At 69.0% G+C, this 57,671-nt stretch carries 52 protein-coding genes (1 of these 52 running past the window's edge); 28 read left to right on the top strand and 24 right to left on the bottom strand.

Going from position 1 to position 57,671, the window contains the following annotated elements; translation table 11 throughout:
* Nucleotides 1-635, bottom strand: partial view of an ABC transporter ATP-binding protein gene (locus tag ACWF99_RS07470; RefSeq protein ID WP_378658260.1) — the 5' portion only. The gene continues 172 nt to the left of window position 1, outside the view; the window shows 635 of its 807 coding nt (coding positions 1-635); the start codon lies at nt 633-635; the stop codon falls past the left edge of the window.
* A 136-nt stretch (nt 636-771) separates the two neighbouring features.
* Between ACWF99_RS07470 and ACWF99_RS07465 the strand changes: the two genes are divergently transcribed.
* From ACWF99_RS07465 to ACWF99_RS07455, 3 genes are all read left to right on the top strand, one after another.
* Nucleotides 772-2,547, top strand: coding sequence for an ATP-binding protein (locus ACWF99_RS07465; RefSeq protein ID WP_452535359.1), 1,776 nt, complete (start codon nt 772-774; stop codon nt 2,545-2,547).
* Nucleotides 2,544-3,221, top strand: a complete 678-nt coding sequence (locus ACWF99_RS07460) for a response regulator (RefSeq protein ID WP_452535358.1) — start codon at nt 2,544-2,546, stop codon at nt 3,219-3,221. The genes ACWF99_RS07465 and ACWF99_RS07460 overlap by 4 nt, the downstream gene beginning before the upstream one ends.
* 128 nt (nt 3,222-3,349) lie before the next feature.
* On the top strand, nt 3,350-4,189 hold the full coding sequence (locus ACWF99_RS07455; protein ID WP_452535356.1) for a class I SAM-dependent methyltransferase: 840 nt from the start codon (nt 3,350-3,352) through the stop codon (nt 4,187-4,189).
* A gap of 375 nt (nt 4,190-4,564) precedes the next feature.
* Here ACWF99_RS07455 and dxs read toward each other — a convergent pair whose 3' ends face one another.
* A complete protein-coding gene (gene dxs, locus ACWF99_RS07450; RefSeq protein ID WP_378658250.1) occupies nt 4,565-6,463 on the bottom strand; it encodes a 1-deoxy-D-xylulose-5-phosphate synthase in 1,899 nt (632 codons plus the stop codon).
* A 317-nt stretch (nt 6,464-6,780) separates the two neighbouring features.
* On the opposite strand from dxs, the gene glsA reads away from it, so the two are divergent.
* Nucleotides 6,781-8,589: a glutaminase A gene (glsA, locus tag ACWF99_RS07445; protein WP_378628283.1), complete on the top strand. Its 1,809-nt coding sequence runs from the start codon at nt 6,781-6,783 to the stop codon at nt 8,587-8,589.
* 73 nt (nt 8,590-8,662) lie between these two features.
* Nucleotides 8,663-9,334: an SIMPL domain-containing protein gene (locus ACWF99_RS07440; RefSeq protein WP_452535354.1), complete on the top strand. Its 672-nt coding sequence runs from the start codon at nt 8,663-8,665 to the stop codon at nt 9,332-9,334.
* Here the strand turns inward: ACWF99_RS07440 and hpnE are convergent.
* The 3 genes from hpnE to ACWF99_RS07425 all read right to left on the bottom strand — a co-directional run bounded on the left by hpnE (nt 9,315) and on the right by ACWF99_RS07425 (nt 14,164).
* Complete coding sequence (gene hpnE, locus ACWF99_RS07435) at nt 9,315-10,709, bottom strand: hydroxysqualene dehydroxylase HpnE (protein WP_452535352.1); 1,395 nt, start codon at nt 10,707-10,709, stop codon at nt 9,315-9,317. The genes ACWF99_RS07440 and hpnE overlap by 20 nt on opposite strands.
* A 62-nt stretch (nt 10,710-10,771) precedes the next feature.
* Nucleotides 10,772-12,130: a class I SAM-dependent RNA methyltransferase gene (locus tag ACWF99_RS07430; protein ID WP_378626698.1), complete on the bottom strand. Its 1,359-nt coding sequence runs from the start codon at nt 12,128-12,130 to the stop codon at nt 10,772-10,774.
* Between the two features lie 36 nt (nt 12,131-12,166).
* Entirely contained in the window at nt 12,167-14,164 is a 1,998-nt protein-coding gene (locus ACWF99_RS07425) for an APC family permease (protein ID WP_452535351.1), read from the bottom strand.
* A 171-nt stretch (nt 14,165-14,335) separates the two neighbouring features.
* Here ACWF99_RS07425 and ACWF99_RS07420 point away from each other — a divergent pair, with 171 nt between their 5' ends.
* Together ACWF99_RS07420 and ACWF99_RS07415 are read left to right on the top strand one after the other, a co-directional pair.
* Nucleotides 14,336-15,001: a potassium channel family protein gene (locus ACWF99_RS07420; RefSeq protein ID WP_056811222.1), complete on the top strand. Its 666-nt coding sequence runs from the start codon at nt 14,336-14,338 to the stop codon at nt 14,999-15,001.
* 4 nt (nt 15,002-15,005) lie between these two features.
* The gene (locus ACWF99_RS07415) at nt 15,006-15,677 is read left to right on the top strand and encodes a potassium channel family protein (RefSeq protein ID WP_067458738.1); all 672 of its coding nucleotides are present in this window, start codon (nt 15,006-15,008) and stop codon (nt 15,675-15,677) included.
* A gap of 4 nt (nt 15,678-15,681) precedes the next feature.
* On the opposite strand, the gene ACWF99_RS07410 is transcribed toward ACWF99_RS07415, so the two are convergent.
* The 3 genes from ACWF99_RS07410 to ACWF99_RS07400 form a co-directional block, all read right to left on the bottom strand.
* Complete coding sequence (locus ACWF99_RS07410; protein WP_378658238.1) at nt 15,682-16,353, bottom strand: sigma-70 family RNA polymerase sigma factor; 672 nt, start codon at nt 16,351-16,353, stop codon at nt 15,682-15,684.
* A gap of 99 nt (nt 16,354-16,452) precedes the next feature.
* Nucleotides 16,453-17,199, bottom strand: a complete 747-nt coding sequence (locus tag ACWF99_RS07405; protein ID WP_378626695.1) for a DUF3159 domain-containing protein — start codon at nt 17,197-17,199, stop codon at nt 16,453-16,455.
* A gap of 3 nt (nt 17,200-17,202) precedes the next feature.
* The gene (locus tag ACWF99_RS07400; RefSeq protein WP_101466671.1) at nt 17,203-17,610 is read right to left on the bottom strand and encodes an OB-fold nucleic acid binding domain-containing protein; all 408 of its coding nucleotides are present in this window, start codon (nt 17,608-17,610) and stop codon (nt 17,203-17,205) included.
* A 74-nt stretch (nt 17,611-17,684) separates the two neighbouring features.
* Between ACWF99_RS07400 and ACWF99_RS07395 the strand changes: the two genes are divergently transcribed.
* Nucleotides 17,685-18,428, top strand: a complete 744-nt coding sequence (locus tag ACWF99_RS07395; protein WP_452535349.1) for an alpha/beta fold hydrolase — start codon at nt 17,685-17,687, stop codon at nt 18,426-18,428.
* Nucleotides 18,429-18,558: 130 nt separating this feature from the next.
* On the opposite strand, the gene ACWF99_RS07390 is transcribed toward ACWF99_RS07395, so the two are convergent.
* Nucleotides 18,559-19,461 carry a DUF3710 domain-containing protein gene (locus tag ACWF99_RS07390; RefSeq protein WP_452535952.1) on the bottom strand — a complete coding sequence of 301 codons (903 nt, stop codon included), beginning with the start codon at nt 19,459-19,461 and terminating at the stop codon, nt 18,559-18,561.
* A gap of 5 nt (nt 19,462-19,466) precedes the next feature.
* On the bottom strand, nt 19,467-19,937 hold the full coding sequence (gene dut, locus ACWF99_RS07385) for a dUTP diphosphatase (RefSeq protein ID WP_266290988.1): 471 nt from the start codon (nt 19,935-19,937) through the stop codon (nt 19,467-19,469).
* 72 nt (nt 19,938-20,009) lie between these two features.
* Between dut and ACWF99_RS07380 the strand changes: the two genes are divergently transcribed.
* Nucleotides 20,010-20,546, top strand: a complete 537-nt coding sequence (locus ACWF99_RS07380; protein WP_379221822.1) for a DUF3093 domain-containing protein — start codon at nt 20,010-20,012, stop codon at nt 20,544-20,546.
* Between the two features lie 82 nt (nt 20,547-20,628).
* Here ACWF99_RS07380 and ACWF99_RS07375 read toward each other — a convergent pair whose 3' ends face one another.
* Nucleotides 20,629-20,931, bottom strand: coding sequence for a DUF4193 domain-containing protein (locus ACWF99_RS07375; protein WP_056811237.1), 303 nt, complete (start codon nt 20,929-20,931; stop codon nt 20,629-20,631).
* A 375-nt stretch (nt 20,932-21,306) separates the two neighbouring features.
* Here ACWF99_RS07375 and cei point away from each other — a divergent pair, with 375 nt between their 5' ends.
* Nucleotides 21,307-21,990 carry an envelope integrity protein Cei gene (gene cei, locus ACWF99_RS07370; RefSeq protein WP_378626688.1) on the top strand — a complete coding sequence of 228 codons (684 nt, stop codon included), beginning with the start codon at nt 21,307-21,309 and terminating at the stop codon, nt 21,988-21,990.
* 5 nt (nt 21,991-21,995) lie between these two features.
* On the opposite strand, the gene ACWF99_RS07365 is transcribed toward cei, so the two are convergent.
* Nucleotides 21,996-22,895 carry an inositol monophosphatase family protein gene (locus ACWF99_RS07365; protein ID WP_452535348.1) on the bottom strand — a complete coding sequence of 300 codons (900 nt, stop codon included), beginning with the start codon at nt 22,893-22,895 and terminating at the stop codon, nt 21,996-21,998.
* Nucleotides 22,896-23,003: 108 nt separating this feature from the next.
* Here ACWF99_RS07365 and ppgK point away from each other — a divergent pair, with 108 nt between their 5' ends.
* The 3 genes from ppgK to ACWF99_RS07350 all read left to right on the top strand — a co-directional run bounded on the left by ppgK (nt 23,004) and on the right by ACWF99_RS07350 (nt 26,514).
* Nucleotides 23,004-23,762 carry a polyphosphate--glucose phosphotransferase gene (gene ppgK / locus ACWF99_RS07360; RefSeq protein WP_378626686.1) on the top strand — a complete coding sequence of 253 codons (759 nt, stop codon included), beginning with the start codon at nt 23,004-23,006 and terminating at the stop codon, nt 23,760-23,762.
* A gap of 246 nt (nt 23,763-24,008) precedes the next feature.
* Nucleotides 24,009-25,382: an RNA polymerase sigma factor gene (locus ACWF99_RS07355; protein WP_378626684.1), complete on the top strand. Its 1,374-nt coding sequence runs from the start codon at nt 24,009-24,011 to the stop codon at nt 25,380-25,382.
* Nucleotides 25,383-25,623: 241 nt separating this feature from the next.
* A complete protein-coding gene (locus tag ACWF99_RS07350; RefSeq protein ID WP_378626683.1) occupies nt 25,624-26,514 on the top strand; it encodes an MHYT domain-containing protein in 891 nt (296 codons plus the stop codon).
* On the opposite strand, the gene ACWF99_RS07345 is transcribed toward ACWF99_RS07350, so the two are convergent.
* The 3 genes from ACWF99_RS07345 to ACWF99_RS07335 are packed head-to-tail and all read right to left on the bottom strand — an operon-like array spanning nt 26,515 to nt 28,590.
* The gene (locus tag ACWF99_RS07345) at nt 26,515-27,693 is read right to left on the bottom strand and encodes a cation:proton antiporter (protein WP_452535346.1); all 1,179 of its coding nucleotides are present in this window, start codon (nt 27,691-27,693) and stop codon (nt 26,515-26,517) included.
* Nucleotides 27,694-27,698: 5 nt separating this feature from the next.
* A complete protein-coding gene (locus tag ACWF99_RS07340; protein ID WP_358113423.1) occupies nt 27,699-28,181 on the bottom strand; it encodes a cation:proton antiporter regulatory subunit in 483 nt (160 codons plus the stop codon).
* A gap of 37 nt (nt 28,182-28,218) precedes the next feature.
* The gene (locus ACWF99_RS07335) at nt 28,219-28,590 is read right to left on the bottom strand and encodes a DUF952 domain-containing protein (RefSeq protein WP_378626680.1); all 372 of its coding nucleotides are present in this window, start codon (nt 28,588-28,590) and stop codon (nt 28,219-28,221) included.
* A gap of 402 nt (nt 28,591-28,992) precedes the next feature.
* On the opposite strand from ACWF99_RS07335, the gene ACWF99_RS07330 reads away from it, so the two are divergent.
* Nucleotides 28,993-29,187, top strand: coding sequence for a DUF7455 domain-containing protein (locus tag ACWF99_RS07330; RefSeq protein WP_056811260.1), 195 nt, complete (start codon nt 28,993-28,995; stop codon nt 29,185-29,187).
* Nucleotides 29,188-29,279: 92 nt separating this feature from the next.
* Here the strand turns inward: ACWF99_RS07330 and ACWF99_RS07325 are convergent, their stop codons facing one another.
* Nucleotides 29,280-30,038 carry a TetR/AcrR family transcriptional regulator gene (locus ACWF99_RS07325; RefSeq protein ID WP_378626678.1) on the bottom strand — a complete coding sequence of 253 codons (759 nt, stop codon included), beginning with the start codon at nt 30,036-30,038 and terminating at the stop codon, nt 29,280-29,282.
* Between the two features lie 137 nt (nt 30,039-30,175).
* Here ACWF99_RS07325 and ACWF99_RS07320 point away from each other — a divergent pair, with 137 nt between their 5' ends.
* Both ACWF99_RS07320 and ACWF99_RS07315 read left to right on the top strand, forming a co-directional pair.
* The gene (locus tag ACWF99_RS07320) at nt 30,176-31,906 is read left to right on the top strand and encodes a DEAD/DEAH box helicase (protein WP_452535951.1); all 1,731 of its coding nucleotides are present in this window, start codon (nt 30,176-30,178) and stop codon (nt 31,904-31,906) included.
* Complete coding sequence (locus ACWF99_RS07315) at nt 31,906-32,454, top strand: hypothetical protein (protein ID WP_378626675.1); 549 nt, start codon at nt 31,906-31,908, stop codon at nt 32,452-32,454. The genes ACWF99_RS07320 and ACWF99_RS07315 overlap by 1 nt, the downstream gene beginning before the upstream one ends.
* Nucleotides 32,455-32,572: 118 nt before the next feature.
* Here the strand turns inward: ACWF99_RS07315 and ACWF99_RS07310 are convergent, their stop codons facing one another.
* Nucleotides 32,573-33,310 (bottom strand): SDR family NAD(P)-dependent oxidoreductase, encoded by a 738-nt coding sequence (locus ACWF99_RS07310; RefSeq protein WP_378626673.1) that lies wholly within the window; start codon nt 33,308-33,310, stop codon nt 32,573-32,575.
* Between the two features lie 161 nt (nt 33,311-33,471).
* On the opposite strand from ACWF99_RS07310, the gene ACWF99_RS07305 reads away from it, so the two are divergent.
* The gene (locus ACWF99_RS07305) at nt 33,472-34,074 is read left to right on the top strand and encodes a TetR/AcrR family transcriptional regulator (RefSeq protein WP_378626671.1); all 603 of its coding nucleotides are present in this window, start codon (nt 33,472-33,474) and stop codon (nt 34,072-34,074) included.
* 46 nt (nt 34,075-34,120) lie between these two features.
* Here the strand turns inward: ACWF99_RS07305 and ACWF99_RS07300 are convergent, their stop codons facing one another.
* Nucleotides 34,121-35,830: a DEAD/DEAH box helicase gene (locus tag ACWF99_RS07300; RefSeq protein ID WP_378628281.1), complete on the bottom strand. Its 1,710-nt coding sequence runs from the start codon at nt 35,828-35,830 to the stop codon at nt 34,121-34,123.
* Nucleotides 35,831-36,036: 206 nt separating this feature from the next.
* On the opposite strand from ACWF99_RS07300, the gene ACWF99_RS07295 reads away from it, so the two are divergent.
* On the top strand, nt 36,037-37,200 hold the full coding sequence (locus ACWF99_RS07295) for a YihY/virulence factor BrkB family protein (RefSeq protein WP_378626669.1): 1,164 nt from the start codon (nt 36,037-36,039) through the stop codon (nt 37,198-37,200).
* Here ACWF99_RS07295 and ACWF99_RS07290 read toward each other — a convergent pair.
* Nucleotides 37,170-37,409: a DUF3039 domain-containing protein gene (locus ACWF99_RS07290; protein ID WP_056815556.1), complete on the bottom strand. Its 240-nt coding sequence runs from the start codon at nt 37,407-37,409 to the stop codon at nt 37,170-37,172. The two genes, ACWF99_RS07295 and ACWF99_RS07290, sit on opposite strands and share 31 nt — an antisense overlap.
* A 143-nt stretch (nt 37,410-37,552) precedes the next feature.
* Between ACWF99_RS07290 and ACWF99_RS07285 the strand changes: the two genes are divergently transcribed.
* Nucleotides 37,553-37,909: a DUF3099 domain-containing protein gene (locus ACWF99_RS07285; protein ID WP_378628280.1), complete on the top strand. Its 357-nt coding sequence runs from the start codon at nt 37,553-37,555 to the stop codon at nt 37,907-37,909.
* A 3-nt stretch (nt 37,910-37,912) separates the two neighbouring features.
* Here the strand turns inward: ACWF99_RS07285 and ACWF99_RS07280 are convergent, their stop codons facing one another.
* The gene (locus ACWF99_RS07280) at nt 37,913-39,244 is read right to left on the bottom strand and encodes an MFS transporter (protein WP_452535343.1); all 1,332 of its coding nucleotides are present in this window, start codon (nt 39,242-39,244) and stop codon (nt 37,913-37,915) included.
* 282 nt (nt 39,245-39,526) lie between these two features.
* Between ACWF99_RS07280 and ACWF99_RS07275 the strand changes: the two genes are divergently transcribed.
* From ACWF99_RS07275 to ACWF99_RS07265, 3 genes are all read left to right on the top strand, one after another.
* Entirely contained in the window at nt 39,527-40,264 is a 738-nt protein-coding gene (locus ACWF99_RS07275) for a VOC family protein (RefSeq protein WP_452535341.1), read from the top strand.
* A gap of 210 nt (nt 40,265-40,474) precedes the next feature.
* Nucleotides 40,475-41,974, top strand: a complete 1,500-nt coding sequence (locus ACWF99_RS07270) for a DUF7782 domain-containing protein (protein ID WP_378663972.1) — start codon at nt 40,475-40,477, stop codon at nt 41,972-41,974.
* Nucleotides 41,975-42,143: 169 nt separating this feature from the next.
* Nucleotides 42,144-43,112, top strand: a complete 969-nt coding sequence (locus ACWF99_RS07265) for a sigma-70 family RNA polymerase sigma factor (RefSeq protein ID WP_378626663.1) — start codon at nt 42,144-42,146, stop codon at nt 43,110-43,112.
* A gap of 123 nt (nt 43,113-43,235) precedes the next feature.
* Here ACWF99_RS07265 and ACWF99_RS07260 read toward each other — a convergent pair whose 3' ends face one another.
* Nucleotides 43,236-46,373, bottom strand: coding sequence for a GNAT family N-acetyltransferase (locus tag ACWF99_RS07260; RefSeq protein ID WP_452535339.1), 3,138 nt, complete (start codon nt 46,371-46,373; stop codon nt 43,236-43,238).
* Nucleotides 46,366-47,607 (bottom strand): acetoin utilization protein AcuC, encoded by a 1,242-nt coding sequence (locus ACWF99_RS07255; RefSeq protein ID WP_378626659.1) that lies wholly within the window; start codon nt 47,605-47,607, stop codon nt 46,366-46,368. Before ACWF99_RS07255 ends, ACWF99_RS07260 begins: the two co-directional genes overlap by 8 nt.
* Nucleotides 47,608-47,736: 129 nt before the next feature.
* Between ACWF99_RS07255 and ACWF99_RS07250 the strand changes: the two genes are divergently transcribed.
* Nucleotides 47,737-48,423: a metal-dependent transcriptional regulator gene (locus ACWF99_RS07250; RefSeq protein WP_056815561.1), complete on the top strand. Its 687-nt coding sequence runs from the start codon at nt 47,737-47,739 to the stop codon at nt 48,421-48,423.
* Nucleotides 48,424-48,426: 3 nt separating this feature from the next.
* Nucleotides 48,427-49,407: a UDP-glucose 4-epimerase GalE gene (gene galE, locus ACWF99_RS07245; protein WP_452535337.1), complete on the top strand. Its 981-nt coding sequence runs from the start codon at nt 48,427-48,429 to the stop codon at nt 49,405-49,407.
* A 10-nt stretch (nt 49,408-49,417) separates the two neighbouring features.
* Here galE and ACWF99_RS07240 read toward each other — a convergent pair whose 3' ends face one another.
* Together ACWF99_RS07240 and ACWF99_RS07235 are read right to left on the bottom strand one after the other, a co-directional pair.
* Nucleotides 49,418-50,584 carry a DUF4192 domain-containing protein gene (locus tag ACWF99_RS07240; protein WP_452535336.1) on the bottom strand — a complete coding sequence of 389 codons (1,167 nt, stop codon included), beginning with the start codon at nt 50,582-50,584 and terminating at the stop codon, nt 49,418-49,420.
* Nucleotides 50,585-50,730: 146 nt separating this feature from the next.
* Entirely contained in the window at nt 50,731-51,453 is a 723-nt protein-coding gene (locus ACWF99_RS07235; RefSeq protein WP_378626655.1) for a sensor domain-containing protein, read from the bottom strand.
* Between the two features lie 233 nt (nt 51,454-51,686).
* Here ACWF99_RS07235 and ACWF99_RS07230 point away from each other — a divergent pair, with 233 nt between their 5' ends.
* From ACWF99_RS07230 to speD, 4 genes are all read left to right on the top strand, one after another.
* Nucleotides 51,687-52,631: a PAC2 family protein gene (locus tag ACWF99_RS07230; protein WP_378626654.1), complete on the top strand. Its 945-nt coding sequence runs from the start codon at nt 51,687-51,689 to the stop codon at nt 52,629-52,631.
* Nucleotides 52,632-52,712: 81 nt separating this feature from the next.
* Nucleotides 52,713-55,211: a DEAD/DEAH box helicase gene (locus ACWF99_RS07225; protein ID WP_378663989.1), complete on the top strand. Its 2,499-nt coding sequence runs from the start codon at nt 52,713-52,715 to the stop codon at nt 55,209-55,211.
* A 103-nt stretch (nt 55,212-55,314) separates the two neighbouring features.
* A complete protein-coding gene (locus tag ACWF99_RS07220) occupies nt 55,315-56,418 on the top strand; it encodes a type III PLP-dependent enzyme (protein ID WP_452535333.1) in 1,104 nt (367 codons plus the stop codon).
* Between the two features lie 8 nt (nt 56,419-56,426).
* Complete coding sequence (speD, locus tag ACWF99_RS07215) at nt 56,427-57,632, top strand: adenosylmethionine decarboxylase (RefSeq protein ID WP_378626649.1); 1,206 nt, start codon at nt 56,427-56,429, stop codon at nt 57,630-57,632.
* Nucleotides 57,633-57,671: the final 39 nt, after the last annotated feature.

The following is a 57,671-nucleotide window of genomic DNA, read 5'->3' as shown; positions in this document are numbered from 1 at the left end:
GTCATCACCACGACCCGGTCGGCCAGGGCGATGGCCTCCTCGAGGTCGTGGGTCACGAAGATCACCGCGGCGTCGGTGCCTGCCCACACGCGCAGCAGTTCGTCCTGCATGAGCTGGCGGGTCTGCACGTCGAGCGCGCTGAACGGCTCGTCCATGAGCATGATCTCGGGTTCGTTCACCAGGGTCTGGGCCAGCGCGACGCGCTTGCGCATGCCGCCGGAGAGCTGGTGCGGGTAGTAGTCCTCGAACCCGGCCAGCCCGACGATGCGCACCCATTCGGCGGCCTTGGCCTTCGCCTGCGCCTTCGACACGCCACGGAAGCGCGGGCCGAGCGCGACATTGTCGAGCACGCTGCGCCACGGCAGCACGGCATCCTGCTGGAACATGTAGCCGATGCCCTCGGGGATGCCGTCGACATCCTTGCCGCGCACCAGCGTGCGCCCCGCCGAGGTGGGCTCGAGGCCCGACACCAGCGAGAGGGTGGTGGACTTGCCACAGCCGGTCGGACCGACCACCGCGACGAATTCGCCGGGGGCAACGGTGAAGTCGATGTTCTTCACCGCGGTGTGGATGCCACCGTCGGTTCCGGGAAAGCGCTTCGTCGCGCCCCGGAGTTCGATGAGTGGATTGCTCATTGCTGCTCCTGTGTCCGGCGCCGCCTTGGTGTGATGTGCGGCCGCTATCGCACGGTAAGTGTTGTGGGTCACAGGGCGCGCGCTTGTGCGCACAACCTGCGCAAGCGGCGATACGGATGTTGTGCGCATTGTGCTCATGGCCACCGGGGGTGCCTACACTGAGCCGGTGAGGCTGTTCCCCCGTGGTGTCCGGCTACGGACGCAGATCGTGTTGCTGCAGGTCGCGCTGGTGGCGTTGATCCTGGGGCTGGCGTTCGGGGTGTTCGCCTACCTGAGCGATCAGCGGTTGTCGGCCGAGTACGGGCAGCGGGCTCTGGCCATCGCGCGCACCGTCGCCAGTGATCCGGTGGTGCGCGAGGAGGTCGCCCGGTACGCGGCGCTGGAGCCGGGGCCGCTGCTCCGCGCGGAGCTCGCGAGTGGGGAACTGGAGCAGACGGCCGAGGCGGCGCGGCTGCGGACCGGGGCACTGTTCGTGGTGATCACCGATGACGCGGGATTGCGGTTGGCGCATCCGGACCCGGCGCGGCTGGGTGCGCGGGTGAGCACGGATCCCTCGGAGGCATTGGCAGGGCGTGAGGTGGTGATTCGCGAGCACGGCACACTCGGCGACTCGGTGCGGGCGAAAGTGCCGGTGCGCGAGCCCGGTTCGGATCGGGTGGTGGGCGAGGTGAGCGTCGGGATCTCTACCGAGGCGGTGAGCGATCAGCTGGTGAGCGACCTGCGCCGGGCCGCCGTCCTGGTGATGGGCGCGCTGTTCGCGGGGATCGCGGGGTCGGTGTTGCTGGCGCGGCGGTGGCACGGGTTGACCCTGGGCCTGCAGCCCGCCGAGCTGGCCGAATTGGTGCGCGAACAGGATGTGGTGCTGCACGGGATCGGCGTGGGGGTGGTCGCGGTCGATGCCAGGTGGCGCACGACGGTGATCAATGACGAGGCGCGCGCCCTACTCGGAATCGACGGGGAGAGTGGACGTTCGGTGGATTCGATCGGTCTCACGCCGCGCGTGCTCGAGGCATTTCGCAGCGCCGACGGGCAGCCGGTGCAGGCGGCGGTCGGTGATCGGATCGTCGTGGTCACCGCCAGGACGGTCACCCGTGAGGGGCGTGCGCTGGGGGCGGTGCTCGATGTGCGCGATCGGACCGATGTGGAGTCGCTGACCCGGCAGCTGGACGCGGTGCGGTCGATGAGCACGGTGTTGCGGGCGCAGCGGCACGAGTTCGCCAACAGGTTGCATCTGCTCAGTGGGTTGCTGCACGGCGATCGGCCCAGCGAGGCCGCGAAGTACATCGACGAGCTGCTCGGGTCGGGGCCGCTCGGTGCCGCCATGCCGGGGATCGATGCGGTGCGCGATCCGTATCTGCACGCGTTTCTCGCCGCCAAGGCCGCTCATGCCAGGGAGAACGGGGTGTCGTTGCGGCTGGGGCCGAGCACCTGGGTGGACGCGAAACTTGTTGCGCCGGTGGATGTGACGACAGTGCTGGGCAATCTGCTCGACAATGCCATCGATGCCGTGCGCGTCGTCGACCCTGCCGCCACGGGGTCGGGCGGGCCCGCCGAGTTCGACGCACGCATCCGCGATGATTCCGTGGCGAACGAGACCGGCGCGCAGGCCCGCGCACTCGTCGAGGTCGAGTTGGTGCAGGAGGGATCAACGCTGCACATCACCGTCGCCGACAGCGGTCCGGGAATCGGACCGGAACTGGTGGATTCGCTGTTCGCCGACGGGGTTTCGACGAAACACGGTGGCGGGGTGCCCGGAGGTCGCGGGGTGGGGCTGGCGTTGTCGCGGCAGGTCGCGCGGGCGCTCGGTGGCGATGTGTGGTTGGCCTCGGCCGCCGGCGCCGGTGGACAACTGAGCGGGGCGGAGTTCATCGCGCGCCTACCCGGCGTGCTCAACGAGGGAGAAGTGTCGTGAACCGGCCCGACTACACCGTGCTCGTGGTCGATGACGACTTCCGGGTGGCGAACATGCATGCCGGAATCGTCGGCGCGCTACCCGGATTCGCCGTCGGCGCGGTCGTCAACACCGTTGCCGCCGCCCGTCAGGCACTCGCCACGAGCGCCATCGATCTCGCCTTGGTCGACGTCTATCTGCCGGATGGGTCGGGCATCGACCTGGTGCGCGAATTGCACTGCGACGCCATGATGCTCACCGCTGCCGCCGAATCGGCCACGGTCCGCGCCGCCTCGGCGGCGGGAGCGCTGGCGTATCTGGTGAAACCGTTCGATCACACCGTCCTCGCCGCCCGCCTGGCCGGCTACGCCCGTTACCGCAGAATCCTCGCCGTCCCCGAGGTGAGCGCACGCGAGGTCGACGCGGCGCTCGACGCGCTGCGGCCCACCCCGGCCACCCCGGACCGGGGCTCTGCCACCGCGTCCCCCACCAGGGAACTCGTACTCCGGGCGGTGCACGGCGCCACTGCCCCGATGTCGGCGGGTGAGGTCGCCACCGCGATCGGAATCTCGCGGGCCACCGCCCAGCGCTACCTCGCCGCCCTCGTCACCACCGGCGATCTACGCATGCAACTCCGCTACGGCACCACCGGCCGCCCCGAACAGGAATACTCCCCGGTCCGCCGCACGCCCTGAGCGACGCGACCCGCGCCGACGACCCGCTGCGTGCCGAGAGACCCGGCGGCACAAAATCAGTCGACCCGGCGGTTACCCGGCAACTAGCGTTGATCCTCGCCGTCACACCGTCGTCGAAAGGTCACGCCGTGCTCGAAGCCGAAGCGATTGCCGCCAACCGCGCGAATTGGGACGACCGGGCCGACGTGCACGCGCGCTCGCGGATGTACGACGTCGACGCCTTTCTGGCCGACCCGGACGACATTTCCTCGGTGGTGCGCAACGATCTCGCGGTCCTGGCCCCGCACCTACCGGAATCCGGGATCCGGGGGCGATCCCTGCTGCATCTGCAGTGTCACATCGGGACCGACACCGTGTCCTGGGCGCGGTTGGGCGCGATCGAGGTACACGGACTGGATCTGTCACCGAACTCGCTGCGGCACGCCGCGCGGATCGCCGCGGCCGACGGTCGCGAGATCACCTGGGTCGAAGGCGACGCGCGGTTCGCCTCCTCGCTGCTCGATCGGCGCTTCGAAACCATCGTGACCAGCGCGGGAACCATCGTCTGGCTGCCGGAGCTCACCGCGTGGGCGCGGTCGATCCATGACCTGCTCGAGCCGGGCGGGGTGTTCGTGATCCGCGACGACCATCCGATTCTGGGTGCGATGCAGTTCGAACCGTGGGAGATCGACGACGACTATCTCGGCGGTGGCGGTGCTCGCAGCTACTCGGACTCGGGGACCTACACCGAGGAATCCGAGGGGCAGATCGCGCACACCACCAATCACGAGTGGCGCCACGACCTGGGCGAGATCGTCGGAGCGCTGCTCGGAGCCGGGCTCGTCATCGAGGCGCTGACCGAGCTGCCCACGATGGACTGGCCCGCGTTCGCCGATCTCGTGCCCTGCGAGCAGGGGTGGACATTGCCCGACGGCGCACCGCGCATCCCGTTGAATTTCGCCGTCGTCGCCCGGCGGCCCGGCCACTAGACACCGTCGAGCCGCGCAGTTTCGGGCATCCTCGCCGAGGGCATGCAGGATCGCCCGGGTCTTCTCGTCGCGGGCTGTCACGCCCTGCTCGTACTTCTGCGCGCCGTTGCCGTAGGCGGCGTCGACTTGCTGGACCACCATGCCCATGGCCGACTTGTCCGGTGAGTCGATTGCGGTCCGCCGCGGCGCTGCCCTGGGAGAAGTCGGTGGGCAGCAGCGAGGACGAGGAGGAGGCGAGCACGACATCGTCAGCGGTGGGCGGCGGCCAGCTACTCTCCTGCCGATCGGAATCCCGAGCAGTCCGTTCGGCAGCGAGGGTACGCAACGCCCGAGGTGGACAACGCCCGACACGCGGCGGGCGCTATCCGGCTCTGGTCAGCGTGATTGCAGCCAGCCGCCGATCCGCTGGGCGATGGCGTCGGGGGTGAGGCCGAGTTCTTCGAGGATCTCGTTGCGGGAGGCGTGGTCCAGGAACTGCTGGGGCACACCGAGATCGCGGGTGGGGACGTCCAGGCCCGCGTCGCGCAGGCGGGCGGAGACGGTGGAGCCGATGCCGCCGTGCAAGCCGCCGTCTTCGACGGTGACCACGAGGCGGTAGTTCTCCGCGAGCTTGACCAAGGTGTCCGACACCGGGATGACCCAGCGCGGGTCGACGACGGTGACCGAAATGCCTCGAGGTTCGAGGAGTTCGGCGACCTTCATCGCGGTGTCGGCGAAGGGGCCGACGGCGACGATCAGGACGTCACCGTGCTGGGACTGGGCGGAGCCCGCACCGGGCACGGCCAGTCGCAGCACATCCAGCCCGTCGAGACGTTCGACCGCCGTGATGTCCTCGGCGACACTGCCCTTCGGGAACCGCAGCACGGTCGGACCGTCGGAGACGGCGAGCGCTTCGGCCAGTTCCTCCCGCAGCGTGGCACCGTCGCGCGGGGCCGCGACCCGGATACCGGGGATGATGCCCAGCAGCGAGAAGTCCCACATGCCGTTGTGGCTGGCGCCGTCGGGGCCGGTGACACCCGCGCGATCCAGCACGACCGTGACGGGCTGCTTCAGCAATGCCACGTCCATCAGGAGCTGGTCGAACGCACGGTTGAGGAAGGTGGCGTAGATGGCGACCACGGGGTGCATGCCACCCAGCGCCAGACCGGCGGCCGAGGCCATGCCGTGCTGTTCGGCGATGCCGACGTCGAACATGCGCTCGGGGAAGCGTTCACCGAACGCGGCCAGGCCGGTGGGGCCCGGCATGGCGGCGGTGATGGCGACGATGTCGTCGCGGCGCGCACCGTGTTCGATGAGCTCCTCGGAGAACACCGCGGTCCAGCCCTTAGCCTTCTTGCCCGCCAGCGGGCGGCCGGTGAGCGGGTCGATCGGGTCGCAGGCGTGCATCTGGTCGGCGACGTGGTTCTCGGCGTGCTCGTAACCGTTGCCCTTGCGGGTGACCACGTGCACGACCACCGGACCACCGAAGTCCTTGGCACGCCGCATCGCCGCCTCGAGCGCGACGAGATCGTGGCCGTCGACCGGGCCGACGTACTTCATGCCCAGATCGGAGAACAGTTCCTGCGGGCTCACCGCGTCTTTGATCCCGGCCTTGAGGGCGTGAACCATCGAGTACGCCGAATCACCCACGGCGGGAATGCTTTTCAGGATGCGTTTCCCGGCGTCGAGCGCGTGCTCGTAGGCGGGCTGGGTGCGCAGGGCGGTCAGGCGGTCGGCGAGTCCGCCGATCGTGGGGGCATAGGAACGGCCGTTGTCGTTGACCACCACCACCACCGGGCGATCGGGCGCACCCGCGATGTTGTTGAGCGCCTCCCAGCACATGCCGCCGGTGAGCGCGCCGTCGCCGACGATCGCGACCGGGGTGCGGTCCTGGTCGGTGAGCGCGAACGCCTTCGCGAGGCCGTCGACGTAGGACAGCGCGGCTGACGCGTGTGAGGACTCGACCCAGTCGTGTTCGCTCTCGGCGCGGCTCGGGTAGCCCGACAGACCGTCGCGGCTGCGTAGCGAGTCGAAGCGATCCTTGCGACCGGTGAGGATCTTGTGCACATACGCCTGGTGGCCGGTGTCGAAGATCAACGGATCGGCGGGCGAATCGAAAATCCGGTGTAAGGCGATGGTCAGCTCGACCACCCCGAGATTGGGGCCGAGATGGCCTCCGGTGGCGGCGACCTTCTGCACCAGGAACTCGCGGATCTCGTCCGCCAGTTCCCGCAGCTGCGGCACGCTCAGCCGGCGCAGATCTTCGGGTGAATCCACCCGCGACAGCACTCCCACCTGAACTCGCTCCCTCCGGACTACATTGTGATCAGCCCAGTGTATTTGCCCGCGTGACGGGCACAGGCTCGCGGGCCCTTCCCAGCACGGGCACGGCGAGCTCTACGGTCGCGACGACGATACCGCCGCAGGCCCGGTGAACAGGACGCGCGGGCGGAAATCGGGTTCGACCAAGGCTTACCTCACCGAGTTCTGGGCTGTGAGGACAATCTCCCCCGCGCGTCCAGGACCGGGCCATCGACGCCGCGACCTACAGTGACGCTGTGACTCGACCGCACGGCGCGACGCGCACGATCGACCCTGGTGTGGTGGCGGGCATGCTCGACGAGGTGTACGCGGTCTGTCGCGACGACACCTCCGGCGCACCCGCCGACTACATCCCCGAGCTCGCCGCCGTGGCACCGGATTCGTTCGGACTGTGCCTGGCGACCGCCGACGGACTCGTCTATCAGGTCGGCGACACCGACATCGGGTTCACCATCCAGTCCATCTCCAAGCCGTTCACCTACGCGCTGGCGCTGGCCGATCGCGGACTCGACGAGGTGGCCGAGCACATCGATGTGGAGCCGTCGGGTGAACCGTTCAACGAGATCAGCCTCGAACCCGACACCCAGCGCCCGAGCAATCCGATGATCAACTCCGGGGCCATCACCGCGGCCTCGCTGATCGACGGCCGCGACGCCGCCGACAAGTTCGAGCGGGTCCGTCGCTGCTACTCCCGCTTCGCCGGGCGCGAGTTGACGATGAACGAGGCGGTCTACGAATCCGAAGCCCGCACGGGGTACCGCAATCGGGCGATCGGGTACATGTTGCGCTCGGTCGGCATCATCGACGTCGATCCGGACGACGTGGTCGACCGGTACTTCCGGCAGTGCTCGATCGAGATCACCTGCGCCGATCTGGCGGTGATGGCGGCGACCCTGGCCGACAACGGGGTCAATCCGAAGACACACGAACGGGCGCTGTCGACCTCGCTCACCGAACGGGTGCTCAGCGTGATGACCACCTGCGGCATGTACAACGCCGCCGGTGACTGGGTGACCACGGTCGGGCTGCCCGCCAAGAGCGGGGTCGGCGGCGGGATCATCGCGGTGCTGCCCGGTCAGCTCGGGATCTCGGTGTATTCACCGAGGCTGGACGGGCAGGGCAACAGCGTGCGCGGGGTGGCGGCGTGCCGGGAGCTGTCGCGGCGGCTCGAACTGCACTTCTGTCACGTGACCCGATCGGCGCGCACCGCGATCCGCGCCGACTACTCGGTCGCGCAGCTGCCGTCGCGACTGCGCCGCACCCCCGAGGAGGCCGAGGTGCTGGCCGCCCATGGTGACCGTGCGCGGGTCTACGAGCTGCACGGCGACCTGTTGTTCGCCGGTGCCGAGCGGGCGGTGCGCGCGATCGAGGGCAACGCCGACGAGCTCGACGCGCTGGTGATCGACCTGCGCCGGGTCGGCGAGGTGAGCCAGGTGGCCCGCGGGATGGTCGAGCAGTTGCAGACCGAGCTGGTGCGCCGGGGCAGCCGGGTGGCGCTGGTCGATCCCGATGCCAAGCTCGGTCACGAGGTGTCGAGTCTGGATCCCGACGATCCGCGCGGGCGGGTGTTCGTCGACCGCGACACCGCGACCGAATGGTGTGAGGACATCGTGCTCGACCGGCATCGACCGCCGGGAACGCGCGCCGCCACGTCGATCGACCTCCACGAGCATCCGCTGCTGGTGGGGCTCGCCGCCGCCGACCGGGACCGGCTGTGCGCGGATTTCGTCGCCCGCACCTTCGCCCGCGGCGAGGTGATCGCCGAGCGCGGCGAGCCACGGTCCGGGCTGTATCTGATTCTCGCCGGGCGGGTGCGAGCCACGTTCGCGGGCACCGACGGGCGGGTGCACCGGTTGGTGACGTTGTCGTCGGGGATGTCGTTCGGCGAGATCCCGATGCTGACCGGCGAGAAGTTCGTCAACGACATCGTCGCCGAGACCGGGCTGCGGGTGGCGGTGATGAGCGCGGCCGTGTTCGACGAGCTCGCCGAGCAGCACCCGCAGCTGAAACTCGCCCTGCTGCAACGGCTCGCGGCCGGGGCATACGCGCAGATGGAAGCCACCGTCCGAACCATCTCGGGCAACGCCGAGAACTACTGACCGCCGGGCGGAACTCGGTCCTTACGCGAGACGTTGAGCAGCACAGCAGCCTTCGACCGACAGGAGTACCGCGGTGAGCAAGAAGTCCTGGCAGGCGAGCACGACCACCTTCGGGCGCGGCGTGGTGCGCGCGGTCCCCGACCTGATCCGGTTGACGTTGTCGGTGGAATCGCGCGCCGACACCGTCGCCGGGGCCTACGGGCGGGCCGGCGACCGGGTGAGCGCGGTCGTCGCAGCGCTGCGAACCGCCGGAGTGAGTGACGCGGACATGGCCACCAGTGGCCTGAGCGTGCGCACCGAAACCGTCTACACCGACAACGGGCGCAACGAGATCGCCGGATACCTGGCCTCCACCGGCCTCAGTGTGTCGCTGCGCGAAGGCACCGGCATCGACCCCGCCGAAACGGTCGCCGCCGCGGTGAACGCGGGCGGCGACGATGTCCGCCTCGGCGGCCTCACCCGAGGCATCGCCGACCCGGACCCCCTGCTCGAGCAAGCCCGCGACGCGGCCTACGACGACGCGAAGGCGAAAGCCGAGCAGTACGCGACCCGCGCCGGAGTGAGCCTGGGCGCTGTCCTCCAGATCACCGAGGACACCTCACCTCCGAGCTCCCGCGCCTACGACATCAGCGCGGAAATGGACTCCTCCCCCATGCTGATGGCCCGAGCCAGCTCCCCGGTTCCCGTGGTCCCCGGCGAAACCGAAGTCGGAGCAAGCGTCCGCGTCACCTGGGCCCTCGACTGACGCGGCCGGTCTGCTCCGGCTGGGCGAGCAGCGCTTCGACGGCGCGTTCGGCACTCTGGACGGCGCTTTCCATCGTGGCGCACCAGTCCGTGCGGGTCCAGTCGCCGGCCAGCATCAGGTTCGGGACCGAGGTGCGCTGGTCGGGGCGCAGGTTGTCGGTACCGAGAACCTGGGAAAAGGTCGCCTTCGGCATCTTCACCACATGGCCGGTGACGACCTGAGCGTCGGCGGCTTCCGGGTAGTAGCGGCGGATCAGATCCATTTGCTCGGCGACGATCTCGCTGTTGCTCTTGTGGATCTGCTCGTAGGCGCCGCTGGTGGTCAGGCAGTACAGCCAGGTGCCGTCGGGCGCGCGCCGGTGCATGCGCTGCCGGTCGAAGACCTGATCGATCACTCCGGTGCCGCCGATCAGCGCCTCCATGGCCGACTTGGTTTTCAGCGGCCGGTCCAGATACAGGTTCGTGCTCACGATCGGGGTGAAACCCAGTTTGTCTGCGGCAGCGTATATTTCGGCGTGTTCGGGCAGGTCGTCGAGGAGCCCGCTGATACTCGAGTTCGGGACCGCGCAGATCACCGCATCGGCCTCGACCACCGAGCCGTCCGCCAGCTGCACCCCGGTCGCTTCACCGTCGACGATGACGATCTTGCGGGCCACCGCCCGGTAGCGCACGTCGACCCCGTGACGTTCGAAGACCTTCTCGGCACCGGTGATGTAGAGAGTGTCCAGATCCACGGTGGGGTAGCCGATGGTCACACCCTTCCGGGTCCGCATCCCGATCCGGACCCCGGTGGCCAGCACATCGGCGAACACCTTCGCCGACTCCCTGTCCACCGGTTCCGCGGCGATGCCGAGCGCGAGCCAATCCCACAGGGCTTCCCGCGCTTTCGGCGGCATGGCCAGGCGCCGGAACCACTCGTCGGTGGTGATGTCGGCGAGGTAGGCCGGCTGCCACAGCGCCTGCCGCACCAACGTCAGCGCGGAACGCAGCGCGCGCAGCCGCTCCAGCGGTCCCGCGTCGGGATGCGCACCCATCAGCGTGCGCACGGCTCCGAAACCTTTGGTGTGCAACATGACTGCGCGACCGCCCGGCCAGCGCAGGCTCCCGGCCCCGGGGAACTCCACGTGTTGCAGCGTGCCCACGCTCTCCAGATACCGCCACAGGCTCCGGTACCCACTGGCCACCACGTGCTGGCCGTTGTCGGCGAGGTCGTCCACCTCGGCAACCCGCATCGCCTGCGTGCGGCCGCCGAGCCGACCTCGCCGCTCCAGCAGGGTCACCTGTTCACCGGCTTCCGCCAGCCACACGGCGGCGGCCAGCCCGGCCAGCCCACCCCCGATGACAACGAACCGGCGTGAGTCGTTCACGTCCACCATTGAGACAATGTAGCGCGAACTCTCTCTTTCTATCGGTGGAATCGTCCGGGATCACCGAACACTCAGCGGTCGAGCAGCGCCACGCATTCGACGTGGTGCGTCGCCGGGAAGGCGTCGAAGGCCCGCAGCTCCGACAGGTGGTACCCGGCGTCCAGGTACAACCCCAGATCACGAGCGAAAGCCGCCGGGTCGCAACCGATGTGAACAATCCGGCGCGGATCGGCATCGGCCACAGCGGCGACGACATCCTTGCCTGCCCCCGCCCGCGGCGGATCGAGCACCACGACATCCGGCCTACCGGAAGCACTGCGAACCCACGGCTCGACCCGCTCACTACGCAGTTCCAGCCAGGGCAGATCCCCCAGCGCCGCCACACCGTCGGCAACCGCCGAACGAGCGGATTCGACCCCGGTCACCGCCCCGGTCTGCCCCACCTGCTCGGCCAGGCGGGCAGCGAACACGCCCACACCGGCGTAGAGGTCCCACCCCGAACCGCCGGGAGCGAGCCCCGACCACTCGGCGATCAGGTCCGAATAGCATTGCGCCGCACCGCGATGCGCCTGCCAGAATCCCGTCGCCGACAATTCCCAGCGACGCCCCGCCACATACTCGACGACGCGACCCGAACCCTCGACCACACACTCCTCACGAGGCGCGTTCATCGCCGACTTCCGCGAAGCCGCCCGGTCCCGGATCGCGCCACGCTCGTCACCCACCGGCGGCGCCGACTCACGACGACGCCCCGGGCGCTGACCGCGACCACGGCTCGCGCCACGCGGTGTCTGCGGGCGGCCGGCGGGACCGGAAGCAGGAGTCTCGGCCAGTTCGACGATATGACGCACACCGTCACCGTCGACCGCGACGACCAGATCGGCGCCCGGGGTCCACAACCGATCCGCGACGCCGTCGAGCGCACCGGCGACAGGCTGCGGGCAGCGCAGATCCGCGATCACCTCGGTGCTGCGGTAACGGTGCACACCGGCGCGCCCCGCGCCGTCCACGACCAACCGCACCCGCGTGCGCCAGCCACCGGTGACCTCACCGGAATCACCGGCGATCGGCTCGACCGTCACCTCGCGCTCGATCTTGGCCAACCGACGCAACTGCTCTTCCACCACTGTGGCCTTGAGCGCGCGCTGCGCCGCGGGCGTCGCGAAGGAGAAGTCACAGCACCCCGCACCGCCCGGCCCGGACACGGGACAGGTCGCGGGCACCCGGTCCGGGGACGCCTCGATGATCTCGACCGCGTCGGCCCGGCAGAACGAACCGCCGCGATCCTCGGTCACCCGCGCCCGCACCAGCTCACCGGGCAGCCCGTGTCGCACGAACACGACCCGGCCCTCGTGGCGCCCGACGATGAACCCACCGTGCCCGGGCGCCCCGAGACGCACCTCGAATTCTTGTCCGCTCCAATCACTCACGGCCACACCCACTCTCACCCTCGACCGGCGCGCCGCTCATTCGCGACGTCCTGGTCGTTCGAAACCTCGACGCACCGAACCCGGTGCGTTCACATCGGCTGTCTGCTTGGCCCTGGTGGAGGAACTGAGCTGCCACGGCACACTCGTCACCATCACACCGGGCTCGAACAGCAACCTGCCCTTCAACCGCAGCGCGGACTGGTTGTGCAGCACCTGCTCCCACCAGTGGCCGACCACGTATTCGGGAATGAAGACGGTGACCACGTCGCGCGGGGCGTCCTTGCGCACCCGCTTGACGTACTCGAGCACCGGCTTGGTGATCTCGCGATAGGGCGATTCGATCACCTTCAACGGCACGTTGATCTCGCTGTTCTCCCATTCGCGCACCAGCTTGCGGGTGTCGGCGTCGTCGACGTTGACCGTCACCGCTTCCAGGGTGTCCGGGCGGGTGGCGCGCGCGAAGGCCAGCGCGCGGCGGGTGGGCAGATGCAGCTTGGACACCAGGACCAGCGAGTGGGTGCGGCTGGGCAGCACGCCGTCCCAGTCGGATTCGTCGAGTTCGCGCGAGACCGAGTCGTAGTGCTTACGGATCAGCTTCATCACGACGAAGATCGCCACCATCGTGAGGATCGCGATCCAGGCGCCGGCGAAGAACTTGGTGACCAGCACGATCATCAGCACGGCACCCGTCGCGGTCAGACCGATCGCGTTGATCACCCGGGACCGCTTCATCTGCCTGCGCTGCGCGGGGTCGGTCTCGGTGCGCAGCAGGCGCGTCCAGTGCCGCAGCATGCCGGTCTGGCTCAGCACGAACGAGACGAACACACCCACGATGTAGAGCTGGATCAGCTTGGTCACTTCGGCGCCGAAGAACACCACGAACGCGATCGCGGCACCCGAAAGGAACAGGATGCCGTTGGAGAACGCGAGCCGGTCGCCGCGGGTGTGCAGCTGACGGGGCAGGTAGCGGTCCTGGGCCAGGATCGAACCGAGCACGGGGAAACCGTTGAACGCGGTGTTGGCGGCCAGCACCAGGATCAGGGCGGTGACGATGGTGATGAAGAAGAAGCCGATCGGGAAACCGTGGAACACCGCTTCGGCGATCTGCGCGATCAGGGTCTTCTGGTGATAATCGGCGGGCGCGCCGACCAGGTGCGCGGGGTCGTGCGCGTACACGACGCGGATCTTCTGGGCCAGGATGATGATGCCCATCAGCAGCACGATCGCGATGGAACCCAGCAGCAGCAGGGTGGTCGCGGCATTGCGCGACTTGGGTTTACGGAACGCGGGCACGCCGTTGCTGATGGCTTCGACACCGGTCAGCGCCGCACAGCCGGAGGAGAAGGCGCGCGCGATCAGGAAGGCGAAGGCCAAGCCGTAGAGGTGCTCGTCTTCGGCGTTGAGCCCGAAACCGGCGGACTCGGCCTGGATATCGTCACCGAGCACGTAGGTACGGAACAGGCCCCAGGCCAGCATCACGACCATGCCGACGATGAACGCGTACGTCGGAATCGCGAACGCCGTACCGGATTCGCGCACGCCGCGCAGGTTGATCGCGGTCAGGATCGCGATCGCCACCACCGCGAACAACACCTTGTGTGTGGCCACGAACGGAATGGCGGACCCGATGTTCGACGCCGCCGAGGAGATCGACACCGCGACGGTGAGCACGTAGTCGACCAGCAGCGCGCTGCCGACCGTCAGACCGGCGTTGGGTCCGATGTTCTTGGTCGCGACCTCGTAGTCACCACCGCCCGACGGGTAGGCGTGCACGTTCTGCCGGTAGCTGGCAACGACCACCGCCATCACCAGGGCTACGGCAAGCCCGACCCACGGCGCGTACACGTAGGCCGAGATGCCCGCCGCCGACAGCACCAGGAAGATTTCCTCCGGGGCATACGCGACCGACGACATCGCGTCGGAGGCGAAGACCGGAAGAGCGATACGCTTGGGCAACAACGTGTGGCCGAGCGAATCGCTACGGAACGGCCTGCCCAGCAGCACACGCTTGGCTGCCGTCGTCAACTTGGACACCGGGCTGAGCATAGAGGAGTTCACCAGCACCTTCGCGCGCACGTTGATCGGCGTCACGGCGATGTCCGGATTGTTTGCCCCGCGTCGGCGCGGGGAAAATGGGCGATGGGAGCATCCGGCGGGTACGGTCCTTGCCGGACGCCACGGGTAGGCAAGGAACGAGGGTGCACGGTGTACGTAGTGATCATGGGGTGCGGGCGTGTCGGCTCGTCACTGGCGCGTGCGCTGACCCGGGTGGGTCACGAGGTCACGGTCATCGACCGGGATCCCACCGCCTTCCGCCGCCTCGGTGAGGGCTTCACCGGGCAGGAAGTGATCGGCGTCGGCTTCGACCGTGAGGTGCTGACCCGCGCCGGGATCGAGCGCGCCGACGCCTTCGCCGCGGTGAGCTCCGGTGACAACTCCAACATCATCTCGGCACGAGTGGCCAGAGAGATGTTCGGCGTCGAACGTGTCGTCGCTCGCATCTACGACGCCAAGCGCGCCGAGGTGTACGAACGACTCGGCATCCCGACCATCGCCACCGTGCCGTGGACCACCGACCGGTTCCTGCGCACCCTCATCGGTGACAACTCGACCACCACCTGGCGCGATCCCACCGGCGCGGTCGCGGTGACCCAGCTGACCCTGCACGAGGACTGGTCCGGTCGCACGGTGCGCGATCTGGAACGCGACCTGCAGGTGCGGGTGGCGTTCATCCTGCGCTTCGGCCAGGGCCTGCTGCCCGAATCCAAGACGATCGTCCAGGCCGACGACGTCGTCTATGTCGCGGCCACGTCCGGCACGGTCGGCGAGGCGATCGCCCTGGCCGCCAAGGCCCCACTGAGCGAGGACTGAACACATGAAGGTCGCCATCGCCGGAGCGGGCGCGGTCGGGCGCTCGATCGCCAGGGAACTCCTACGCGGCGGACATCGGGTGATGCTGCTCGAACGCCAGCTCGACCACATCGATCCCGCCGCGATCCCCGACGCCGTCTGGGTGCACGCCGACGCCTGCGAGCTGTCGCTGCTGGAGAACGCCGATCTCGAGACCTACGAGGTGGTGATCGCGGCCACCGGCGACGACAAGGCGAATCTGGTGCACGCCCTGCTCGCCAAGACCGAGTTCGGGGTGCGCCGGGTGGTTGCGCGGGTCAACGATCCGCGCAACGAATGGCTGTTCAACGAGTCGTGGGGCGTCGACGTGGCGGTGTCGACGCCGCGGCTGCTCGCCTCGCTGGTCGAGGAGGCCGTGTCGGTGGGTGATCTGGTGCGGCTGATGACGCTGCGGCAAGGGCAGGCCAATCTGGTCGAGATCACCCTGCCCGCCGACACCCAGCTGGCCGGAAAGCCGGTGCGGACCTTGAAGATGCCGCGCGATACCGCGCTGGTGACGATCCTGCGCGGTGGCCGGGTCATCGTGCCGCAACCCGACGATCCGTTCGAGGGTGACGACGAACTGCTGTTCGTCACCTCGGTGGAGGCCGAAGAGGATCTGCGGCTCACCCTGGCGACGCACGGCGTGCGGCCGTAAGCCCTTACGCCACTTTCAGTTCCGCGCGCAGCTTGTTGAGCGCGCGGTGCTGCATCACCCGGACCACGCCCGGGCTGGTGCCGATGGCCTCGGCGGTCTGGGCCGCGCTCCAGCCGAGCACGATGCGCATGTGCAGCACTTCACGGTGATTCGGCGCGAGCACCTTCATCAGTTCGAGGGTGGCGGCGCGGCGCTCGTAGGCCAGCACCCATTCCTCCGGACCCGCCGAGGTGCTGGCACTGTCGGGCAGCTCGGCCGTGGGGTAGGCGGTGTGCTTGCCGCGACGGAACGCGTCGGAGACCTTGTTGGCGGCGATGCCGTAGACGAAGGCCAGGAACGACTTGCCCTGATCGCGGTAGCGCGGGATGGCGGTGACGGTGGCGATCAGGACTTCCTGGGTGACATCGTCGGCGGTGACGGTGAGATGCCCGGTGGTGCCCATGCGGGCCGAGCAGTACCGGCGGACCACCGGATGCACCAGGCGCAGGATCTCGGCGACGGCGTCGCGATCACCGGCAGCGGCCGGGCCGATCAGCGCGTCGAGTTCGGCGCCGAGGCGCTTGCTCTCCGACAGCACGGGCGCCGGGGTCTTGGCGGCGTCGCGGCGTGCTGTGGTGGCCGGTCGCTCATTTCGGTGCTCGGTTGCCATCATGGTCGCCGGTCCTCTCACGATCATCGCGTTTTTCCTACGCATTGATCGTGCGACGAACAGCCGGTCGCGACCAGATACCCCAGGGTGGGTACTTCCCCACCTCCGGCGGCGTGCTGCCCACCCTTACGCGGGCACGGATTCCGTTCCGGCGCCGGGCTTGTCGGCTTTCTCGGCGGGCAGGTGCCCGGCGCGGCGCACCGCCCACACGGTGACCACCAGGGCGACCGCGGTGAGCGGCCAGCCCATGCCGATCCGCGCCACGGCCAGCCAGGTGGTGTGGTCGGTGTCGTAGAGCTGCGACTGCACCAGATAGCGGGCGCCGAACACGACCACCCAGACCGCGGTGGCCAGGTCGTAGAGCTTGCGAATGCGCTTGTCGGTCCGCCAGCGGTGACCGTGCCCGTTGAGCGCGCCCCAGATCACCCCGACCAGCGGTCTGCGCAGCAGGATCGACACCGCGAACACGCCCGCGTACACCAGGCTGGTGTAGATGCCGAACAGGAAGAAGCCCTTGGCCTCCCCCACTCGCTGGGCGATGAGCGCGCACAGGCCTACGCCGAGGAAGCCCGAGACGGCAGGCTGGATGGGGCTGCGCTGCACCAGCCGCCAGATCAGGATGGCGGCGGCGACGCCGAGAGCGGCCCAGATGGCCACGGTGAGGCCCGCGAAGGTGTTCACCGGGACGAAAACCAGAACCGGGAGGGTGGAATAGATCAGGCCGCTGAAACCGCCGAGCTGCTCGAGCAAGGTTTGTTCGGCCTTGTCGACCTCGGTGTCGATCTCCGGGTCCACCGTTTCATCGGTGACCACGGGCAACGCCACGGTGGCTTCGGGGTCCGCGGCAGTGCGGTACTCGTCGCTGGAGGGCATACGTCAGCTGTTCCCGCGCAATTCGTAGTAGGGGTTGAAGATCACCTTGCGGCCGTCGCGGTCGCCGACGCGACCACGGACCAGAATGCGCCTGCCCGGTTCGATACCGGGAATGCGCCTGCGCCCGATCCACACCAGGGTGATGGCGTCGGTGCCGTCGAAGAACTCGGCCTGCACGGTGGCACCGGCTGCCTTGGGACACGCCTCGACACTGCGGAGTCTGCCCAGAATCGTCGCCTCTTCGCCACGACAGCAATCCTTGGCCCGCCGGGCACCGGAGGCATCGACCGTCTCGGCCAATTCCTCGGCGTCGAGCTGGTCGATATCGGCGGTGAGACGACGACCGAGTCGGCGAAAATATCCCGAGTCCGGACCCGATCCCGACTTGTGTCCGCCCGTGGATGACGACATGTCACGCTTCTCCCGCTAGTTGGCCGTACACCGCCACTGTAGATGGGCAAACGCCCGGCCGCTACGCTCGGTCGGTGTTGCGCACCCCACCCCAGGTCACCGTGGTCGCCCTGCCGGGGACCGGCTCCGACGCCGATTTCGCGGCCCGCGCGTTCGGGCCTGCCGCCCTCGCGTACGGACTCGCCTTCCACGCCGTCGAACCGGACCCGCAGGCCGTGATCGGGAGCTGTACCGCGGCTTTGGACGCTGCCGCGGCGCGCGGTCCGGTCCTGGCCGCGGGCATCTCCCTCGGCGCCGCGATCGCACTCGACTGGGCAGCCGAGCACCGGACCGCGGTAGTCGGTGTCATCACAGCATTACCCGCCTGGACGGGTGCCGAAACCGCCGCGTGCCCAGCCGCATTGAGCGCCGCGGTTACCGCCGAGCAACTGCGAGCCGACGGCCTGGAGGCGGTGATCGAGCGGATGCGCGCCTCGAGTCCGGCCTGGTTGGCCGACGCACTGACCCAGTCCTGGCGCGGGCAGTGGCCGCATCTGCCCGCAGCGCTGGACGAGGCCGCAGCGTACGCGTGGCCGTCGCTGGACGACTTGGCGGGCAACGACGTGCCGGTCGCGGTGGTCGGCGCCGAGGACGACCCGGTCCACCCGTTCGCTGTCGCCGAGGAATGGGCGGCAACATTGCCGTCAGCCCGACTACACCGGGTGACACTCGCCGAGCTGGGCGCCGACCCGGCGGTACTCGGGCATGCCGGGTTCGCAGAGTTGGGCAAGTTACTACCAGCGACCCCCAGGCAACGAAACATCCTGCAGGACAACTGATTTCGCGAGCACAGGGGTAACTCGCCGGGTACCCCCGACATCAGACCCACCCCGAACCACCGGCCCGTTCACCAGCCGAACCACCTCCCCACGACCGGCAGCAGTCGCGGAGAGGCGGAGGAGCCCAACGTTAGTTCAGGCCGAGTTGCTGCATGGCCGAACCGTCCGCGCCTCGACGCGGCTCGTCCGGCAGTTTCGGCGGGAGGGCCGAGGGCGGCGGAGCGGCCGCGGCGGCCGCCTGGGCCTCGAGCGCGTCCTGCTGGGCCTGGACCTGCTGCTGATGGGCGGCGGCCAGCTGTTCGGCCAGTTCCTGGGGCAGGACCACCGGGAGCGGGTCGCGCACGGGCAGGGGTTCGGTGCCGCGGCGGACCACGGCGTCGGCCAGGACCGCGCGGGCAGCGGTGATCAGCGGGCTGCGATCGTCGACGGCGCCCTTGGGGCCGGCGGCGACCAGCCGGATCATCCAGCGAGGACCGTCGACACCGATGAAACGCAGATCGGCGCCCTCGGTGATCGCCTTGACCTCGCGGCCCCACGGGCCCTTCTCGACAGCCACGCTCGCACCGTCACCGCGCAGCGACTCCGCCAGATCCGCGGCGACCGTGCGCCACTGACCCGCCGACTTCGGCGCGGCGTAGGCGGCGACCGTGAGCCTGCCGTGCTCCGTGGCCAGGTGCACCGCCTGTGGGGTGCCGTCGGGACTCATCTCCACCTGCAACTGCCCGCCCTGGGGCACCGGGATGAGCACCGAGCCGAGATCGAGGCGACGCGAGATGGCCTCGTCGGAGACCTCACTGATGTCGTAGGGGCCCGCGGCGGCATCGGGGGCATGGTCGAAATTGCCGTAGATGCGCTCATCGGTGGGAGCGTCGTCGAAGTCGAGGCGCGCGAAGTCGGGGCGCTGGAACTCGTCGGTGTCGTACTCGTCGGAGTCCGCGTCCAGGTCGTAGTCCGCCTCGTCGTATTCGACGTCGTCGTATTCGACGTAGTCGTCGGCAGCGTCGTCACGCGCGCGCTTCTTCTTTCCGAACAGACCCATCACGCCTCCTTGCCGGCCAGGCTGGCATGCCCGCCGCTCGACCCGTACCCGCCGGTGCCACGGGCGGTGTCGTCGAGATCGTCGACCTCGGCGAAGTCGACCAACTCGACCCGCTGCACCAGCAACTGCGCGATGCGGTCGCCGCGACGCAGCTCGATGGCGGTGCGTGGGTCGTGGTTGATCAGGCACACCTTGATCTCACCGCGGTAGCCCGCGTCGACCGTGCCGGGCGTGTTGACCACCGACAGACCGGCCTTCGCCGCCAAGCCGGACCGGGGGTGGATCAAGCCGACCGTGCCCATCGGCAACGCGATCGCGATCCCGGTGCCGACCAGCACCCGCTCGCCCGGTTCGATGATCACATCCTCGGTGGTACAGAGGTCGACGCCCGCGTCACCCGGATGGGCACGCGTCGGCACAGGGATGCCGGGATCGAGCCGCCGCAGCGGAATCGGTGCAAGTGCGTTCACATCGGTCGAGACTACGCGGTCGAGGCCGGACCTTCTCGTCGCAGCCCTGGTGCGGTGACCTAGTGTTGAGGGGTGCCCGACCAGCCCCATTCCCCGACGACCGCGACCACAGACACCGACCACCGTGCGCCGAGCGCGCAGGGTCCGTCGCCCTACTCCGAGCGCCTGTGGGTGCCGCTGTGGTGGTGGCCGGTCGGCTTCGCGATCGCTGGCCTGCTCGCGGCCGAGATCCACATGGGCGCGCCGGGTCTGCGGGCGTGGCTGCCGTACGTGTTGCTGGCGCCGGTCCCGGTCTGGATTCTGTTGTGGATGAGCAGGCATCGCCTGGATGTCACCGTGGCCGACGATGGTACGGCGGAACTGCGCGTCGACCGCGCCCACCTACCGGTGAGCTTCGTCGCGCGCGCCGCGGCCGTCGCGCCGACGGCCAAGAGTGCGGCGCTGGGCCGACAACTCGACCCCGCCGCCTATGTGCAGCACCGGGCCTGGATCGGCCCGATGGCTTTGCTGGTGCTGGACGACCCGGACGACCCCACGCCGTACTGGTTGGTCAGCACGAGAAGGCCGGACCGGGTCTTGGCCGCGCTCGGACTCCCGAGCGCGGGCTGACCCTTCCTCGCTGATCCCTACGGATCAGTCCGCGTAGCCCATGCGGGTCGATCGACCGCACGGGGCCACGCACTGCCTGCCGCTAGAGCGCGCAATCCATGCAGATGAGCTGTCCACCCTTCTCGGTGGCCAGTCGGCTGCGGTGATGCACGAGGAAACAGCTCGAGCAGGTGAACTCGTCCGCCTGCTTCGGGACCACCCGAACGCTGAGTACCTCGTCGGACAAGTCCGCGCCGGGAAGCTCGAACGATTCCGCTGTATCGGATTCGTCGATGTCCACGACGGCGGACTGCGCCTCGTTGCGGCGGGCCTTCAGCTCCTCGAGCGAATCCTCCGACACCTCGTCGGATTCGGTGCGCCGCGGTGCGTCATAGTCGGTTGCCATGTCGTCTTCCCCTCAGTCCTTACTCCGTATATCCCGGATCAGTCGATTGCCGTAACCCCGCAGGGTTCCGGCGTTCGTACCGCCCCGCCGGTGGTGCACCTCACACGTGCACCGGTCGTCTATCAGGTTCGATCGGCTAGCGATCTACTCCGACAGCGTTCGGTAAACGCAGGACATGCCCTTGTTGTTCCCGCGACCGACCACCGTTTCACCGGTAAATATTCGATCTGGGCGGCCAGACAATAGCGGACCAATGGACGAAAGTCGCAATCAAACCCGCGCCGAGCCGAAACCGACGACGAATCGTCACCTGCCGGGAAACTCGCCGAGACCTCCCCGACTCGCGCACCGCCGCGGGACTCGTAGAGTGAGCGCGTGGTTTCACTGATCACCGAAGGCAGCGCGACAGATCGCGACGGCAAACCCTTTCCGCGGCGGCGGCCCGAGCTCTGGCTCGCGCTCGTCCTCGTGCTGGCTCTGGTGAGCCTGTTCGTCTGGATCACGGCGTTCCGAACCCGTGACGACAGCAACGAACCGATGGCGTGCAACGCGCCGAGCACGCCGACGGCCACCAACGCGCCACAGCCCGCGGCGCTGGGTACCCGGGTGGGTCCGACGCGACTCGCGGAGGTCGACCCGGCGGCCCTGTCGGAGTCTCGGGTGCGGGTGTTCAACGCCAACGGCAAGAGCGGCCAGGCGGGCAACATCGGCGCGGCACTGGCCGACCTCGGCTTCGCCGGCGCGCCGGGGACACAGGTCGGTAACGATCCGGTCTATGTCAGCGGCGACCTCACCTGCACCGGTCAGATCCGGTTCGGTGTGAACGGTCGGCCCGCGGCCGCCTCGGTGCAGTTGATCGCGCCCTGCGCCGAGCTGATCGAGGATCCGCGCACCGACGACACCGTCGATCTGGTCCTCGGCCAGGCGTTCGGTGAATCGCTGCGGCCCGGCGCCGACGCCGAGGCGGTGCTCCGGTCGCTCAAGAACCTGGCCCCCGGAGCGAGCTCGTCCTCGATCGACCCGGACCTCCTCGACGCCGCACGCGAAGTCAAGTGCTGAGCGACCTAGTCCGGTAGCGCCGTCGGCGCGCCGACCTGGTCGAGCAGGTCGGTGAGGTCCCCGGCGATACCGGGGGCCGCGACGACCGTCAGTTCGCCCGCGGCGCCGCCGACGGTGACCGGGGGGACGTGCACGACCGCACCCGCTTCGGCGGCGATGAGGGCACCCGCGGCCCAGTCCCAGGCGTTGAGGCCGTGCTCGTAGTACGCCTCGAGCCTGCCCGAGGCGACATGGCACAGGTCCATGGCGGCGGCGCCGAGGCGGCGGATGTCGCGGATCCGCGGCAGGATCTCGGTGAGCAGCTGCGCCTGGCGGGCCCGGCGCGCGCTGCCATAGGCGAAGCCGGTGGCTACCAGGGCCACCGAGAGGGAATCCTCGCTACTGCAGCGCAATGCCACCCGGGTGCCGTCCGGTCGCACAGCGTGCGATCCAGCGCCCAGTGCGGCGCTGTAGGTGGTGGCGGCGGCGACGTCGACCACGGCGCCCGCCACGGGCTTGCCGTCGACCACCGCGCCCACCGAGACGGCGTAGCCGGGGAGCCCGTAGAGGAAGTTCACGGTGCCGTCGATCGGGTCGACGACCCAGGTGACGGCACCCGCCGCGGTAGCGCCGACATCGCCGCCGCCCTCCTCCCCCAGAATCGCGTCACCGGGCCTGCGCTCGGCGAGCAGCGCACGGATCAGCTGTTCGGATTCGGTGTCGACGATGGTGACCGGATCGGTGACGTGCCCCTTGGTGGCCACGGCGCCCGCCACGGGTCCGTCGTCGGCGAACACCTCGGGCCTGCGGGCGCGCACGTGCGCGGCGGCCGTCTCGGCGAGCTCGACGGCCAGGCGCCGCAACTGCTCGTAATCGGCGGATGTGGTGGGGGCGGTTACGGTCTCGGGCTCGGTGTATTCGGGCACCCACCCATCGCATCACATGTCGTGGCTCGTCGCGCGAGGGGTGACTACCGCTACTCTTCTCCCTGGTGTCTGCCAGGCACCTCGACCACGTCAGCAAGGGGTTGAACCATGTCCACTCGGGGGCACGCATTCGGTATCGATATCGGCGGCAGCGGGGTGAAGGGCGCCGAGGTCGATCTGGCCACCGGCCTGCTCACCCATGAGCGCATCAAGATCCCGACACCGCAGCCGTCGACGCCCGACGCCGTCGCCGGGGCGGTCGCCGAACTCGTCGCGCAGGCGGGGTGGGAGGGCCCGGTCGGTATCACCATGCCGTGCGTGGTCCTCGACGGCCACGCCAGAACCGCGGCCAACATCGACCAGGCATGGATCGGCGCCGACGCCCGCGCGTTGTTCGCGAAGGCGCTGGGCGGGCGCGAGGTCACCGTGCTCAACGACGCCGACGCGGCGGGACTGGCCGAGGACCGCTACGGCACCGCACGCGACCTCCACGGGCTGACGCTGCTGCTCACCTTCGGCACCGGCATCGGCTCCGCGCTGCTCTACAACGGCGTGCTGGTGCCCAACTCCGAGCTCGGCCATCTCAAGATCGAGGGCGTCGACGCCGAGGATCTGGCCGCGGCCTCGGTCAAGGACAACGAGGACCTCACCTACCCGGAGTGGGCGCAGCGGGTGAGTCGCGTGTTGGAACACATCGAGGATCTGTTCTGGCCGAAGGTGATCGTGGCCGGCGGCGGCATCAGCCGCGATCACGAACAGTGGATTCCGTTGCTCACCAACAGAACTCCCGTGATTCCGGCCGTATTGAAGAACACCGCGGGTATCGTCGGCGCGGCGATGGCCATCGATGCGGGCCTCGCGCCGTAGCCCGGCGCGGCCTGCCACGCAACGCCTGGGTGGCATCGTGCCATGAGTACCCTGGTTGGATCGTTACAATGGAACACGTCCGGCGGTGAGCCGGTGAAACCTTCCGGCCGCGGCCGGTCGCGAGAAGGTCGGTGAACGAGCGCCGACTTCCCCCGGCCGACGCATCGCCGGTGCAACCCGACCGACCGCTCCGCCGGAAAACCACTCTGGCGTGACGCCGCACGAGACCGTCACGAAAGGGCGTACGTGGTAGCCACGAATACCCGTCAGACCGCCGACTCGGCCTCCGACGCCGATGCCGACGACGCCGTAACCCCGGCCAAGAAGGCGCCGGCTAAAAAGGCCGCTGCCAAAAAGGCGCCGGCGAAGAAGGCCGTAGCCAAGAAGGCGCCGGCGAAGAAGGCTGCCGCCAAGAAGGCTCCGGCCAAGAAAACCGCCGCGAAGAAGGCGACCTCGGGCGAGGGCGGTGAGGAGCAGCTCGACGACGAGTCGGTCGAAGTCGACGATCTCGGTGATCTCGAAGTCGCCGAAGACGAACTCGTCGGCGAGGAAGTCGTCGTCGAGGACGTCACCGAGGAGGCCGCCGAGGTCGCCGATACCGCGGAGCCGTCCGAGAAGGACAAGGCTTCCGGCGATTTCGTCTGGGACGAGGAGGAGTCCGAAGCGCTGCGTCAAGCACGCAAGGACGCCGAACTCACCGCCTCCGCCGACTCGGTGCGCGCCTACCTCAAGCAGATCGGCAAGGTCGCGCTGCTCAACGCGGAGGAGGAGGTCGAACTCGCCAAGCGAATCGAGGCCGGCCTGTTCGCCGCGGAGAAGATGCGCGAGTTCGCCGAGGCGGGCGAGAAGCTCTCGGTCACCACGCGCCGCGATTTCAACTGGATCGTGCGCGACGGCAACCGGGCCAAGAACCACCTGCTCGAGGCCAACCTGCGACTGGTCGTCTCGCTGGCCAAGCGCTACACCGGTCGCGGCATGGCGTTCCTCGATCTCATCCAGGAAGGCAACCTGGGTCTGATCCGCGCGGTCGAGAAGTTCGACTACACCAAGGGTTACAAGTTCTCGACCTACGCGACGTGGTGGATCCGTCAGGCCATCACCCGCGCCATGGCCGACCAGGCCCGCACCATCCGTATCCCGGTGCACATGGTCGAGGTCATCAACAAGCTCGGCCGCATCCAGCGCGAGCTGCTCCAGGACCTGGGCCGTGAGCCCACGCCGGAGGAGCTCGCCAAGGAAATGGACATCACGCCGGAGAAGGTCCTCGAGATCCAGCAGTACGCGCGTGAACCGATCTCGCTCGACCAGACCATCGGCGACGAGGGCGACAGCCAGCTCGGTGACTTCATCGAGGATTCCGAGGCGGTCGTCGCGGTCGACGCGGTGAGCTTCACCCTGCTGCAGGATCAGCTGCAGTCGGTGCTGGAGACGTTGTCCGAGCGTGAGGCGGGCGTGGTGCGGTTGCGCTTCGGCCTCACCGACGGTCAGCCGCGCACCCTCGACGAGATCGGTCAGGTCTACGGCGTCACGCGTGAGCGCATCCGCCAGATCGAATCGAAGACGATGAGCAAGCTGCGCCACCCGAGCCGTTCGCAGGTTCTGCGCGACTACCTCGACTAGGCTCCACCCAAGAGGCCCGCACCACCGATTCGGTGGTGCGGGCCTCTGTCGTTTCCCCCGCTACATTCCTAGCGGTCTGTTTTATCCAGTAAACCGATGGGTTAATCGTTTCGTGATCAAACCCACACTGCTGGATTGCACTGTGGAGGACACGGATTGGCGATCTTCGCCGTATCGTCACACCCAGCTTTTCGTTCTACCGCCTCAAGTCTGCGGTATCGGCATTGAGGGTTTTTCGCGCGTGCTCGACATTTATCACTTCAGCTACGGCTGGATCACCCCCGTTCTCGCCTACTTCATGTCCGTCACGGGCTGCCTGCTCGGACTGCAATGCGCGGCCCGCGGTCGCAACGCCACCGAGGGACGGGTCGGCTGGCTGATCGGCGCCGCGATCGCGATCGGCGGGACCGGGATCTGGGTCATGCATTTCATCGCGATGCTCGGCTTCACCATCCGCGGCGCCGAGATCCGCTACGACATCCCGTTGACGCTGTTCAGCGCGATCACCGCGATGGTGGTGGTCGGAATCGGGCTGTTCATGGTCAACAAGCCGCAGCCGACACTGCGCTCACTGCTCTCCGGTGGCGTCATCACCGGCCTCGGTGTCGGGACCATGCACTACACCGGCATGTACGCGATGCGGTCCAGCGCGACCGTGCGCTACGACCCGGCGATCGTGGCCCTGTCGATGGTGATCGCGGTGGTGGCTTCGGTCGTGGCGCTGTGGTTCACGTTGCGCGTCAAGGGTTTTCTCGCCACCGTGGGTGCGGCACTGATCATGGGTGTGGCCGTGTGCGGCATGCACTACACCGGGATGGCCTCGATGCACGCGCACACCGGACATCAAACCGCGCCCGCGAGCGGCGCCGAGGCGATGCAATTGCTGGCGCCGCTGATCGGGGTGAGCAGCATCGTCACCATGCTCGTGCTGATCAGTGTGAGCCTCACCGAGATCGAGAACGAGGAAGCGCTGCCGCGCATGTGGCTCACCTCGCGGCACCGTCCCCAGCCGCGCCCGGCCAAGCCCGCGCGACCGGTCGCGCAGTACACGCCGCCCACACAGCACGAGTACCGCACCGAGGAATTGAGTTATGACGGTGCGGGCGCCTGGCCACGCCGGGTCGTCGACTGATCAGGTCGTCGCGACACCCGAACGGCGCCTGACGAATTCGACCACCGGCTCGACGACCCGGGCCGCGATCGGGCCGAGGATCGCCATCAGCAGCACATAGGCCGAGGCCAGAGCGGCCAACCGCGCGTCCGCCTGGCCGTAGGCGACCGCCAATCCGGCGATGACGATGGAGAATTCGCCGCGCGCCACCAGCGCCGCGCCCGCCCGCGCCCGGCCCATCCGCCGAATTCCCTGTCTGCTCGCCGCCCACCACCCGACCGCGATCTTGGTGCCGGTGGTCACCACCGCCAGCGCGACCGCCCAGGCGAACACCGGCGGGATCGCGGTCGGGTCGATCGACAGCCCGAACGCGACGAAGAAGATCGCCGCGAACAGATCACGCAGTGGCTCCAGCAGTTTCGCGGCTTCGTGCGCGGTGGACCCCGAGATGGCGATGCCGAGCAGGAACGCGCCGACCGCGGCCGAGACATTGAGTGCCGAGGCCGCCCCGGCCACGAGCAGCGCGGCGCCGAGCAGCTGGAGCAGGAACACTTCGCGATCGGCGCTGTCGAGCACGGCCGAGACCACCCGCCCGAACCGCAGCGCCACCACGAGCACCACCGTGATGGTCGCCAGTGCGACCGCGAGGGAGATCAATCCGCTCAGCAGGCTCAATCCGGCCAGCATCATGGTCAGGATCGGCAGGTACACCGCCATCGCGAGGTCTTCGAGCACCAGGATCGACAGCACCACCGGGGTCTCGCGGTTACCGAGACGGCCCAGATCGTCGAGCACCTTGGCCACGATCCCCGACGACGAGATGTAGGTGACCCCGCCGAGCACGACGGCGCCGAGCACACCCCAGCCCATGATGAGCGCGACCGCGACCCCGGGCAGCGCGTTGGCCACCAGGTCGAGGACTCCGGCTGCCCAGGAGCGCCGCAGACCGGTCATCAGCTCGGGGGCGGTGTACTCGAGCCCGAGCAGCAGAAGCAGCAGCACGACGCCGATCTCGCTCGCCATGTGCCCGAACTCGGTGGCGGCGTCGAGCTCGATGAATCCGCCGCGACCGAACGCCAGTCCGCCGAGCAGGTACAGCGGAATCGGGGACATCCCGAAGCGGCCCGCCACTCGCCCGCAGATCCCCAGCGCGAACAAGATCACGCCGAGCTCGAGCAGAGCCAAGGCCTGCGAGGTCACGGCGGTCAGCCGTGCGCGAGAATCTTCGCGGCCGCTTCCAGGCCGTCCGGGGTGCCGACGACCACGAGCAGATCACCCTCGGTGAAGGTGAAGTCCGGGCCGGGTGACGGGTGGAGCTGACCGGCGCGCATCACCGCGACGATCGAGGTCTTGGTGCGGGTGCGCATGCCGGTCTCGCCGAGCGTTCGTCCCGCGTAGGGGGACTCGTCGACGATGGCGAGCTGGCGGGTGGTGATGCCCGGCAGATCGCGATGGTCGTCGTTGAGTTTGGCGACCAGCTGCGGCGCGCCGAGCAGGTTCGCCAGCACCGACGCCTCGTCGGTGGACAGCGGCACCTGGGCGGCGATGGCGTCCGGGTCGTCGGGTTTGGACACGATCAGATCGATGTCACCGTCGCGGTGGGCGACCACCCCGACGCGGCGCCCCGACCTGACTTCGAAATCCTTACGCACTCCGATGCCCGGTAGCGCTGTGACGTCGACGTTCACACCCTCAACAGTAGCCGCGCCCGGCCCCGATTGTGGTCTACGCCACTCCCTCCCGGCGCGGTGTGGTGAACACGCCGTCGGAGCCGGGCAGATATGGCTGCGCGGCCAGCACCGCGGCGACCGGCAGCGGTGCGTAGAGGTGCGGGAACAGCATCGACGACGGGTCGCTCGGCACGCCCGGTTCCCATTTCACCGCACCGGTGAACGCTGTCGGATCCAGCCACAGCACGACCATGTCGGCGCGCCCGGCAAAGAGTCGATTGGCGGGCAGGTGGACCTGCTCCGGAGTGGACAGGTGCACGAAGCCCGCATCGGCCAGCGAAGGCGGTCTGCGTTCACCCGCGCGGCGAGCTTCCTCCCATTCTTGGGAAGAACACAGGTGAACAAGGGTGTGAGTGTCGGATGTCACGGGTAATCTCCGGGTAGACAACAGGTTCGGACGGTCAAGACCCTGTCACAACTCGATCGTGTTCGGCCCGGTTCGGTGCTCGGCTCGTCCGTAACGAGCAACACCGCAGCGAGCGACACATCGGTGAGTGTCAGGTTCGAGTGGGAGGTGGCATCAGCGCTTCGCGGGTGATCGGTGGGTGCTCGAGACCGACGACCGGCGGGTGTTCGCTTTCAGCGAAACCGCAGGTCTGTTATCGAAAACACAAAGATTCACTTCCGGGAACAAAGCCTGAACCCCGAACGTCTGACAGAGTAGTCGTACCACTGCTGGGAAGTAGCGGATGCGAGCCGCGTGGAGTGACCACGAGGCCCACACCTAGGCGAACGGCCACGCAGCGCCGGGAGCCGGGACGGAGGAGTCATGCCAGGAACACTGACCAGCACCCCACTGACCGCACTCGATCGTTGCGATCGTTGCGGGGCGGCTGCCCGAGTGCGTGCCGTGCTTCCCGCGGGTGGCGAGTTGCTCTTCTGCCAGCACCACGCGAATGAACACATGGACCGCTTGCGCGAACTCGAAGCCGTGATCAACACGGACGAAGCTCCCGCGATCTGACCACTCCTCGCGTCCGAAACAACCACATCTGACAACAGAAAACTCCCGACAGCGGGCGACCCGGACAGGGCGCCCGCTGTCGCTGTATCCGGCTATCGGGCGTCGGCGAGAATGCCGTCGACGAGGGTGGCCACGCCGTAGTCGAACGCGCCGTCCGGGTCGGCGGGCGCCTGGTAGTGCTCGCCCACGGCCGTCCCGACCCGCCCAGCGAGCGGGAATTCGCCGGCGGGCATCACCTGGGCCAGCAAGGGTCCGTTGACCTCCCACCATTGCGCGTCGCTCAGCTGCGCGGCGGCGCCCGCGGCCGCGATGGCGAGGCGGGCATTGCCGGTCGCGAAGTCGGTGAGGACCGCGATCGCGCGGTCCATGGCCAGATCGCTCAGGCCGATGCCCTCGATCGCCGCCAGCTGATGTTCGTAGCGGCGCATGCGGGCGGGGCCGAGCACCTGGCGCCACGGGGACACCTCGAGGAGCCAGGGGTGCTCGATCAGCTCGACCCTGATCCGGGTGGCGACGGTGATCATGCGTTCGCGGACCGGCAGGTCGGCCGGGATCGGGGAGTCCGCGGCAGCCACGGCGTCGACCATGAGCACGATCAGGGCGTCCTTGCTGGGGACATAGGTGTAGAGACTCATCGCGCGCAGACCGAGTTGCGTGGCGACCGCGCGGATCGTCAGCTTGTCGATGCCGTCGCGGTCGGCCAGGGTGATGCCCGCCGCCACCACATCGTCGACGGTGAGCCCGGGTTTCGGGCCACGCGCGCCCGGCTTCGACGGCAAGGAGTGCCGCCACAGCAATTCGAGGATCCGGGTGGCCTGAGCGGTCGATTCCCCGTCCTGGTCAGCGGGCACGAGCATCCTCTCCGGAGATTGTTTCGAGCGTTCGGGAACAAACTCAGTACAGTGTACGTTGTTCGGTTGTTCGTGCTGCCCGATCAGAGGAGAATGTTCTGCCCGCCATTCAGGCCACCTACCTTCCCGACCGTCACCTGTTCGCCCTGTGGACCTGGACCGGGCACGACACCGGGCCCGCGCCGACGGGGGTCGGCGATCCGGAACAGCTCACCCTCGCACTGCCGGTCGGTGAACGCGGCGCGATCGAACCCGTCGAGGTGGCGACCGCGGTGGTGACACCCGCCGAACTGGTCGATGTCAGCCTCGGCGACCTCGCCCCGTCCGCACTGGCCTGGCGCGCGTCGATGACCGACGAGCGGTCCGTCGCCTTGCCCGCCGCCGCGCACGCCGTCCCCGACGCGGTCGGCACCGCGATCGTGTCCGCCGAGCGGGCGGCGCGGGTGTTGCGCGAGACGCGGTCCCTCGACGGGGAGCTGGCGGGAGTTCTCGATGCCACGCTGCGGCCCTATCAGGTCCGCGGGGTGGGGTGGTTGCGCGAGACCGTGTCGGCGTTCGGCGGGGCCGTGCTGGCCGATGAGATGGGACTCGGGAAGACGGTGCAGACCATCGGGTTCCTGCAGGGCCGTTCCGGCGGTCCGCAGTTGGTGGTGTGTCCGACCTCGCTGGTGGGCAACTGGGTGCACGAGATCGAACGGTTCGCGCCGGGGTTGAAGCCGGTGTCGTGGCGTGGTGGCGCGGTGCCCGCCGGGGCGGGGACGGTTCTCGTGACCGGGTATCCGACCCTGCGGCTGCACGGGGCGGCACTGACCGGTGAGCAGTGGGCCACCGTGGTGTTCGACGAGGCGCAGGCACTGAAGAATCCGCGCACCCAGGTGTCGCGGGCGGCGCGCGCGTTGACCGCCGACGCGAAGGTCGCGCTGACCGGAACGCCGGTGGAGAACCACCTCGACGAACTGTTCGCGCTGCTCAATCTCACCGTGCCGCGACTGTTCGCGCATCGCACGCAGTTCCGGCGCCGGTTCGTGCGGCCGATCGAGGAGGGTTCGGCCTCGGCCGCGGCACGACTCAGGGACGCCGTCGAGCCGGTTGTCCTCGGACGCAAGAAGCTTCAGGTGGCGGCGTCACTGCCCGCGAAGATCCACAGCGATCTGCTGTGCGATCTCACCGCCGAGCAGGAACGGGTGTACGACGCGGTGCTCGCCGACGCCCTCGATGAAGGCTTCGGCTCCGGCCTGCAACGACAGGGACGGGTACTGGCCGCGCTCACCCACCTCAAGCAGGTGTGCAACCACCCCGGACTGGTTTCCGGCGACCTGGGCGAACTCGCGGGCCGCTCCGGCAAACTCGACCTGTGCACCGACATCGTGGCCACCAACCTCGACACCGGTGACCCCACGCTGATCTTCACCCAGTACCGCAAGACCGGCGACCTGCTGGTGCGGCACCTGGCCGAGCAGTTCGGCGTCGACGCGCCGTTCTTCCACGGCGGGCTCGACGCGACCCAGCGCGGTGACCTCGTCACCCGCTTCCAGGCGCCGGACGGGCCGCCGGTGCTGATCCTGAGCCTGCGCGCGGCGGGCACCGGCCTCACCCTCACCCGCGCGGCCGATGTGATCCATTTCGATCGCTGGTGGAATCCGGCGGTGGAGGCGCAGGCCTCGGACCGGGCGCACCGGATCGGGCAGACCCGCACCGTCACCGTCACCACCCTCACCAGCGCCACCACGGTGGAGGAACACATCGCCGCGATGCACACCCGCAAGTCCGCGCTGACGGACCTGTCCGATGCGGCGGGCATCGCCGAACTGGCCCGCCTCGACGACGACGCCCTCGTCGACATCCTGCGCCGGAAGCGAGAGAACTGATGGCCGACAACGAATTCGGTTACACCCAGTGGGGTCGGGATTGGGTGCGCCTGGCCGAACCGCTGCGCCAGACGCGGCCGGAACCACTGCTGCCCCGCGCCCGCAGCATCGCGCGCAACGACGGTGTGCGCGTCGAGATCGAGGGGCGAACGGTGCGCGCGCACCTGCATCGCGGCGGTCAGGCCTCGATCGCGCACGTCGAGGTGGCACCGCTGTCGCGGGCGGCGGTGACCGCGATCGGTCAGACGATCACCGACCCGACCGTCCTCACCGACGAGATGCACCGCGCCTTGGCCGACGCGGGCCACTCCCCCGCGCCGACCCTGGTGAGCACCGATTGCTCCTGCTCGGCACGGACCTCGCGCTGCCTGCACGTGTTCGCGACGCTGTACACGATCGCGCGCAAGGTCGACGAGAATCCGCGCCTCGCACTGGAATTGCAGGGATACTTCGACGCGACCGCCGAATCCGACACGCCCACTCAGGAACAACGCTGGACTCCTCTGCACACCCTCGACCCGGTCGAATTCTTCGACATCGCCCGTTAGGCGATCGGCCGAAGAGACCTCCTGGAACGCAACGGGTTATCCCTGAGTCCTGCCGTTCCCGGCCGACTGAGCCGGCATCCGGACGATGCACAGAGCCCGTTCGGGCTGCGCCCGCCGCTCAGGCGTTGGTGCCGCCGTCGACGGTGAGGATCGCGCCGGTGATCGATCGGCCCGAGGGACCCGCGAGGAAGGCGACCAGGTCGGCCACGTCGGCGGCGGCACCGAAACGACCCAGCGCGTTGAACTCCCGTTGCGTAGGAGCGTGCCCGCTGTCCGCGGGGTTCATGTCGGTGTCGGTCGGTCCGGGCTGGACGAGGTTGACCGTGATGCCGCGCGGACCGAGCTCGCGCGCAAGGGCTTTGGTGAAGCCGTTGAGGGCCGACTTGCTGAGGTTGTAGAGCGACAGCCCACCGAAGAGCGCGCGTTCGGACAGGTTGGAGCCGATGGAGATGATCCGGCCGCCGTCACCGAGGTACGGGAGGGCGGCCTGTCCCGCGACGAAGGCGGCGCGGGCGTGGATGTTCAGCGCGCGGTCGATCTCGTCGAGGGTGAACTCCTCGTAGGGCTTGGCCGGGAAGATGCCCGCGTTGTTCACGAGGACGTCGAGCCCGCCCAGTTCGCGCGCGGTCTGTTCCACGGCGGCGACGACCGCCGCGGCATCGGCGCTGTCGGCCTTGATCGGCAGCGCCCGCCTGCCCAGCGCCTCGATCTCGGCGGCCACTGCCTTCGCGGCGACCTCGTCACGCTGATAGGTGAACGCCACATCGGCGCCGGCGGCGGCCAGCGCGCGGGCGATGGCCGCGCCGATCCCGCGGCTCGCGCCGGTTACCAGGGCCACGGTGTTGCTGCTCGTCATCAGGCTCGCTCCAATTGTGTAGTGGTCGATACACAAATAGAGAAGCGCATCCACAGCGCTGCCGTCAAGAGTTTCTTACCGATCGACACAGAAATAGGCGGCGACGAACGCGGACGTCCGCGGGCGCGGTATATTTACCGATCGGCACAGAAAGGTTTCGCATGGCAGAGCGCGGGCGCCCCCGAGGCTTCGACCGTGACGTCGCGCTGCGCCGCGCGATGGAGGTGTTCTGGGAGCTCGGCTACGACGGCGCCTCGATGAGCGACCTCACCGCCGCCATGGGCATCAACTCGCCCAGCCTCTACGCCGCCTTCGGTGACAAGGAAGCCCTGTTCCGCGCCGCCGTCGAGCTCTACCGCCACACCGAGGGCTCCTACACGGCCAGGGCGCTGCGCGAGCAACCCACCGCCTACGCCGCGATCGAGGCGATGCTGCGCGACAACATCACCCACTACACCGATCCCGGTCTGCCCAACGGCTGCATGGTGGTCCTCGCCGGCGCGACCTACACCACCCGCAACGCCGCGGTGCGCGAATTCCTGGTCGAAGCCCGTCGCCACACCACGGCCGACATCCGCGCCCGCCTCGATCGCGGCGTCACCGACGGCGACCTCTCCCCCGACACCGACACGGCCTCGCTGGCCATGCTGTACAGCACTGTCCTGTACGGGTTGTCGATCCAGGCCAGAGACGGCGTCAGCCCCGGCGAACTCAGCGCCGCCGTCGACAGCGCGCTGTGCACACTCGAAGCCGTGACACGCTAGGCGCAGCCTTCGACGCCGGGCCGACGCGCCGCCGAGGTTCGCTCTCTCAGAGTCGGCGCAGGGCGGCGATGCGTTCGCCCAATTGATCGACACTCGCCAATGCCGTAGGCGGACCACCACATTCGCGACGGAGTTCGCCGTGGATCACGCCGTGGGGTTTGCCGGTGCGGTGGTGGTGCATCGCGACGAGGCTGTTGAGTTCACGGCGCAGCTCGCCCAGTTTGTCCGAGGTGGCGACCCGTTCGGCGACGGCCGCGGGCTGGGGGGCGGACTCCTGCGCGGCGCTTCGGTCGGCCAGCTGACGGGTCTGACGGTCGCGGAGCAGAGCACGCATCTGGTCGGCGTCGAGCAGACCGGGAATGCCGAGGTAGTCGGCTTCCTCGTCGCTGCCCGCGATGGTGGCGGTGCCGAAGGAGGATCCGTCGTAGATCACCTGGTCGAGCTCGGCGTCCGCGGCGAGGGCCACGAAGGACTTCTCGTCCTCACCGGGCTCGTCCTTGGCCTTGTTCGCGTCCATCAGGAGCTCGTCGTCGAGGCCGTCCTTCTCGCGGTGCGGCTTGCCGATGACGTGATCGCGCTGCAACTCCAGCTGCGCGGCCAGGTCGAGCAACACCGGCACCGACGGCAGGAACACGCTCGCGGTCTCTCCCGGCTTGCGGGCACGCACGAAACGGCCGATGGCCTGCGCGAAGTACAGCGGCGTCGAGGCGCTGGTGGCGTAGACGCCGACGGCGAGGCGTGGCACATCGACACCCTCGGACACCATGCGCACCGCGACCATCCACGGCTGTGTGCCTTTGCCGAACTCGCCGATGCGCTGGGAGGACTGCGGGTCGTCCGAGAGCACCACCGACGGCCGCTCGCCACAGATGTGCTCGAGCAGTTCGGCGTAGTCGCGGGCCCGTTCCTGATCGGTGGCGATCACCAGACCGCCCGCGTCGGGCATGCCCGACGCGCGCAGCTGACGCAGGCGCACGTCGGCTGCGCGCAGCACCGCCGAGATCCAGTCACCCGCCGGGTCGAGGGCCGTGCGCCAGGCCCGCGCGGTGTGTTCGGCGCTGAGCGGTTCGCCGAGGCGGGCGGTGTGTTCCTCGCCCGCGCTGTCGCGCCAGTGCGCGTCACCGGAGTAGGCCAGGAACACCACCGGTCGCACGACGCCGTCGGCGAGCGCGTCGGCATAGCCGTAGGAGTGATCGGCGCGCGAACGCGGGAAACCGCCCTCGTCGGGCTCGTAGGTGACGAACGGGATCTTCGAATCGTCACTGCGGAACGGGGTTCCGGTCAGCGCCAGTCGGCGCGTCGCGTCGCCGAACGCCTCCTCGGTCGCCTCGCCCCAGGTCTTGGCGTCGCCCGCGTGATGGATCTCGTCGAGGATCACCAGCGTGCGACGATTCTCGGTGCGCACCCGGTGCCGTGTCGGGTGGGCGGCGACCTGGGCATAGGTCACCACGACGCCGTGATAGTCGCCGGAGGTCGCGCCGGTGGAGTTGGAGAACCGCGAGTCCAGCTGGATCCCGGTGCGCGCGGCCGCGGCGGACCACTGGTGCTTGAGGTGTTCGGTCGGGGCGACAACGGTGATCTGATCCACCGTGCGATCGGCCAGCAACTCCGCGGCAACACGCAGCGCGAAGGTGGTCTTACCGGCGCCGGGCGTCGCGACCGCGAGGAAGTCGCGCGGCTTGGTGGCCAGGTACTTCGTCAACGCGCGCCGCTGCCAGGCGCGCAACGAACCCGACGGGGCACCTCCCGCGGCAATCTCGCCCGGTGTCCCCGCTTGCTTCGCCGTAGCGGCGCCACCCGACCCAGTCACGCAGTCGACCCTAGCCGCCCGATGCGGCGTGTCGCCAAACCGACGCGGGGTGGGCGACAGGCATCACAACCGCGCACGTGGTCACCGGCCATTTACCTGTTACCCGCCGACACGATGCCCGGCCCGCACCACACAGACCCCCAACGTGCGGGATGCTTGACACCGAGATGAACAACGACCAGGTCCCGGCTGCCGACGCGGCGCACCCGGCGCAGGCGCTGCCGCCCCGCGACTCGCCCGCGCGCCCTGTGGTCGGCGCGCAGGCCGCTCCGCAACGTCGCAGCGATCACGCGCCGTGGGTGCGATGGCTGGCTACGGCATGGCGACTTGTGGTCCGGGTCGCGGTCAAGTGCTGGGACAACTCGATTTTCGCCAAGTCCGCGGCGGCGGCGTTCTGGCAGACCCTGTCGCTGGCACCACTGCTGCTCGGCCTCCTCGGCAGCCTCGGCTATGTGGGCGGGTTGTTCGGGCCCGACACCGTGCAGATCGTGGAGAGCAAGATCATCGCGTTCAGCCGCGAGTTCTTCAGCCCGTCGGTGGTCTCGGATCTGATCGAACCGACCGTCGACGACGTGCTCGGCCGAGGGCGCGGCGCGCTGGTGTCGGTGGGTTTCGTGCTGTCGCTGTGGGCGGGGTCCTCGGCGATGGCCACCTTCGTCGACGCCATCGTGGAGGCGCACGGACAGCAGGACGCTCGTCATCCGATCTGGCAGCGGATCTTCGCGCTGCTGCTCTACGTGCAGTTCCTGGTGGCCGCGGTGCTCATCCTGCCGGTGATCGCACTGGGTCCCACCAGGATCGGGCGGGTGCTGCCCGAGGCGTGGCGGGAGCCGGGATTGCGGCTGATCGACACGTTCTACTACCCGATCGTCGGGTTGCTGCTGATCGTCGGGCTGACCACGCTCTACAAGCTGGCCCTGCACAAATCGCTGCCGTGGCATCGGCTGTTCGGCGGCGCGCTGGTGGCCGGGGTCTTCTTCATGGCGGCCAGCGACCTGCTGCGCCGGTACCTGTCGTGGATCACCGCCACCGGGGTGAGCTACGGCGCGCTGGCCACCCCGATCGCGTTCCTGCTCTTCACGTACTTCCTCGGCTTCGCGGTGATCCTGGGCGCGGAGTTCAACGCCGCCGTTCAGGAGTTCTGGCCTGCCCGGGCCACCCGGATCGAGCAGGTCAAGGAATGGATCACCAGCCAGGTGCGCGGTGACGACGACGATGACGATGAGCACGACGAAACCGCCGGGGCCCGCTCCGAGGCACCGGCGTCACCGACCGAGCCCTCGGCTCAGTCGCCGTCCTTGCGCAAGCCCTCGTAGACCTTCTTGCAGTCCGGGCACACGGGCGAGCCGGGCTTGGCCGAACGCGTCACCGGGAAAACCTCGCCACACAGGGCGACGACCATCGTGCCCATCACGGCACTTTCGGCGATCCGGTCCTTCTTCACGTAATGGAAGAATTTGGGGGTGTCGTCGCTGGTCGTCTCGTCGGTCGTGGTTTCCGGGCGTACCAGAGTGTCTGTACTCACGCCTTCCATGATGCCGCATCCCGACCCCGGGCCGCTGACCAGCCGCGTGTGCGCTCGATGACGCCGAGTGGAAGACTCGGGGTATGCAGTCCTACGGCGATGTCCCAGGCGCCGACGAACCGAAGCCGGACCCGGAAGTGACGATGCCCCCCGAGCCCAAGTCCTCGCGTGGGTTCTTCCGGCCCGCCCCCGCCGAACACGCCGTGCTGATCACCGAGGCCGCACCCTCGCTCGACGACCAGCATCGCGCCAGGGTGCGCCGCTACACGTTCATCATGGCCTTCCGGATCCCCTGCCTGATCCTGGCCGCGATCGCCTACAGCGCGTTCGAGAACCCGCTGCTCTCGATCCTGATCATCGCCGCCTCGGTGCCGCTGCCGTGGATCGCGGTGCTGATCGCCAACGACCGCCCGCCGCGGACCAAGGACGAACCCAGCCGCTGGGACGGCCGCACGAACCAGATCGCACTGGAATCCGGACGGCACAAGACCCTGGAATAGCGGCTACGCGGCCGTTGCCGGTCTGCGGACCAGCATCGACATGACCGCGGCGATCCCGCAGAGCGCACCGGCCACGTACCAGGCGAGGTCGTAGGAGCCCTGGACGTCGCGGATGAAGCCCGCGCCGGTGGCGGCCACGGCGGCGCCGACCTGGTGGGCGGCGAAGACCCAGCCGAACGCGATCGGGCCGTCGGCGCCGAAGAGTTCGCGGCACAGCAGCACGGTCGGCGGGACGGTCGCGATCCAGTCCAGGCCGTAGAACACGATGAACACCCACATACTCGGCTCGGTGTGCGGGCCGAGCAGCGACGGCAGGATCAGTAGCGAGAGCCCGCGCAGCGAGTAGTAGCCGAGGAGCAGGTAGCGCGGATCCACGCGGTCCGAGAGCCAGCCCGAGGCGATGGTGCCCGCCACATCGAAGATCCCGACCAGTGCGAGCAGCCCGGCCGCGGTGGTCGGCGGCATGCCGTGGTCGTGGGCCGCGGTGACGAAATGAGTGCCGACCAGGCCGTTCGTTGAAGCCCCACAGATCGCGAAACCGCCCGCCAGCAGCCAGAATCCGGGTCGGCGCGCGGCCGAGGCGAGCACCTTCAACGCCCGGTTGGCACCGCCCACGATCGGGACTCGCGCGCCCGCGTCCGAATCGGCCGGCGCCCCGTACGCGCGGACACCGACGTCGCTGGGATAGTCGCGCACGAACAGCCAGACCAGCGGCACCACCGACAGCGCCACTGCCGCCACGATCAACGACGGCAGCCGCCAGCCGTGCTCGGTGGCCAGCATCGACACCAGCGGCAGGAACACCAGCTGACCGGTGGCGCCCGCCGCGGTGAGCACTCCGGTGACCAGGCCACGACTCCGGACGAACCAACGACCGGTGATGGTCGCGACGAACGGCATCGACATCGACCCGACGCCGACACCCACCAGCAATCCCCACGTCGCCACCAGTTGCCACGCCTGGGTCATGAACACCGTCAGCCCGCTGCCCGCGGCGATCAGCACCAGCGCCGAACACACCACCTTGCGGATGCCGAATCGGTCCATCAGCGCGGCGGCGAACGGCGAGATCAGGCCGTAGAGCAGCATATTCAGCGAGATGGCGGTGGAGATCGTGGCGTGTGACCACCCGAATTCGGTGTGTAGCGGCTCGATGAGGACGCTGGGGACCGAGCGGAAGGCAGCCGCGCCGAGCAGGGCGACGAAGCCGACGCCCGCCACGATCCACGCGGGATGGAGTCGACGACGTTCGTCGGTGACCGATGCCGGTGCGGAAGTGAGATTGCCGGCCGGGTCGTCGCCGGTGGGCGGCGCGGGCACACGTAAATCGGTCACTCGGCCAGCGTGCCGGATCGACGCCGAGCGAGCGAGTGGCCGGTGTGACATGTTTCGTCAATATCCCGCCAACGGCGGGGTTGGCCGGGCGCGGGCGACCGGCGGCGAGCGAACTGCGCACGAAGGGCCGTGACAGCGGTGCCCGCACACCGAACCGATAAGGCTGTCGACAGCGGAGCGCGGGCCGCCTACCGTTCGGACAGGACCACCCGAGCTGCCTGACAGGACAACCGAATCCGGCCGACGGCTCCAGAGGCGTCCTCATAGTGGAAGGGAGACAGCATGATTCGCTGGACCTGGGCCTTTCTCGACCGACCCGTCGACACTTTCGCCGACTGCGCACGATTCTGGGCACGGGTCACCGACTCCACGGTCTCGGAACCGCGCGGCGAACACGATGAGTTCATCACCCTGCTGCCCGCCACCGGGCCCGCGTGGATCAAGATGCAGGCCGTCCACGACGACGGCGGCATCCACCTGGATCTCGACGTCGACGATCTCCCCGCGGCGGTAGCGACCGCGACCGGGCTCGGCGCCCACGTGGTCGCCGAGGTGGACGGCTACACCGTGCTGGAATCGCCTGCCGGACAGACGTTCTGCCTCATTCCCTCTACCGAGCCCCCCGGTCTCGGTCCGGCGCCGATCACGGTCTCGACCGCGCCCGATGGCACAGTGACCCGCCTCGATCAGATCTGCCTCGACCTGTCCCCCACCGACATCGACGCCGATACCGCCTTCTGGCAGGCACTCACCGACTGGACGCACAAGCCCGGCCGCCGCCCGGAATTCTCGCGCCTGCGTGGCCCCGACCAGCCACTGCACTTTCTGCTCCAGCGCCTCGATGAACCCGGCCCCACCGGCGCGCACGCCGACCTGGCCTCGTCGAACATCACCGCCACCGCAGCCTGGCACGAGTCCCTCGGCGCTACCCGGGTCACCGACGCCGAACACTGGATCGTCCTGCGTGACCCCGGAAATGCGCTGTACTGCGTGACATCCAGGGACCCCTACACCGGCTGAACCGCCACACACAGCGACCTGCCGCGAACACCGTCGATGTGCCGGTCCACTCAACGGCTTTCCATCCGGCCGCGCGAGGAACAAGCCGCCACAGCTACCGCGGTATTCAGCCGAGCCCGGGGTCTGCGCACGCGGCGACGCGCAGTGGCGGCTGCTCGTTCTCAGTGCTCGTGGCCCTGGCAGAGTAGGCGGGTGCCTACGAACCCGACGATGACCGACTCCCTGCTCACCGCGCTGTGCCCGGACCTGCGCACCGCGCTGATCCGGGTCGGCTACGACGCCGACACCCTCGTCGAGGCGTTGGGGCCCGATGTGCATGCGGCACTGAGCCGTTCGGAGCCGGTGCCGGTGCGGCGGGCGGCGCGGGCGGCGGGCGACCTCGGCACACTGGTGCGGTTGCTGCTGCTCGGCGACGTCCTGCCGGAGCGCGACGTCGCGACCGCGTTGGCGCCGGTGCGCATCGACGCGGCGGTGGCGGCGGGTCTGCTCGCGCGCGACGGTGACCAGGTGCGGGCCGCGCTGGATCTGCGGCCGCTCGATGTCGGCGCGGGCACCCGGTGGATCCTGTCCGATCTCGACGATTCGATGCGGCGGCGCACCCTCACCGAGGATCACGTCCTCGGCGTCGGGCACGCGTCGCTGTCGTTGCTGCGCGCCACACCCACCGAACCCGTCGGCACCGTGCTGGATCTGGGCACCGGCTGCGGTGTGCAGGCCGTGCACGCGGCGGGTTACGCGGGCCGGGTCACCGCCACCGATGTCAACGCGCGGGCCCTGTGGCTGGCGCAGGCCACGGCCGCGCTCAACGAACTCGATATCGAACTGCTCGAGGGGTCCTGGTTCGAGCCGGTGGCCGGGCGACGCTTCGACCAGGTCGTGGCCAATCCGCCGTTCGTGGTCGGTCCGGCACGCATCGAGCACACCTACCGCGACTCCGGGCTCGCCCTGGACGGGGCCAGCGAGCTGGTCATCGGGCAGGCGCCCGAGCTACTGGCCCCCGGCGGCACGGCGGCCATGCTCGCCGCCTGGGTCCACGTGGACGGCGAGGACTGGCGTCAACGCGTGTCGAGCTGGTTGCCCGCCCACGGCGTCGACGCGTGGGTCGTACAGCGCGACGTCGCCGATCCGGGCCTCTACGTCGGCACCTGGCTGCGCGACGCGGGCCTGGACCCGCGTGACCCGGCCGCCCAGGAACAGGCGGCGCGGTGGCTCGACGCCTTCGAGGCCGCCGACGTCGAAGGCGTCGGGTTCGGTTTCGTCTATCTGCGCGCGATCGACGGCCCCACCGAACTCCTCGCCGAGGACCTCACCCACGGTTTCGACGACCCGCTAGGCACCGAGGTGGCCGGGTATTTCGCGCGGTCGGCATGGTTGCGCGCGGTGGCCGCCGACGAAAATCTCGCGTGGGCATCCCGTTTCGCGCCGAGCCCGGCGACCGCGCTGGAGCGGGTGTATCTGCCCGGCGAGTTCGGCTGGACCGAGCAGGTGGCCCGGCTTCATCGCGGCGACGGACCACGCTGGCAGCACGAGGTCGACGAGTCGACGGTCGCGCTGGTCGCGGGAATGCGGCCCGACGGGCTGCCGTTGTACGAACTGATCGAACTACTCGCCCTCGCCGACGGAGCGGAGCAGGTCACGCCGGAATTCGCCGCCCAGGCCCTCGGTGTGGTCGCCGGACTCGTCCGGCACGGACTGGTGCGGCCCGTCTGAACCGCCCCGCGGTGGCAGCGAGTTCCGACCAGGACCCTCTTCTCAGGAACTTCTCAGCCGTTGGGGTGGGAACCAGCAGCTCAGAGCGGTTTATCGACCGCGGGATCGGGAACTTTCTCTAAGTCGGGTCCGTTGATCGGAGTGAGACACCACCGACAGGAGGCAAGTCATGACAAGCCCCGCCACCACTCGTTTGCGCCCCAGCGAGGCCGATATCGACGCCCAGAGCCCCGCAGCCGATCTGGTACGCGTGTACCTCAACGGAATCGGACGCACGGCACTGCTCACGGCGGCCGACGAGGTCGAATTGGCCAAGCGCATCGAGGCGGGCCTGTATGCCCAGAACCTGCTGTCAACCAGTAAGCGGTTGACGGCGGCTCGCAAGCGCGACCTGGCGATTCTGGTTCGCGAGGGCTCTGCCGCCCGCTCGCACCTGCTCGAGGCCAACCTGCGTCTGGTCGTATCCCTGGCCAAGCGCTACACGGGCCGCGGCATGCCGCTGCTGGACCTGATCCAGGAGGGCAACCTCGGGCTGATCCGCGCGATGGAGAAGTTCGATTACGCCAAGGGCTTCAAGTTCTCCACCTACGCCACCTGGTGGATCCGTCAGGCCATCACCCGCGGCATGGCCGATCAGAGCCGCACCATCCGGCTGCCCGTGCACCTGGTCGAACAGGTGAACAAGCTCGCCAGGATCAAGCGTGAACTGCATCAGCAGCTGGGCCGCGAGGCCACCGACGCCGAGCTGGCCAACGAGTCGGGCATCCCGGTGGAGAAGATCGCCGATCTGCTCGACCACAGCCGCGACCCGGTGAGCCTGGACATGCCCGTCGGCAACGACGAGGAGGCTCCCCTGGGCGACTTCATCGAGGACTCCGAGGCCACCTCCGCCGAGAGCGCCGTCATCGCCGGCCTGCTGCACCACGACGTGCGCAGCGTCCTGGCCACCCTCGACGAGCGCGAACAGCAGGTCATCCGCCTGCGCTTCGGTCTCGACGACGGCCAGCCGCGCACCCTGGACCAGATCGGCAAGCTCTTCGGCCTGTCTCGCGAGCGGGTCCGCCAGATCGAGCGCGAGGTCATGTCCAAGCTGCGCAAGGGCGACCGCGCCGACCGCTTGCGCGCCTACGCCAGCTGATCCGAAAACTCGACGGCCCCGCGGGGTCGTCTGCCGAAACGCCGACCGGCGACCGCGCACCCCTCCCCTCCGGGTCGCGAGCCGGTCGGCGTTGTTCGTTGCACCGGACCCACCGGCCACCATTCAGGCCAGCCGACGGGGGCCGGTGTCGAAGCGGCTCGGTTCGGGACCGATGCGCGCTCGGGCGTAGATGATCTCCGCCGAGGCCGAGGCGGCCAGTACGGGGTCGCAGGAGAGTTCGCGCATCTGGGGGATGTCGTCGAACAGGGCCGAGATGCGTTGAGCCAGCTCGGCCAGCGCGGCTTTGTCCACCCCCACTCTGCCCGGCCCGTCCGACAGCAGCGGCGCCGCGCGTGGTGCGTCGATGAGCGCGGTCGCTTCCTCCTCGGTCAGCGGCAGCGCGCGGTAAGCACGGTCGCCGAGCAGGTCGATGATCATGCCGGACAGGCCGAATTGGATGACCGACCCGAACGAGGGGTCGTCGGTGACGCGCAGTACGCAGCCGACACCCTTGGTCGCCATCTTCTGCACGTGCAGCAGCGGATCGCCGCAGATCTCCACCAGGTCGGTGTAGGCCTGCCGGACCGCCTCCGGTCCCCACAGATCCAGACGCACGCCGATCAGATCGGGTCGGCGCCGCCACAGCTCCCCCGTGGCCTTCGCCGCGACCGGATAACCGAGTTCCTCGGCCGCGGCGACCGCCTGGTCGGCATCGCGGACAGCCCGGAACTCGACCACGTCGATGCCGTAGCACCCGAGTAGCCGCACCGCCTCCTCGTCGGTGAGCCACCGCCCGCCCGACTCGGCGAGCCAGCCCTCCACCAGTGCCGCCGCGGCCGCGGTGTCGATTCCGGGCGGGCGCACCACCGGCGAGATCGGCCGATCCCGCCAGCGCGCGTACCGATCCACCCTGGCCAGCGCTCGCGCGGCTCGCTCGGGATCCGGGTAGGACGGGATGGACCCGCGCGCCGGCGCGCCCGCGGTGGTACGCACCGCCAACTGTCGCGGAATGCCCGATTCCGCGACGAACGTGGTGAGCACCGGCTTGCCCGGCGCCGCCGCGGCTGCCGCCCGCAATGCGTCCCCGAAGCCCTCCATCGGCACCGGAACAGGCGGGGCGACCACGACGATCACCGCGTCGACCTCCTCGCTGCGCAGCGCAGCCAGGACCGCTTCCCGGAAGTCGGCCGGTGTCGCCTCCGGCCCGAGATCCACCGGACCGTCCACGATCGCACTGTCCGCGCTCCGCACGGTCGGGCCGAGGTCGCCCTCGGTGTGGCTCGTCGGCCCGGCACTGTCGGCGGCCCGGTGAGCCGGCCGGGCACTGTCGATGGTCCGATCGGACGACCCGGCGCTACCTCTGGCCCGGTCGGGCGGCCCGGCACTACCTCTGGTCCGGTCGGGCCGCCCGGCGCTACCTGTGGTCCGGTCGGGCGGAGCGGCGCTACCTCTGGTCCGGTCGGCTGCGCCGGAGATGTCCCCTGCCCGGTCAGCCCCGGAATCGGCCGGGCCCCGGCTACCCCGTCGGGCACCGCGCAATCCCCACGCCGACCGTCCGGCACGCTCCGCGGCTCGCTCGGTGCGCTCGTCCGGCCGAGCGTTCCGCGGGTCCGGCTCCAGCGGTCGCGCAGCCTGCACACCGCGTTCGGTGGGCCGGGCTCCAGGACCTCGGTCGACTGCGGTGACGGGCCGGTGCACCCGCAGCCCTTCGCTGCGGGCGGCGTCGATGGCCAGCCAGTTCAGCGCGGCGCTGTTACCGACCACCGCGACCCGGGGGCCCTTCGGTAGCGGCTGACAGGCCAGCAGGGCGGCACAGTCGAACAGTTCGGAGATGGAGTCGACCTGGATGATCCCGGCTTGACCGAAGAGGTCGCGGACCACGATGCGGTCCATGTCGGCGCCGGCCGCGAGGCGACCGCTGCTCACCGCGACGATCGGTTTGCCGCGGGCCACCCGGCGTGCCAGCCGGGAGAACTTGCGCGGGTTACCGAAGCTCTCCAGGTACAGCAGGATCACCTCGGTATCGGCGGCGGTGTCCCAGTACTGGAGCAGGTCGTTGCCCGAGACGTCGGCCCGGTTTCCCGCCGAGACGAACGTCGACAGGCCGAGGTTACGGGCCGCGGCCTCGCCGAGGATCGCCGCACCGAGGGGGCCGGATTGGCAGAAGAAGCCGATCCGCCCGCGCTGGGGTAGCACCGGGGCCAGAGTCGCGTTGAGGCCGACCGCGGGATCGGTGTTGGCGATGCCGAGCGCGCTGGGTCCGACCACGCGCATTCCATGCCCGCGCGCCGCGGCGACCAGGTCGTGTTCAGCGGCCAGGCCAGCTGCTCCGGTCTCGCCGAAGCCCGCGGTCAACACGACAAGGCCCTTGACCCCCTTGGCCATGCAGTCGTCCAGGACCGCCCCGATCGCCGCGGGTGGCACCGCCACCACCGCCAGGTCCACCTCGTCGGGGATCTCGCTCACCGCGGCGTAGGCGCGCACGCCACGGACCGAGCGCCGGTGCAGGTTCACCGGAAACACGGGTCCGCTGAAACCGCCTGCCAGCAGATTCGCGAATACCGCGCCGCCGACCCGGGTCTGTTCCGGTGAGGCACCGATCACCGCGACCGAACCGGGTGCGAGCAGATTGCCGACACTGCGTGCTTCCGAGGCCGCCTCCCGCGAATCCCGCACGGTGCGCAGCGCTTCGGTGGGGTCGATGGCGAATTCGAGGTGTACCTCGGAACCGTCACGACTGCGCTGCAGTTGGTAGCCGGCCTCACGGAAGACCGTGATCATCGCCTCGTTCTCGGCCAGCACCTCGGCGACGAAGGCGATCACCTCGTTCTCGGCGGCGGCACCGGCGAGGTGTTCGAGCAACACCGAGCCGAGCCCACGCCCCTGGTGCTCGTCGGCGACCACGAACGCCACCTCGGCCGCGCGTGGGCCCGGCCGAGCGAGCAGTTCGTAGCGGGCCACGCCGATGATCGACGTGCCGAGCACCGCGACGAGACCGACCCGATCGCGGTAATCGACGTGGGTGGTGCGGTACATGTCCTTCGGCGAGATCTGCGGGTACGGACCGAAATAGCGCAGATACCGGGTGCGATCGGACAGGCGGGTGTGAAAGGCCGCGAGCGCGTCGGCGTCGGCGGGCACGATCGGGCGCACCCGGACCACGCCACCGTCGGCGGCGAGCACATCGCCGTACCAATGTTGGGGCGGCGCAGGCGGATTCGCGGGCGTGTCGGAGGTATCGGGGAGCAGTGGCTCAGTCACGAGGATCCTCCGGATCGAGCCCGAGCAGACCGAAACTCGCCCGCCGGGTGGCCGTGATGGCGGTGTCGACCGCGCGCTGCGCGCGGATCTGGCCCGCGTCGCCGATCTCGGGTGTGCCGCCGGGGCCGTCCCAGGCCCGATAAGCGGTGTCGCCTCCGTCACCCATGGTCGTCGGTGGTTGCACGCGCGGCGCGGTCGCGCGCACCTGGTCGATCCAGTCGGCGGGCACCGGTGTTTCGGGGGCGAGCGGCCGGTCGAGTGCCGCGGCGAGCAGGTGGGTCCAGGCGCGCGGCACCACCCGCACCACGCCGTATCCGCCACCGCCGATGGCCAGCCACCGCCCTTCGGCGTATTCGTCGGCGAGATCGCGCATCGCGAGGAAGGCCGCGCGCTGACCGTCGACGGTGAGTTCCAGATCGGCCAGCGGGTCTTCGCGATGGGTGTCGACACCGCACTGGCTGATGATGATCTGCGGGCGGAACGCGGCGACCGCACCGGGTACCACCGCGTGAAATCCCCTCAGCCACTGTGCGTCCCGGGTGCCCGGCATCAGCGGCAGATTGATCGAGGTACCTTCGGCCGCCCCGACCCCGGTCTCTTCTGGCCAGCCGGTATTGGGCCACAACGTCGCCGGATGCTGGTGTATCGACACCGTGAGCACCCGCGGATCGGCGTAGAAGGCGCGTTGCACACCGTCGCCGTGATGGACGTCGACATCGAGGTAGGCGATGCGGTCGAAGCCGTGGTCGAGCAGCCACGAGATGGCGATCGCGGCATCGTTGTAGACGCAGAACCCCGCCGCCGAATCCGGCATGGCGTGGTGCATTCCACCGCCGATGCTCACAGCCCGCCGGGTACGGCCCGCCGCGATCTCCCTGGCGGCGGCGAGAGTGCCGCCGACGATCACCGACGCCGCCTCGTGCATCTGCGGGAACACCGGATTGTCGGCGGTTCCGAGCCCGTAGAGGACATCCTCGGGCGTCGGCGGCCCCTGTCCGGCCCGGCGCACCGCCTCGATGTAGGCGCTGCTGTGGACCCGCATCAGGTCGGCTTGGGTGGCCGCGTCGGGTGCCAACGGTTCGACACCATCGAGAAGACCTAGGCTTTCGGCCAGCGACATGGTGTATTGCAGGCGCGCCGGCTTCATCGGATGCTCCGGACTCCAGGTGTAGCCGAGGAATCGCTCGGTCCACACGACGGTCCCACTGGTTTCGCTGCGCGGCGACGTGACCATGGTCGCCACGCTAGCCGGAAGCAGCGGCCCCCGTGCGGCGTTGACATGCAGTAGAAATAGGGCCGCTGGTCCGACGGGCGGACCGGCGTTCGCGCGTGGGTAGAATTCGTGCTGACGAAGGGGTATCAGGTGAAGGATCTGGTCGACACCACGGAGATGTATCTCCGTACCATCTACGACCTCGAGGAAGAGGGCGTGGTGCCGTTGCGGGCACGCATCGCCGAACGCCTCGAGCAGAGTGGTCCGACGGTGAGCCAGACGGTCGCGCGGATGGAGCGCGACGGCCTGTTGCTCGTCGCGGGCGATCGCCATCTCGAGCTCACCGACAAGGGCCGTTCCATGGCCGTCTCGGTGATGCGCAAGCACCGGCTCGCCGAGCGGTTGCTGGTCGACATCATCGGTCTGGACTGGGAGAACGTCCACGCCGAGGCGTGTCGCTGGGAGCACGTGATGAGCGAGGAAGTGGAGCGGCGCCTGATCGAGGTGCTCAACCACCCGACCACCTCGCCCTACGGCAACCCGATTCCCGGCCTGGACGAACTCGGTCTCGCCGACGCTCCCGCCGCCGAGGAGAAGCTGATCCGGCTCTCCGATCTGCCCAACGGCGCGCTGCACGCGGTGGTCGTGCGCAGGCTGGCCGAACACATCCAGACCGACCCGGAGGTCATCGGGCGGCTGCGTGAGGCGGGCGTGGTGCCCGACGCACGCGTTACCGTGGAGACCAAGCCGGGTGCGGTACTGATCACGGTGCCGGGCCACAACGGTTTCGAACTGTCCGAAGAGATGGCGCATGCCGTCCAGGTGAGGCTGGTCTGATTCGTGAAACTTCTTGTCACCGGCGGCGCCGGCTACGTGGGTGGCGGTTGCGCCGCCGTGCTGCTCGAAGAGGGCCACGAGGTGGTCGTGGTCGATGACCTCTCGACCGGTAACGCCGACGGTGTGCCGGCCGGTGCCCGGTTCGTCGACGGTGATATCGCTGTCGCCGCCCCCGATCTGCTGCGTGCCGAATCCTTCGACGGTGTTCTGCATTTCGCGGCGCAGTCGCTGGTCGGCGAGTCGGTGGAGCAGCCCGAGAAGTACTGGCACGGCAACGTCGTGAAGACGCTGACGCTGCTCGAGGCGATCCGTGAGACCGGAACCCCCCGCCTGGTGTTCTCCTCCACCGCCGCGGTGTACGGCGAGCCCGAGCAGGTCCCGATCACCGAGGCCTCGCCCACTCGCCCCACCAATCCCTACGGCGCCAGCAAGCTGGCCATCGATCACGCCATCACCTCCTACGCGGTGGCCCACGACCTGGCCGCGATTAGCCTGCGCTATTTCAACGTGGCGGGCGCCTATGCCGGGCTCGGCGAGAACCGGGTGGTGGAAACACATCTGATCCCCCTCGTGTTACAAGTGGCGCTGGGTCACCGCAAGGCCATTTCGGTGTACGGCACCGACTGGCCGACGCCGGACGGTACGTGCGTGCGTGACTACATCCACATCCGCGACCTGGCGCAGGCGCATCTGCTCGCGCTGTCGTCGTCGCAGCCGGGCACGCACCGGATCTGCAACCTGGGTTCGGGCACGGGTTTCTCGGTGCGCGAAGTGATCTCGGCGTGCGAGCGGGTCACCGGTCTGCCGATCGAGACGATCGACGCGCCGCGCCGCGCGGGTGATCCGGCCGTATTGATCGCCTCCAGTGATCGCGCGGTCGCCGAACTGGGCTGGCGACCCGAGCACAACGACCTCGACGAGATCGTCTCCGACGCCTGGGATTTCCTGCGTTCCCTCGGCACGAAGGCCCACAGCGCTCGCTGACCTTCCTGACTCACCGGGTGATCGGGCCGATGTCGACCCCGAGATCGGCGGCGATCTGGTGACCACACAGCGCGAGTCTGCGCAGCCGTTCGGGCCGCAGTCCGGTCTGTAGCGAGGTCTCCAGCAGCACCGCCATCGCGTGCTCGGCGTCGGCCTCGACGGCGGCGGCGATCGCGACGCCGGCGAACGGTCCGTCGCCGCGCAGGTAGGCACTGAAGCCGAGCAGGGCCGCTGCTTCGGCGCGGTCGGTACCGGGTGTCGCCCTGGCCAACTGCGCCCACAGCCGCTCGGCGGCCTCGGCGTGATCGCCGACCGCGAGGCCGTACACGGCGTCGCGGATCGGCCGGTCACGCAGGGTCGCGGCCAGTCGCGCGAGTTCGCGCGCGGCACGCGGTGCGCCGGACGCGGTGTCGGCGATCTGCCACAGCACCCATTCCAGTGCCCGCCGCTGGTAGGCCAGGGCGTCACCGGCGCGCGTCGCCGCCGCCAGCCCACCCCGGTAGCGCGCGTCCGCGGGCCCGAGCTGAGCGCGCACGCGCGCGCTCAGCAGCTCGTCGGGAACCATCAGCGCCGTCATCTCCTGACGCGAGCCGCGAATCTGCTTGCCTTCCAGCACATGCGACACGGCGACGATCGAGGACGACGGATCGGCGACCAGGCCGGTCCCGACCAGGCCGAACACACTGCGGTAGCGTTCGCCCGCCGCGATCGCGGGCACCGACCAGGCACCGCGGACCGCGATCCCGTCCTCGGCCAGTACGTCGATCAATTCGGCCGCGCGCAGAACTTCCTCGCTCTCGAACTCGGCACGGTCCTCGACGAAGACGGCGAGCACCCCGCTCGCCTCTTCGCGCAGGCAGATCGATGCCAGGCAGGCGGTGAACTGGTCGAGCAGCCGGATGTCGGTGGCTACGTCGAGGTCGAAGCGCACCACCGCCTCGATCGCCTCGGCCGCACCGCCCGCCACCTCGTGCAGCACGGCAACGACGAGGGACCGTTCGGGGACGAAGCCGAGCATCGCGGGCAGGGCGGCGATCAGCTCACCGGGTTCGTCGACCCGCAGCGGTGGGCGCGGCGGCCCGCCGGGATAGCGGGGAGTGGATTCGGCGCAGCCGAGTGCGCGGGGAAACGGGCCGGAGCGCTTGACCCGGCGGGTGGGGTTCGTCGAAGGCGTCATGGCTCCACGGTGCCCGCCTGCTCCCCCGCACCGGGTGCACCGACCTGGGCTTTCATCCGCACTGTGCGTAGCGCCGAAGCTGTGGAGCAACCCCGGTCCCGGCCGTGCACTGCGGGCGAACTTGTCACCGCCTGGTGGTAGGCGCTTCAGCTACCGCGTACGGCGGCGGCGGTGGTGGCGAACATCTCGTCCACTGCGGCCGTATCCGGTTGTCCCGCACCGAAGGTCATCGACGTCACCGTGATGCGCACGTCGCCGATCTGCCCGATCGAGGTCTGCATCGTCTGCGTCAGCCCCGCACCGCCGACTTCGGGAACCACGGTGCGCCGCAACGCTATCGCGTCGTCGGTACCGGTCGGCGCGGTCCGGTCGAGCGCGGTTGTGACGGTGGACCCCGCACCCGCCCGCCGAACCTGGATCAGCCCGCACTCACCGAGTCGGTCGCGCAGCGACGACACCGGTTCGGCGCTACGCGACAACTCGACGGTCAGGGTGGCCCGGCTCGCGTCATCGGTCCCGACCGCCACCGCCGCGGGCTCCCCGCCGGGCTCGGCCTCGGCCGGCGTGCATTTCGCCGGGCTGACGGTCGCGCCCGCCCCCACGCCGTCGAGATCGGCCGCGGCCGCCGTCGCCGCCTGGGCAGGCAGCACGACCGCCGGATACCGGGCCGGAAACCGCGACGGCGCGGGCAGCAGCTCGGCCAGCGAACCATCGATCTGCCGCACCGCTACCGCGCTCTCGGCGACCGGTGTCCCGCTGACGCTCTGCCCACACCCGGTGAGTGCGAACGACACGGCCACCAACCCCAGCCACCAGCGGCGCAGGCCCGGATCACCCGCGCGGATCGGTGTCGCCTGCGCCACGTTCACACCGTCCACTGTGCCCCACCGCCTCGATCGGCCCGGTCGCGCCACGCCGGACGGGATGCGCGGCACAGCCCGGTCCCCCGCGGCGGGCGGGAATGCGCGAGGTGTCCATGCTGTTGCCTAACAGGACGAGCCGTCCCCGGCCGTGTGTGATGGCACTGCTCGCGTGGGGGACAATGGAGATCCGCTTCCCCACCCCGCGAGCGATGGTGGACCGCGCAGGAAGGAGAAACGCGATGGATGACCAGTCGCACATGTACGAACTGGAGTTTCCGGCGCCGCAGTTGTCCTCGGACGACGGTGCGGGCCCCGTGCTGGTGCACGGTCTGGAAGGTTTCACCGACGCCGGACACGCCGTGCGTCTGGCGACGACCCATCTGCGCGAGAGCCTCGAATCGGAACTGGTCGCGTCCTTCGACGTCGACGAGTTGCTCGATTACCGGTCGCGCCGCCCGCTGATGACGTTCAAGACCGATCATTTCGCCGACTACGCGGAACCGGAACTGAACCTGTGGGCGTTGCGCGACACCGCGGGGACCCCGTTCCTGCTGCTCTCGGGCCTGGAACCGGACCTGCGCTGGGAGAAGTTCACCACCGCGGTGCGGCTGCTGGCCGAACAGCTGGGCGTGCGCCGCACGATCGGCCTGTCGGCGATTCCGATGGCGATCCCGCACACCCGTCCGCTCGGTGTCACCGCGCATTCCTCGGATCGTTCGCTGATCGGCGAGCACCAGCGCTGGCCGGGCGAGTTGCAGGTGCCGGGCAGCGCGTCGTCGCTGCTCGAGTACCGGATGGCGCAGCACGGCCACGAATCGCTCGGATTCTCGGTGCACGTGCCGCACTACCTGGCCCAGACCGATTACCCCGAGGCCGCGCAGACGCTGCTGGAGAACTTCGCCGACAACGCCGGCCTGGATCTGCCGCTCTCGGCGCTGGGTGAGGCGGCCGCGCGGGTGCGTGAGCAGGTCGCCGAGCACATCGCGGGCAACGAGGAAGTGGAGACGGTCGTCACAGCACTGGAACGCCAGTACGACAGTTTCGTCACCGCGCAGGAGCGCCAGTCAAGCTTGCTCGCCGCCGACGGCGAACTACCCAGCGGTGAGGAGCTCGGGGCGGAGTTCGAGCGCTTCCTGGCCGAGCAGGGCGGGTACGACGACACCTCCGGCGACGGCAAGGACTGACCCGCACACCCACTGGACGTAGCTGCGCTTTCGCTGCGGCCGACGAGGGCTTCGACCGCTGCGCAGACTAGGGTGGTCGGAGTGGATCTGACCGACCTACTGGAAATTCCCGGGACCGACGCCGACGCGCTCTACGAGTCGTTTGCGGCGTGGGCTGCCGAGCAGGGCACAACCCTGTATCCAGCGCAGGACGAGGCGCTGATGGAGTTGGCGTCGGGGTCCAATGTCATTCTGGCGACGCCGACCGGCTCCGGAAAGTCTCTGGTGGCGGTCGGCGCGCACCTGTTCGCCATGGCCAACGGGCAGCGCAGCTACTACACCGCGCCGATCAAGGCGCTGGTCAGCGAAAAGTTCTTCGCGCTGTGTGAGGTGTTCGGCGCGGAGAACGTCGGCATGGTGACCGGTGACGCGGCGGTCAACGCCGACGCCCCGATCATCTGCGCCACGGCGGAGATCCTGGCGAACCTGGCGTTGCGCGAGGGCGCGGCGGCCGAGGTCGGCCAGATCGTGATGGACGAGTTCCATTTCTACGCCGACCCCGACCGCGGCTGGGCGTGGCAGGTGCCGATCATCGAACTCCCCCGCGCCCAATTCCTGCTGATGTCGGCGACATTGGGCGAAGTGGACTTCTTCGCCGCCGATCTCGAGGCGCGCACCGGCCGCTCGACCACGGTGGTCGCGGGCACCGAACGTCCTGTCCCACTGACGTTCTCGTACGTGCGCACCCCGATCACCGAGACTCTCGAAGAACTGGTGACCACCCACCAGGCGCCGGTCTACGTCGTGCACTTCACCCAGGCCGCCGCGCTCGAACGCGCGCAGGCGCTGACGAGCGTGAATTTCGCCTCCCGGGCCGAGAAGGACGCGATCGCCACCGCCATCGGCGATTTCCGGTTCGCATCGGGCTTCGGCAAGACGCTGTCGCGGCTGATCCGTCACGGCATCGGTGTGCACCACGCGGGCATGCTGCCCAAATATCGCCGCCTCGTGGAGAAGCTCGCTCAGGACGGGCTGCTGAAAGTGGTGTGCGGCACCGACACCCTCGGCGTCGGCATCAACGTCCCGATCCGCACCGTGCTGCTCACCGGTCTCACCAAGTACGACGGGGTGCGCACCCGCAGGCTCAAAGCGCGTGAGTTCCATCAGATCGCCGGGCGCGCGGGTCGCGCGGGCTACGACACCATGGGCACTGTGGTGGTGCAGGCTCCCGAGCACGAGGTCGAGAACACCCGCCTCATCGCCAAGGCGGGCGACGATCCGAAGAAGCAGCGAAAAGTGGTGCGCCGCAAGCCCCCGGAGGGTTTCGTCTCGTGGAGCGAGGAGACCTTCGACCGGCTGATCGCCGCCCCGCCCGAGCCGATGGTGTCGCGCTTCGCGGTGACGAACTCGATGTTGCTCAATGTGATCGCCCGCCCGGGCAACTGCTTCTACGCGATGCGTCACCTGCTCGAGGACAACCACGAGCCGCGTCCCGCGCAACGCAAGCACATCCTGCGAGCCCTGCGACTGTACCGGTCGCTGCGCGATGCCGGTGTGGTGCAACAACTTTCCGAGCCCGACGCGAAGGGCAGGATGGCGCGGCTGACCGTCGACCTGCAACGCGATTTCGCGCTGGACCAACCACTGTCACCGTTCGCGCTGGCCGCGTTCGACCTTCTCGATCGCGAAAGCCCCACCTACACACTCGACGTCGTCTCCCTGATCGAGGCCACCCTCGAGGACCCGCGCCAGCTGCTGATGGCCCAACAGCACAAGGCCCGTGGTGTCGCCGTCAACGAAATGAAGGCCGACGGTATCGAATACGAGGAGCGGATGGAGCTCCTGGAGGAAGTCACCTGGCCCAAACCCCTGGCCGAGCTGATCGATCCGATGTTCGAGACCTACCGAGCCGGCCACCCCTGGGTGTCGGAATTCGCGCCGTCACCGAAGTCGGTGGTGCGCGACATGATCGAACGCGCGATGACCTTCGCCGAATTGATCTCGCACTACGAGCTGACCCGCTCCGAAGGCGTCGTGCTGCGCTACCTCGCCGACGCCTACCGTGCCCTGCGCCGCACCGTGCCCGACGCCGCCCGCACCGAGGATCTCGACGACCTCACCGAATGGCTCGGCGAACTCATCCGCCAGGTCGACTCGAGCCTGCTCGACGAGTGGGAACAGCTCACCAACCCCGGCGCCGAGAACGACGCCCAGCAGATAGCCTTCGGCGCCGAAACGGTGCGCCCGATCACCGCCAACGAACGCGCCTTCCGGATCATGGTGCGCAACGCCATGTTCCGCCGGGTGGAGCTGGCGTCGCGACAGCGCTGGTACGAACTCGATCAACTCGGCACCGGCCCCGATTGGGCCGAGGACTTCGCCCCCTATTTCGACGAGTACGCCACGATCGGCACCGGCCCCGACGCGCGCGGCCCACAGCTGTTCGGGATCGAGCAGCGGCCCGGTTTCTGGCATGTCCGCCAGGTGATCGACGACCCCGCGGGTGATCACGGCTGGGCGCTCACGGCGATCGTGGATCTCGAGGAATCCGACGCCGCGGGCGAGGTCGTGTTCGACGAGGTCACAGTCACGGCAGGATGAGTAATACCAGTTGCCTATGACGAATATGACGAATGTTTGACGGATTCGTTGTTGGGTAGGCGCCGCTGATAGTCTCTCCCGGCTGCCGACCGAAAGTTCACCTGTGCCCGAATCCCCGTACCTTGTCATCGACCCCGAGCGGGTACGTGCCAACTACCGAACCCTCGACGCCGCCGTCGCTGTCGGCACCCGGATCAGGTACGCGGTCAAGGCGGCGCCGGTGGCGGAACTGATCACCCTGCTCGACGACGAGGGCGCCGAATTCGACGTCGCCAGTATCGGCGAGATCGACCAGTGCCTCGACCTCGGCGTCGCGCCCGAGCGGCTCTGCTACGGCAACCCGATCAAGAAGAGCGCCCATATCGCGCGCGCCTTCGCCCTAGGGGTGCGCCGCTACGCCTTCGATACCGAGGACGACCTCGACCGTATCGCCGAGCACGCCCCCGGCTCCGAGGTCGAGTGCCGGTTCCTGTCCTCGGCCCCCAAATCACGGACCCCGTTCGGCACCAAGTTCGGATGCGCGCCCGCCGAAGCCCTGCGGCTGCTGGTGCGCGCCCGGGATCTGGGCCTGCGGGTCGGCGGCCCCTATTTCCACGTCGGCTCCCAGCAGCTCGACCCCGCCGCATGGCGGATCGGCATCGAGCAGGCGGGTGCGATCGTCACGGCGCTGGCGGACAAGGACATTCACGTCACGGCGGTCAATGTGGGCGGCGGTCTGCCGATCTCCTACGTCGACGCCGCCCCCGAACTCGACGCGATCGCGGCCGCCATCTCCGGCGCCGCCGCCGAGTTCCTGCCCGCGGCCATCGGCCTGATCGTGGAACCCGGCCGTGCGCTGGTGGGTAACGCGGGCACTGTGCACGCCGAGGTCGTCGGCGTGCGATTCGCGCCGGATGGCCGGCGCTGGGTGTATCTCGACATCGGCCGATACAACGGTATGGCCGAGACCGAGAACGAGTACATCGCCTACCGTTTCGTCACCGATCGCGACGGCGATCCGGTGTCGGAGGCGGTGGTCGCGGGTCCGACCTGCGACGGCGACGATGTACTGTATCAACGCACGAAGGTCCTTCTGCCGACCACGTTGCGAGCCGGTGACCGGATTCAGATCCTGCACACCGGCGCCTATACCGCGAGTTATTCGTCGGTGTCCTTCAATGGTTTTCCGCCCTTGACCGTTCATGTCTCGGGCGCTGAGCGAGAGTGAGTTTGCCCATGACGGCGGAATTCACCGGTTGGCACGTGCTGGCCGAGTTCGGTGGCGTCGACACAGCCCTGTGTGACGATCTCGAACGACTCGAATCGGCGTTGCGTGAGTCTCTGATCGCGGCGGGCGTCACCATCTGCGAAGTCGTTCACAAAAAGTTCGATCCGCAGGGGGTGACCGTCCTCGCGCTGTTGTCGGAGTCTCACGCCTCGATTCACACTTATCCGGAGTCCGGCGACATCTTCGTCGACGTCTTCACCTGCGGCAGCATCGGTGCGGGCGCGACGAAAGCTGTCGAGCTGCTCCGAGACAAGTTGTCCCCCACCACAGTTCGGATGCAGACGGTCCAGCGTGGCCACGGCGCCGAGAAGATCTACGAACCGGTGGGCGACGGCCTGACCCGGATCTGGGATCTGCACGAGGTGATCGTGGATACGAACACCCCGTTCCAGCACATGGTGATCGCGCGGACCGATCAGGGGATCTCCCTGTTCTCCGACGACGATCGTCAGTCCACCGAGTTCTCCCAGGTCACCTACCACGAGGCCATGATGGTCCCGGCGTTCGTGCTGGCGGAGAAGCTCGACCGGGTGCTGATCATCGGGTCCGGTGAGGGTGTGGCCTCGCAGATGTCGGTGGCGGCCGGGGCGACCCTGGTCGACCATGTCGACATCGATCAGCGCGAAGTGGAGCTGTGTGCCGAGCACCTGCCCTACGGCTACACCACCGAAGAGCTGACCGCCGCAGTCGAGCACGAGGGCCCGGTGCACGTGCACTACGCCGACGGCTGGGACTTCCTGGCGAACGCGCAGGAGGCGGGCACCCGCTACGACGTGATCGTGATCGATCTGCCCGACGAGCGCGTCGAGGACGCCCAGCACAACCGACTCTACGAGTCGGAGTTCCTGTCCCGATGTAAGGCGCTGCTCGCCCCCGGCGGCGTGCTGTCGGCGCAGGCCGGCTGCGCGACCATGTGGCGCAACGAGACGCTGAAGCGTTCGTGGGGTCGTTTCCACGAGCAGTTCGCCACCGTGGTCCCCTACGGCAGCGACGAGCACGAATGGACCTTCCTGTTCGGCCTGAACGAGAAGATCGACGACCCGGTTCGCGGCATGCGCGACCGTCTCGCTCTGCTCCCCTACCGCGCCGAGACCATCGACGCGCGGGCCCTGGAGCGCGGTGCGGTCGAGCCGTACGCCCTGCGCGACCGGTAGGAAAACCACCGACAGCGGGCCGCGACGCAGTATGCGTCG

It is taken from the genome of Nocardia sp. NPDC055002 (assembly GCF_053608825.1).
The sequence above is the reverse complement of the archived record's forward strand: the minus strand, read 5'-3'. Positions and strand labels throughout refer to the sequence as shown.

Bases quoted from the DNA above. Each gene is read 5' to 3' on its own strand.
- hpnE (WP_452535352.1), bottom strand. From the start codon at position 10,709: ATGGTGGACGTGAACGACTCACGCCGGTTCGTTGTCATCGGGGGTGGG.
- ACWF99_RS07240 (WP_452535336.1), bottom strand. From the start codon at position 50,584: ATGACGCCTTCGACGAACCCCACCCGCCGGGTCAAGCGCTCCGGCCCG.
- ACWF99_RS07230 (WP_378626654.1), top strand. From the start codon at position 51,687: ATGGATGACCAGTCGCACATGTACGAACTGGAGTTTCCGGCGCCGCAG.
- glsA (WP_378628283.1), top strand. From the start codon at position 6,781: ATGCTCGACGAGGTGTACGCGGTCTGTCGCGACGACACCTCCGGCGCA.
- ACWF99_RS07295 (WP_378626669.1), top strand. From the start codon at position 36,037: ATGCTTGACACCGAGATGAACAACGACCAGGTCCCGGCTGCCGACGCG.
- ACWF99_RS07255 (WP_378626659.1), bottom strand. From the start codon at position 47,607: ATGGTCACGTCGCCGCGCAGCGAAACCAGTGGGACCGTCGTGTGGACC.
- ACWF99_RS07275 (WP_452535341.1), top strand. From the start codon at position 39,527: ATGATTCGCTGGACCTGGGCCTTTCTCGACCGACCCGTCGACACTTTC.
- ACWF99_RS07410 (WP_378658238.1), bottom strand. From the start codon at position 16,353: ATGATCGTGAGAGGACCGGCGACCATGATGGCAACCGAGCACCGAAAT.
- ACWF99_RS07400 (WP_101466671.1), bottom strand. From the start codon at position 17,610: ATGTCGTCATCCACGGGCGGACACAAGTCGGGATCGGGTCCGGACTCG.
- ACWF99_RS07285 (WP_378628280.1), top strand. From the start codon at position 37,553: ATGCCCCCCGAGCCCAAGTCCTCGCGTGGGTTCTTCCGGCCCGCCCCC.
- ACWF99_RS07465 (WP_452535359.1), top strand. From the start codon at position 772: ATGGCCACCGGGGGTGCCTACACTGAGCCGGTGAGGCTGTTCCCCCGT.
- speD (WP_378626649.1), top strand. From the start codon at position 56,427: ATGACGGCGGAATTCACCGGTTGGCACGTGCTGGCCGAGTTCGGTGGC.
- ACWF99_RS07310 (WP_378626673.1), bottom strand. From the start codon at position 33,310: ATGACGAGCAGCAACACCGTGGCCCTGGTAACCGGCGCGAGCCGCGGG.
- ACWF99_RS07415 (WP_067458738.1), top strand. From the start codon at position 15,006: ATGAAGGTCGCCATCGCCGGAGCGGGCGCGGTCGGGCGCTCGATCGCC.
- ACWF99_RS07405 (WP_378626695.1), bottom strand. From the start codon at position 17,199: ATGCCCTCCAGCGACGAGTACCGCACTGCCGCGGACCCCGAAGCCACC.
- ACWF99_RS07265 (WP_378626663.1), top strand. From the start codon at position 42,144: ATGACAAGCCCCGCCACCACTCGTTTGCGCCCCAGCGAGGCCGATATC.
- ACWF99_RS07375 (WP_056811237.1), bottom strand. From the start codon at position 20,931: ATGGCAACCGACTATGACGCACCGCGGCGCACCGAATCCGACGAGGTG.
- ppgK (WP_378626686.1), top strand. From the start codon at position 23,004: ATGTCCACTCGGGGGCACGCATTCGGTATCGATATCGGCGGCAGCGGG.
- ACWF99_RS07270 (WP_378663972.1), top strand. From the start codon at position 40,475: ATGACCGACTCCCTGCTCACCGCGCTGTGCCCGGACCTGCGCACCGCG.
- ACWF99_RS07305 (WP_378626671.1), top strand. From the start codon at position 33,472: ATGGCAGAGCGCGGGCGCCCCCGAGGCTTCGACCGTGACGTCGCGCTG.
- ACWF99_RS07330 (WP_056811260.1), top strand. From the start codon at position 28,993: ATGCCAGGAACACTGACCAGCACCCCACTGACCGCACTCGATCGTTGC.
- ACWF99_RS07315 (WP_378626675.1), top strand. From the start codon at position 31,906: ATGGCCGACAACGAATTCGGTTACACCCAGTGGGGTCGGGATTGGGTG.